This window comes from Aeromonas aquatilis (assembly GCF_054052405.1).
On sequence record NZ_JBSTYP010000037.1, the window covers coordinates 1 to 48,085 of the forward strand.

Annotated in this window: 44 protein-coding genes, 2 tRNA genes, 1 pseudogene and 1 riboswitch; of the genes and pseudogenes, 16 read left to right on the forward strand and 31 right to left on the reverse strand. The window is 54.0% G+C overall.

Annotation, left to right across the window (positions count from 1 at the left end; all coding sequences use genetic code 11):
* Positions 1 to 86: 86 nt before the first annotated feature.
* A complete protein-coding gene (locus ACW5W8_RS15170; RefSeq protein ID WP_498628521.1) occupies positions 87 to 668 on the reverse strand; it encodes a hypothetical protein in 582 nt (193 codons plus the stop codon).
* 565 nt (positions 669 to 1,233) lie between these two features.
* On the opposite strand from ACW5W8_RS15170, the gene ACW5W8_RS15175 reads away from it, so the two are divergent.
* Both ACW5W8_RS15175 and ACW5W8_RS15180 read left to right on the forward strand, forming a co-directional pair.
* Complete coding sequence (locus ACW5W8_RS15175) at positions 1,234 to 4,095, forward strand: UvrD-helicase domain-containing protein (protein ID WP_498628522.1); 2,862 nt, start codon at positions 1,234 to 1,236, stop codon at positions 4,093 to 4,095.
* Positions 4,096 to 4,128: 33 nt separating this feature from the next.
* On the forward strand, positions 4,129 to 4,839 hold the full coding sequence (locus ACW5W8_RS15180; RefSeq protein ID WP_498628523.1) for a hypothetical protein: 711 nt from the start codon (positions 4,129 to 4,131) through the stop codon (positions 4,837 to 4,839).
* A gap of 243 nt (positions 4,840 to 5,082) precedes the next feature.
* On the opposite strand, the gene ACW5W8_RS15185 is transcribed toward ACW5W8_RS15180, so the two are convergent.
* The 5 genes from ACW5W8_RS15185 to ACW5W8_RS15205 form a co-directional block, all read right to left on the reverse strand.
* Entirely contained in the window at positions 5,083 to 6,042 is a 960-nt protein-coding gene (locus ACW5W8_RS15185; protein WP_498628524.1) for a bacteriophage abortive infection AbiH family protein, read from the reverse strand.
* Between the two features lie 85 nt (positions 6,043 to 6,127).
* Positions 6,128 to 6,784 (reverse strand): gamma-mobile-trio protein GmtX, encoded by a 657-nt coding sequence (gmtX, locus tag ACW5W8_RS15190; RefSeq protein WP_498628525.1) that lies wholly within the window; start codon positions 6,782 to 6,784, stop codon positions 6,128 to 6,130.
* On the reverse strand, positions 6,781 to 8,028 hold the full coding sequence (locus ACW5W8_RS15195; RefSeq protein WP_498628526.1) for a tyrosine-type recombinase/integrase: 1,248 nt from the start codon (positions 8,026 to 8,028) through the stop codon (positions 6,781 to 6,783). Before ACW5W8_RS15195 ends, gmtX begins: the two co-directional genes overlap by 4 nt.
* Before the next feature lie 116 nt (positions 8,029 to 8,144).
* Entirely contained in the window at positions 8,145 to 9,761 is a 1,617-nt protein-coding gene (locus ACW5W8_RS15200) for a VPA1269 family protein (protein WP_498628527.1), read from the reverse strand.
* 19 nt (positions 9,762 to 9,780) lie between these two features.
* A complete protein-coding gene (locus ACW5W8_RS15205; RefSeq protein WP_498628528.1) occupies positions 9,781 to 11,166 on the reverse strand; it encodes a tyrosine-type recombinase/integrase in 1,386 nt (461 codons plus the stop codon).
* 370 nt (positions 11,167 to 11,536) lie between these two features.
* Between ACW5W8_RS15205 and ACW5W8_RS15210 the strand changes: the two genes are divergently transcribed.
* The 6 genes from ACW5W8_RS15210 to ACW5W8_RS15235 all read left to right on the forward strand — a co-directional run bounded on the left by ACW5W8_RS15210 (position 11,537) and on the right by ACW5W8_RS15235 (position 17,655).
* Positions 11,537 to 11,612, forward strand: a tRNA-His gene (locus ACW5W8_RS15210).
* 311 nt (positions 11,613 to 11,923) lie between these two features.
* Positions 11,924 to 12,634, forward strand: a complete 711-nt coding sequence (gene rstA / locus ACW5W8_RS15215; RefSeq protein ID WP_179901948.1) for a two-component system response regulator RstA — start codon at positions 11,924 to 11,926, stop codon at positions 12,632 to 12,634.
* Between the two features lie 21 nt (positions 12,635 to 12,655).
* The gene (rstB, locus tag ACW5W8_RS15220; protein ID WP_498628529.1) at positions 12,656 to 13,981 is read left to right on the forward strand and encodes a two-component system sensor histidine kinase RstB; all 1,326 of its coding nucleotides are present in this window, start codon (positions 12,656 to 12,658) and stop codon (positions 13,979 to 13,981) included.
* Between the two features lie 54 nt (positions 13,982 to 14,035).
* Positions 14,036 to 14,218 carry a hypothetical protein gene (locus ACW5W8_RS15225; protein WP_108542680.1) on the forward strand — a complete coding sequence of 61 codons (183 nt, stop codon included), beginning with the start codon at positions 14,036 to 14,038 and terminating at the stop codon, positions 14,216 to 14,218.
* Positions 14,219 to 14,371: 153 nt separating this feature from the next.
* A complete protein-coding gene (mprF, locus tag ACW5W8_RS15230) occupies positions 14,372 to 16,921 on the forward strand; it encodes a bifunctional lysylphosphatidylglycerol flippase/synthetase MprF (RefSeq protein WP_498628530.1) in 2,550 nt (849 codons plus the stop codon).
* A gap of 11 nt (positions 16,922 to 16,932) precedes the next feature.
* Complete coding sequence (locus ACW5W8_RS15235; protein ID WP_498628531.1) at positions 16,933 to 17,655, forward strand: AcvB/VirJ family lysyl-phosphatidylglycerol hydrolase; 723 nt, start codon at positions 16,933 to 16,935, stop codon at positions 17,653 to 17,655.
* A 292-nt stretch (positions 17,656 to 17,947) separates the two neighbouring features.
* Here the strand turns inward: ACW5W8_RS15235 and ACW5W8_RS15240 are convergent.
* Both ACW5W8_RS15240 and ACW5W8_RS15245 read right to left on the reverse strand, forming a co-directional pair.
* A tRNA-Ser gene (locus tag ACW5W8_RS15240) sits at positions 17,948 to 18,035 on the reverse strand.
* A gap of 134 nt (positions 18,036 to 18,169) precedes the next feature.
* On the reverse strand, positions 18,170 to 18,625 hold the full coding sequence (locus ACW5W8_RS15245; protein ID WP_005337119.1) for a type III secretion system chaperone family protein: 456 nt from the start codon (positions 18,623 to 18,625) through the stop codon (positions 18,170 to 18,172).
* A gap of 158 nt (positions 18,626 to 18,783) precedes the next feature.
* On the opposite strand from ACW5W8_RS15245, the gene ACW5W8_RS15250 reads away from it, so the two are divergent.
* Positions 18,784 to 20,121: a flavohemoglobin expression-modulating QEGLA motif protein gene (locus ACW5W8_RS15250; protein WP_498628532.1), complete on the forward strand. Its 1,338-nt coding sequence runs from the start codon at positions 18,784 to 18,786 to the stop codon at positions 20,119 to 20,121.
* An 80-nt stretch (positions 20,122 to 20,201) separates the two neighbouring features.
* On the opposite strand, the gene ACW5W8_RS15255 is transcribed toward ACW5W8_RS15250, so the two are convergent.
* Together ACW5W8_RS15255 and ACW5W8_RS15260 are read right to left on the reverse strand one after the other, a co-directional pair.
* On the reverse strand, positions 20,202 to 20,783 hold the full coding sequence (locus tag ACW5W8_RS15255) for a thymidine kinase (protein WP_005351181.1): 582 nt from the start codon (positions 20,781 to 20,783) through the stop codon (positions 20,202 to 20,204).
* A 91-nt stretch (positions 20,784 to 20,874) separates the two neighbouring features.
* On the reverse strand, positions 20,875 to 22,455 hold the full coding sequence (locus ACW5W8_RS15260) for a Na+/H+ antiporter NhaC family protein (protein ID WP_231721321.1): 1,581 nt from the start codon (positions 22,453 to 22,455) through the stop codon (positions 20,875 to 20,877).
* 88 nt (positions 22,456 to 22,543) lie between these two features.
* Positions 22,544 to 22,715, reverse strand: a riboswitch (Lysine riboswitch).
* A gap of 303 nt (positions 22,716 to 23,018) precedes the next feature.
* Between ACW5W8_RS15260 and ACW5W8_RS15265 the strand changes: the two genes are divergently transcribed.
* A complete protein-coding gene (locus ACW5W8_RS15265; RefSeq protein WP_498628533.1) occupies positions 23,019 to 23,423 on the forward strand; it encodes an H-NS family histone-like protein in 405 nt (134 codons plus the stop codon).
* Positions 23,424 to 23,492: 69 nt separating this feature from the next.
* Here ACW5W8_RS15265 and ACW5W8_RS15270 read toward each other — a convergent pair whose 3' ends face one another.
* From ACW5W8_RS15270 to ACW5W8_RS15290, 5 genes are all read right to left on the reverse strand, one after another.
* On the reverse strand, positions 23,493 to 24,068 hold the full coding sequence (locus ACW5W8_RS15270; protein WP_498628534.1) for a cob(I)yrinic acid a,c-diamide adenosyltransferase: 576 nt from the start codon (positions 24,066 to 24,068) through the stop codon (positions 23,493 to 23,495).
* A complete protein-coding gene (locus ACW5W8_RS15275) occupies positions 24,065 to 24,295 on the reverse strand; it encodes a DUF3820 family protein (protein WP_005337126.1) in 231 nt (76 codons plus the stop codon). Before ACW5W8_RS15275 ends, ACW5W8_RS15270 begins: the two co-directional genes overlap by 4 nt.
* Before the next feature lies 1 nt (position 24,296).
* Positions 24,297 to 24,968, reverse strand: a complete 672-nt coding sequence (gene queE, locus ACW5W8_RS15280) for a 7-carboxy-7-deazaguanine synthase QueE (RefSeq protein WP_181363593.1) — start codon at positions 24,966 to 24,968, stop codon at positions 24,297 to 24,299.
* A gap of 61 nt (positions 24,969 to 25,029) precedes the next feature.
* A complete protein-coding gene (gene queC / locus ACW5W8_RS15285) occupies positions 25,030 to 25,737 on the reverse strand; it encodes a 7-cyano-7-deazaguanine synthase QueC (RefSeq protein ID WP_498628535.1) in 708 nt (235 codons plus the stop codon).
* Between the two features lie 20 nt (positions 25,738 to 25,757).
* A complete protein-coding gene (locus ACW5W8_RS15290) occupies positions 25,758 to 26,381 on the reverse strand; it encodes a tRNA-uridine aminocarboxypropyltransferase (protein ID WP_498628536.1) in 624 nt (207 codons plus the stop codon).
* Here ACW5W8_RS15290 and rrtA point away from each other — a divergent pair.
* Complete coding sequence (gene rrtA / locus ACW5W8_RS15295; protein WP_498628537.1) at positions 26,380 to 26,973, forward strand: rhombosortase; 594 nt, start codon at positions 26,380 to 26,382, stop codon at positions 26,971 to 26,973. The two genes, ACW5W8_RS15290 and rrtA, sit on opposite strands and share 2 nt — an antisense overlap.
* On the opposite strand, the gene pyrF is transcribed toward rrtA, so the two are convergent.
* The 6 genes from pyrF to cmk form a co-directional block, all read right to left on the reverse strand.
* Complete coding sequence (gene pyrF, locus ACW5W8_RS15300) at positions 26,948 to 27,649, reverse strand: orotidine-5'-phosphate decarboxylase (RefSeq protein WP_498628538.1); 702 nt, start codon at positions 27,647 to 27,649, stop codon at positions 26,948 to 26,950. The genes rrtA and pyrF overlap by 26 nt on opposite strands.
* Before the next feature lie 18 nt (positions 27,650 to 27,667).
* Positions 27,668 to 28,834, reverse strand: coding sequence for a lipopolysaccharide assembly protein LapB (lapB, locus tag ACW5W8_RS15305; protein WP_498628539.1), 1,167 nt, complete (start codon positions 28,832 to 28,834; stop codon positions 27,668 to 27,670).
* Positions 28,835 to 28,843: 9 nt separating this feature from the next.
* Positions 28,844 to 29,128 carry a LapA family protein gene (locus ACW5W8_RS15310; protein ID WP_005337143.1) on the reverse strand — a complete coding sequence of 95 codons (285 nt, stop codon included), beginning with the start codon at positions 29,126 to 29,128 and terminating at the stop codon, positions 28,844 to 28,846.
* 158 nt (positions 29,129 to 29,286) lie between these two features.
* Positions 29,287 to 29,571 carry an integration host factor subunit beta gene (ihfB, locus tag ACW5W8_RS15315; RefSeq protein ID WP_498628540.1) on the reverse strand — a complete coding sequence of 95 codons (285 nt, stop codon included), beginning with the start codon at positions 29,569 to 29,571 and terminating at the stop codon, positions 29,287 to 29,289.
* A 92-nt stretch (positions 29,572 to 29,663) separates the two neighbouring features.
* Positions 29,664 to 31,334, reverse strand: a complete 1,671-nt coding sequence (rpsA, locus tag ACW5W8_RS15320) for a 30S ribosomal protein S1 (protein WP_042013223.1) — start codon at positions 31,332 to 31,334, stop codon at positions 29,664 to 29,666.
* A gap of 94 nt (positions 31,335 to 31,428) precedes the next feature.
* Complete coding sequence (cmk, locus tag ACW5W8_RS15325; RefSeq protein WP_019444698.1) at positions 31,429 to 32,121, reverse strand: (d)CMP kinase; 693 nt, start codon at positions 32,119 to 32,121, stop codon at positions 31,429 to 31,431.
* Between the two features lie 248 nt (positions 32,122 to 32,369).
* Here cmk and ribA point away from each other — a divergent pair, with 248 nt between their 5' ends.
* A complete protein-coding gene (gene ribA / locus ACW5W8_RS15330; protein ID WP_005337152.1) occupies positions 32,370 to 32,963 on the forward strand; it encodes a GTP cyclohydrolase II in 594 nt (197 codons plus the stop codon).
* An 81-nt stretch (positions 32,964 to 33,044) separates the two neighbouring features.
* Here the strand turns inward: ribA and ACW5W8_RS15335 are convergent, their stop codons facing one another.
* Both ACW5W8_RS15335 and ACW5W8_RS15340 read right to left on the reverse strand, forming a co-directional pair.
* Positions 33,045 to 34,001 carry a LysR substrate-binding domain-containing protein gene (locus ACW5W8_RS15335; RefSeq protein WP_498628541.1) on the reverse strand — a complete coding sequence of 319 codons (957 nt, stop codon included), beginning with the start codon at positions 33,999 to 34,001 and terminating at the stop codon, positions 33,045 to 33,047.
* A 63-nt stretch (positions 34,002 to 34,064) separates the two neighbouring features.
* Positions 34,065 to 34,940: a LysR family transcriptional regulator gene (locus ACW5W8_RS15340; protein WP_019444700.1), complete on the reverse strand. Its 876-nt coding sequence runs from the start codon at positions 34,938 to 34,940 to the stop codon at positions 34,065 to 34,067.
* Between the two features lie 95 nt (positions 34,941 to 35,035).
* Between ACW5W8_RS15340 and ACW5W8_RS15345 the strand changes: the two genes are divergently transcribed.
* Positions 35,036 to 36,259, forward strand: coding sequence for an MFS transporter (locus ACW5W8_RS15345; RefSeq protein ID WP_159143885.1), 1,224 nt, complete (start codon positions 35,036 to 35,038; stop codon positions 36,257 to 36,259).
* 145 nt (positions 36,260 to 36,404) lie between these two features.
* Here the strand turns inward: ACW5W8_RS15345 and ACW5W8_RS15350 are convergent, their stop codons facing one another.
* The 5 genes from ACW5W8_RS15350 to ACW5W8_RS15370 all read right to left on the reverse strand — a co-directional run bounded on the left by ACW5W8_RS15350 (position 36,405) and on the right by ACW5W8_RS15370 (position 42,360).
* The gene (locus tag ACW5W8_RS15350) at positions 36,405 to 36,959 is read right to left on the reverse strand and encodes a VOC family protein (RefSeq protein WP_498628542.1); all 555 of its coding nucleotides are present in this window, start codon (positions 36,957 to 36,959) and stop codon (positions 36,405 to 36,407) included.
* Positions 36,953 to 37,717 carry a DNA repair protein gene (locus ACW5W8_RS15355; RefSeq protein WP_498628543.1) on the reverse strand — a complete coding sequence of 255 codons (765 nt, stop codon included), beginning with the start codon at positions 37,715 to 37,717 and terminating at the stop codon, positions 36,953 to 36,955. The genes ACW5W8_RS15350 and ACW5W8_RS15355 overlap by 7 nt, the downstream gene beginning before the upstream one ends.
* A gap of 191 nt (positions 37,718 to 37,908) precedes the next feature.
* A complete protein-coding gene (gene nfsA, locus ACW5W8_RS15360; RefSeq protein WP_498628548.1) occupies positions 37,909 to 38,622 on the reverse strand; it encodes an oxygen-insensitive NADPH nitroreductase in 714 nt (237 codons plus the stop codon).
* Positions 38,513 to 40,264 (reverse strand): AbgT family transporter, encoded by a 1,752-nt coding sequence (locus ACW5W8_RS15365; RefSeq protein ID WP_498628544.1) that lies wholly within the window; start codon positions 40,262 to 40,264, stop codon positions 38,513 to 38,515. Before ACW5W8_RS15365 ends, nfsA begins: the two co-directional genes overlap by 110 nt.
* 143 nt (positions 40,265 to 40,407) lie before the next feature.
* On the reverse strand, positions 40,408 to 42,360 hold the full coding sequence (locus tag ACW5W8_RS15370) for a putative bifunctional diguanylate cyclase/phosphodiesterase (protein WP_013723827.1): 1,953 nt from the start codon (positions 42,358 to 42,360) through the stop codon (positions 40,408 to 40,410).
* Positions 42,361 to 43,220: 860 nt separating this feature from the next.
* Between ACW5W8_RS15370 and ACW5W8_RS15375 the strand changes: the two genes are divergently transcribed.
* Genes ACW5W8_RS15375 through ACW5W8_RS15385 form a run of 3 tightly spaced genes read left to right on the forward strand, consistent with a single transcriptional unit; the run spans position 43,221 to position 45,676 of the window.
* Complete coding sequence (locus ACW5W8_RS15375; protein WP_005337171.1) at positions 43,221 to 44,159, forward strand: LysR family transcriptional regulator; 939 nt, start codon at positions 43,221 to 43,223, stop codon at positions 44,157 to 44,159.
* A 54-nt stretch (positions 44,160 to 44,213) separates the two neighbouring features.
* Complete coding sequence (locus tag ACW5W8_RS15380) at positions 44,214 to 45,236, forward strand: response regulator (RefSeq protein WP_498628545.1); 1,023 nt, start codon at positions 44,214 to 44,216, stop codon at positions 45,234 to 45,236.
* An 8-nt stretch (positions 45,237 to 45,244) separates the two neighbouring features.
* Positions 45,245 to 45,676: a PAS domain-containing protein gene (locus ACW5W8_RS15385; RefSeq protein WP_033137631.1), complete on the forward strand. Its 432-nt coding sequence runs from the start codon at positions 45,245 to 45,247 to the stop codon at positions 45,674 to 45,676.
* Positions 45,677 to 45,766: 90 nt separating this feature from the next.
* On the opposite strand, the gene ltaE is transcribed toward ACW5W8_RS15385, so the two are convergent.
* The 3 genes and pseudogenes from ltaE to ACW5W8_RS15400 all read right to left on the reverse strand — a co-directional run.
* Positions 45,767 to 46,786 (reverse strand): low-specificity L-threonine aldolase, encoded by a 1,020-nt coding sequence (gene ltaE / locus ACW5W8_RS15390; protein ID WP_498628546.1) that lies wholly within the window; start codon positions 46,784 to 46,786, stop codon positions 45,767 to 45,769.
* A gap of 112 nt (positions 46,787 to 46,898) precedes the next feature.
* The gene (locus tag ACW5W8_RS15395) at positions 46,899 to 47,600 is read right to left on the reverse strand and encodes a Rossmann-fold NAD(P)-binding domain-containing protein (protein ID WP_498628547.1); all 702 of its coding nucleotides are present in this window, start codon (positions 47,598 to 47,600) and stop codon (positions 46,899 to 46,901) included.
* 87 nt (positions 47,601 to 47,687) lie between these two features.
* Positions 47,688 to 47,996, reverse strand: a pseudogene (locus ACW5W8_RS15400) (XRE family transcriptional regulator); the annotation flags it as partial.
* Positions 47,997 to 48,085 lie beyond the last annotated feature (89 nt).

Below are 48,085 nucleotides of genomic sequence, written 5' to 3' on the forward strand. Positions count from 1 at the left end.
TGGTGAATAGTGTTCTCTCGATTTCATTCAATACCCCCGATTGTCTCATCGTAACAATCGGGACTGTCTGTGAAAATCAGGATACCTCACAGCTGCTCAATATTAGCAGGCAGCTTAGGCATTGCTGTATCTCTAATCAGCCGCTCAACATTAGCAGGCAACTTAGGCATTGCAGCATCTTTAATCAGCTGCTCAACATTAGCAGGCAGCTTAGACATTGCAGCATCTTTAATCAGCCGCTCAACATTAGCAGGCAACTTAGGCATTGCAGCATCTTTAATCAGCTGCTCAACATTAGCAGGCAGCTTAGGCATTGCAGCATCTTTAATCAGCTGCTCAACATTAGCAGGCAGCTTAGGCATTGCAGCACCTCTAATCAACTGTTCAACATGATCAGGCTGCTTAGGCATTGCTGCACCAATCTTTTCAAACAGTTTTTCCAATTTCTCAGGTAGTTTAGGTGATATTACCGCAGAGGGCTGAAGCTTATTATTAAGCTGCTGCATGGCATTGTGCCACCCACCAGAAATCCCATTGAATTCAGCCATGATGTCTAACGCTTGGGCTAGCTTTATTCCCTTTTCCTTGACGAGCTTTTTGGCTTTTTTACGGCAGAATTCGACGGTATTACCAGAAGGGAATTTTATGTGATCGTTTTGGTGTTTCATGATACGCCTGTCCTTCATCAATTTAGATGCGCTAGCCGACAAACGCCCTATAGAAGAATAGGGTTAATTGAATTTTCTTTCACTCTGCTGGTCACACACCTTCGCCTAGGTCGGCTAACTGGGCGCAGAAGTACCCATGACAGTATCGTGCCATAAACGAAGGGGCTCATCAAGATCTTTTCTATCTTTTCTATTGGCTTTATCAGTTAGCTCTCTCTGAATCGCAGTATCTTCAACGATGATGCTGACCGTGGATACGCGCTGCTCTCCCGCTTGTCGCCAACGCGGCCGCATGGAGCGCTACATTGTTGCCAGTCCCATTGGACTTGTATGCTATGTCACATGCTCTTGGGGTCAGATAACACCTGGTGTGCAGCCAGTTGGCTCCTCAAGCCCAAACCACAACTTAGATTCAGCTCGGTGTGATCGCCCTCTCATCTAGTTTTCTCTACTCATAGGTTTGTGACCAAACCACTCATGTAATCTGTTACGATATCACTCATTTGGCACCACAACTTATGGGCAAGTAAATAAGTCGCATGACGCATTAATTAGAGAGTTGTTAATGAATGATTCCATAGCCAAGCTATCATTTAATTTCATTGGAAAAATCCTTGGCTCAGATACTATTGTTGTGCAGGGAGATAATTTAGTATCCTCAAAAAAAGATACTATTTTAGAAAATGACTCTGCATCCGATTTCAGGAGTTTTGCAACTTTTGAACGAAAATTTCTAGGCGGGATACTTACCTACAAAATTGGAAGTAAGACTAAAAAACACAAATTTATTAGATGTGCTGATTCAGATAGCTTCGTTGAATCGCTAAATACTTTAATAGCAAAACATATTACAACAACAATAGAGCAGAAAGTTACCGAGTTTAATATTCTTGCTTTTGACGAGTACCCAAGAGATTCTTGGGTGAGCAATCTTGCTCAGATATGTATGTCATTGAGCCGCGACTATGAGGCCCAGAGCGAACAGTGGGAAAGATATTTGAATCCTGAATTAATAGAGAAGGTAAAAATTCTAATCTCATATCATCCTCTAAATATTGACTACCTACGTGAGCAGCACGAAGAGTCTCAACTTATAAAAAGAAAAGAGTTCTTTGATGTCGTAGAGTCAAATCCATTAACTAATGAACAGCGTTTGGGCGTATTACGTTCCAATGATAGGAATATGGTGCTTGCAGCAGCTGGTACTGGAAAAACATCTGTCATGGTTGCTAAAACCCTGGATTTGATAGACCGAGGATTAGCGAAGCCATCGGAGATATTGGTTCTTGCATATAATAAGACCGCTGCGGGCGAACTACGTGAACGCCTTACAGATAAGGCTAAGAAGTCCAATATCGAACTAAAATCAACTCCACACATCGCTACTTTCCATGCCTTAGGCAGAATGATTCTACGCAATTCAAATGTTGATACCAATATATCTATTTTTACTGATGATGACATAAAGCTAAAAGTATGGGTCACCTCATGGCTTGAGGGATATTTGTTATCTGATATCGATAGGATTTATGACTTTATAAATTTGTTTCCAGAACCCGTTAACCCTTTTGATTTCAAGTCAAAATCAGAATATGAAGCGTATATAAGGGACAACGAATTCAGAACCCTCAACAGTGATCTAGTTAAGGGGTATCAGGAACTCCTTATAGCGAATTTCCTTTATGAGAATGGTGTTGAGTATAAGTATGAGTCTCCATATGTGACCAAACGGCGCATCGATATTGGTTTTGACTATCGCCCAGACTTTAAAATCATAGAACCTGAACTTTATATTGAACATTTTGGCATAGACCGTAATGGAAAAACCAGGCCGGATATAGATCGTGTTTCTTATAATCAGTCCATTAATAATAAAAGAATGCTGCATAATGAATGTGGAACTGTTTTAATTGAGACATTCCATTATGAATGGATGGAGGGTGTCTTACTGGAAAACCTCAAGAAAAAGCTGTTAGATAATAGTGTCATTCTTAATCCATTATCTCCTGATGAGCTGTTCAGCAAGCTGCGTGATATGGGTCATATCACAGGCTGGGGTGAACTTTTGACAAAAGCCCTCCAATCCATTCGAGTTGAACGCCTCACGAAAGAGTCCATACAGAGTAGGTTCGATGCTACTGGTGTGCATCATTCCAAGAAGCTATCAGAAATCTTGGATTTGCTTCATCATGCATATATCAGTGAGCTCAGAGAACAGAATGCAATTGACTTTGATGACATGATAATCAGAGCGATTCAAGAGGTGAATGCTGGAAAATATATTCCTGAATGGCGATGCATACTGGTTGATGAGTTCCAGGATATATCAACAGCTCGAATGGAGTTCATTCAGACCATCATTAAAAATGGGCCACAGCCATCACTAACTGTCGTTGGTGATGATTGGCAGTCAATTTATCGATTTAATGGTGGAAAGTTAGAGCTAACAACTCGCTTTGGTGAAATCGTTGGTAGCTACACGCTTACGAAACTACAAAAGACCTTCCGCTATAACAATAGCATTGCTGATACTGCTGGTCAGTTCATTATGGAAAATCCTGAACAGTATAAAAAGTATATAAAAACGCATACTGTGGTTGAGGATTCACAGATTTATCTGCTTGATGACAAATCCCCAGAAAAAGGCGGTTTGAATAAAAGAGTCGCTGAGGTTGTTCAAAAGATTAGAGAGAATGATGCGACTGGAAGCATCGCCGTTATTGCTCGTTATAACTATCTTTTAAATGAGGCTAAGAGTGCATTAAAACAGACTAATAGTTTATGCAATGTTAACTTCTGGAGCTTCCATAAATCTAAGGGGTTAGAGGCAGACTATGGAATCTTGATCGGCTTCTTTCAAGGAAAGATGGGATTCCCTAATGAAAATAAAGACAACCTTGTAGTTGAAGCCCTGCTGCCGTCTTTAGACCCATATACTCATTCTGAGGAAAGGCGTCTCCTGTATGTAGGCATTACCCGAGCAAGGAAGAAAGTCTATATTATTGCCAATCCTACAGCACCATCCGATTTTGTAACGGAGTTACTCTCACCAAAATACAAGATAAATGTAGTTTCAAAGGCATTCAGTGAGGAATCCAAAAAAAAGTTCAAGTGCCCATACTGTACAGATGGCTATCTAAGGTTGATCAAGGGGCCGTATAGTGAATTCTATGCATGTAGTACAGGTTTTGGCTGTCCTGTAGGAAAGGCTAGAGTGTGTGAGAAATGCCACTCACCCTCAATTGACACAAGGAATGAGAGTGTTTGTAATAATTCTCTTTGTGGTTGCAAAATTAAAATATGCCCTGAGTGCGGACGACCAATGAAAATCCGTAATGGTCAGTATGGTGACTTTTGGGGATGTACTGGTTATGGGATTAAGGATGACCAGTGCAAGGTTACCATCAAGGTCAAGGCAGGCTTATGATAACTAATTACGTGAGTTAAGGTAGGGGGACATATGGATACGTATTCCGAAATCATAAATGAATTCAATAGTACGTTTTCTACCAATGCTAGCCTGTGTGAGGATTTAAAAGTAGGGGCGGATCTGGGAGATTGTAGGTCTTTTTCTTTATACCAGTTAGTAGAAGACCAACGTAGCGCCCCCTTGGGTACGGTTCTATACCACCATATCGGCAGCTACAACACTGGTGAGGTATACGAAGCAGAGGGGACAGCTGGCTTCAGGCTCAGCTCACGGCTCGATAGTATTGAAAAATTTTTCCCTTTGTCTTCAAACGAGGCGACTCGTAGATTAGATATTGGGTATCGGTCACCCTGGCTTGGCGGTAGTTGTGCATTTTCCTCTATTCCGTTTAAGCGGTGGTGGGTTGATTCATTTAAAACATTGTGTGCAAATGCTCCTGCCCAGGCTGAGCTGGTTAACTCATTCTTGACGCGAGAGATAGAGGTTCTTGCAGAGGCAGCCAGGAATAAAGGCCATAGAAGTGGCTGGGTTTACAATAGGTTCATTGATAAACTTGAGTATCTCTCGATGCGAGTGAATCATGGATTTCTTGATTCAACACAATATTTATTTAAGCCAGAATTGTTTTTTAATGAGTTTTTCCATAGCTTAGTAAGTTTGAACGAACAAGAGAAAAAGGAGTTAACGAGTCAGGCTAGTAGAGATAGCCATTTTGACGACCCATTTAAGAAATGGTGGTAATCAGGGCATTATTGGATAGAGCTCACCAAAATGCTCAATAACGTCAGCAAAGCCTGCACATTAATCAGCGATGGCAGCCAGCAGTTCTACGCAATCATCAGACCTATGTAACCAATCGCAGTACACCCGAAAGTAGCCTAAACAAGACACCGGTTTAAGGCCGGTGTCAGGTGGTAGCTAGACTAAATCTGTACAAGAAATATTGTAATCCACCGCAATCGTTAATAATCCCCCAAGTTTCTCTTATATATATTCCATTCTGACAACTGCAACGTTAGCTATTCCAAATCCTTTTAGAGTGTCACCGTGTTTTTTCTCATCATCAGGGTTATAAAAAGTCACAACCCATTTAGCATCAGGTCTGATTGATTGAACCAACTTCTTGAAATAGGGTAAATCTACGTCAGCTAATGAGTGACCGAGAACATATACTTCATCAATGTTGCCGAGCTTTGCAAAGAAGTCTTCATTGTTTTTTATGACCTGATCTGTGCCCTTGAAAGTGGCTGAGAAATACTGATTAATAGCATTTTTACCAAGATCGAATGAGTAGTCATATTGATCAGATTGATAATCCATCCAACGTTCTAAGTCTTCATCACTCAATCCTGATGGTGGTTCAGCAGGTTTCTCTTTGAAATTATCAGGGTCAACACCATGACCGAGAATTAACTCATCAACATGTGCATTGGCTTTTCCGTGAATAAATAATATGTTCTCATCGGGGACTGCGTAGTATTGAGAAAGTGTATCTGTGTAGTTGAATGTGAGGTAGATAGCGTCCCTATCAATATTTACTGAACGGCCATGATCAAGCATAGGAAACTGCACAGCCAAAATGAACTCTTTGAATGCTTTATACAGTTCAGTGGTCAGAAGGCCAAGTATTCTCTCCATTTCAATTAAAAGCGTGTATCTGTCTCGGTCTCTAAAGTCATCTGAGGAATAGTTTGGCATTGCATCCATGTTTGCTTCCAAAACAGAATCTTTATCAAGCAGTGACATACTTGTTTCAAATTCAGACCATAAAGGGTCTGACATTGTTGTTGGACAATCTGGGTCTAAATCAGCAAACCCGTAATAGTCGAGCAATAGTTCATAAGTTTCCCTGTAGTTCTTTTTGAGATAAAGTCCAAAAGATGTATACCTAGTGTCAAGGCCATGATGAACATCAAATCCATTACCTATTACATACAGTTTCATTTTATTCATCGTTAATATCTAGTTTTTTGAAGATAATGATTCATGATGTAACTATCATGGTATATAAGTCATATCTGCTTATAGTCTAAATCTTGCTGTCCAGAATTGCTTCCAACGCCTCTACTAAACCTGGATCTGAAAGTACTGTTCCTGCTGGAATCGGCCGCTTAGCTATCAGACACCCATCGTTGTTAAAGGACATATTCGGGTTGGATTGATTGAGCAGGTTTAATATAATTTCCCGATTCAACTCACTCAATATTGTTGCTACCAAATTAGTAGTCCCTATCTCCATAGATACAACTGGTAATTTCTCGATGTTTCTCAATGCGTCATTTTGAGCCTTTAGCGAGCGGACTTGGCCAATGAATATCATCATTTTATGCTGAAGAACTGGATCACTAATTTTTGCTAGATCTTGTTCATCAATTTGGATTAGTCCATTATCAATTGTCTCCGTAATCTTAACCTTCTTCGCAGCCAGAACCTCTATCCAAGCATCGATTAAAATGGGATAAGGATTTTGGCCATTACGCTTGTTGTAAATAGTTCTAGTCGATATCTTATACCCTTGTGTTCCTAATATTTTTACTACAGATGCAGCAGAAGGTGTTGAACCTTGTTTTACCAGTTTTGCACAAACCTCATGGATATTTGCAAGCATTTTCCTTTGGTCTGCTTTTCTATTTTTAGACAGCTCCTGATACAAATCCTCTACTTGGCTAATTGTTACGGGTGTCATTGATTATTTTCCTTGTGCAAAATCTGACTAGATAACTGTAGTCTTGCCATTTCACGCGGCATACTAGGGGTAAAGCCAAGATCTTCCAGGGTCACATTACCTGATTGCAATGCTACTATTTCCTCTCCTGTAGCTCTAGTTACAAGGAGTTTTGCCAGGCTATCTGCGACTCTCCGTTTTTCATCTATTGTCAGCGGTAGCATCATGAGCGGCTTATATCCGTTATTTAGAAGGATAATATTCATCACCTCATCACGCTCTCGCTCATAGTTTTCATCACGGTCATTGATATAAATTCTGCTAGCCTGAACAACAAGATCTAGTGTTTTGAAATTGCTAGGTGACTCAGCATATTCTATATCGAAGTGGCTTTGTGAGTGCACAACAAGATCAATCCCCCCTTCAGGACTTCCATCTGGTATCTGACGAATTTTACTGATGAGATTATGAGTCGCATGAAGCGAACGGATCAGAGTATCTGTTTCATTACTAAGGCGCTCAATTATTGAGTGTAATTTGTTAATATCAGTCCTCAATTTTGCATCAGGCTTTTCTCCAGCCTTCACGGCTGTTCTCAAATTAACCTGAAGTTTATTCACATTTTCGGTGGCATCTTGAGTTGCCTTTATCTTTTTCTCTATCTCAAGTAGTAATTTGTTTCCGTGTACTATCAACTCCATTTTCCAAGGAGAACCGGTAATGAAATGACGGCAATTAATACAGTCTTTATCTGAAACTGCTCCATAAGTATTAGTTTTCCCATTTTTACGAATAACTTCTCCACCATCGTAACACCTCGTACCACCGTATGGGCAAATTCCTAGATGGGTTGCATTCCAAATACCGACAATGGCAGTACAATTTCTGCTTAATGCGATTGCAGCATCTTCACTATTATATACTGCATATTTTTTCACCTCATCCCACGAAGAACTCTTAATCCACTGAGCAAAGTCCTCCTGTTCACTTAGCAGGATATTGTGACTGGCCTCATTCAGTATTTCTGTGACGTGAGCTACCGAATGTTTTATGTAATAGAGGGTCATGGTCAAGCTTTTGTGCCCAGCAACAAGCTTACTAAGTACATCAATTGGAACCCCTTGTTCTGCCAGTGAGGTTAGTCCCGCAACCCTTAATCCGTGAGGTGTAAAGAATACTAATTGGGGTTGTCCAACCTCATTCCAATTAAGAACAAGTTGGATATCTAGTCCCTCTTCATTAAGCTGTTTTTCCAGTTCAGCCATTGCCAGATTCCAATACTGAACCAGAGAACGCTCAGTTGGAGGGACCATGCTAGTTGCAGCACTTCGTTTCGAGTTTATGCCCGAACGGAAAAGATAAAAACGGTCAGGAATACTATCTACGATAGCCTGATTGGCTGTTTGGCTGTTTGAGGAAATACAGAATCTGGAATTTCTCTGGCAGAGACAGGATTGTAACACGGATTATACTTTTCCTGCCATGCTCTTAACTCTGTTGCCAGACGGATTATTTCTGGATGCTTCCAAGGAATTTCATAACCAGAAAATTCACTAAACCCCACATCTTTGTCTGCTGTTTTATTGGAGTTTATGTAAAGAACCAGATTCTGGTCACTTTCTTCAAATGAGCGAGATTCTCTCAGTAAACCACGGTCATAAACTCTAGCTTTAGGATCGTTTTTCCAAAAATTAGCGGTACTTGATTTATTTGCAATCCATTTATTTAACTCTGGTGAGAATTGCTTAGTATCGCCCTCTCCAGAATCACACCGTAGCAACTGGATACGCCGAACTGGAATTTCTAACATCATCAGGTAGATATATGTAACTGAAGGCAACCAGAGAGGCTCACCTAGTTCGTTTGTTAAATGGTCACTATATTCACTACTTAATGTTTTTGGCCATGCATAATCTTCTCCTGAGAGCAAATCCCTTAACCTCATTCTAAGCCATAATGGCATAACCTCCTTGGTAGAAGATCCTGGCACATCCAAATCACTTTTATGCGAATTAAAAAAAGATTTAAGTGCTTGCGGACGAACTAATGGGTATGCGGCAGAAAATTTATCACCATTTTCTTCGGTGTCAGATAAATAGGTTTCGATAAACCAGTTGGAAAAATTCGTGTTGTATCTTACAAAATCGCAGAGAGCGGCCTCACTGGAAAATAACTTTTCATGAAACTTTGCTTCCGACCATGCTATGAAATCTACTGGTGGTTGTGAGCTAAAGAACTCTTCTGGCGATGGTATTTGGGTGCCAAAATAGACATCTTCCAAGAAGATACGAAATCTATGAAATGCAGTATGATAAGTTTTTAGCGTATAGTTACGAGTTGATTCAATATAGTGGTTCCAACGCTCAACCCATGAAACAAGATGCTCAGGAGGCTTAGCCAGAAGATCCTCGCCTTTGTTGACTTTATCTGAGCGTTTTACGTGAATCGCCTTAGAGAAGTTATACCCTTTTACCATTAAAGTTAGTAGTTGAGCTACCCCCTTTAAACCTGCTATATCATGAATGCCTAGATCATTAATATACCGGTCACCGTCAGCTGTTCTTATAGGAGCTAAAAACTCCTCCCAGTCCTCCATAGTGACGTCATTAAGATATTTCCTCTCCATCAGAAAAAGAAGTTCACTCGCAGCAGTGATAATATTATTGACGAGAGTGGCTCTTGCTCGCTCGCTTTTTGGGCTATTAGCAACCCCATGAGAGGCTATATCCTTTTCAAGCCTATCTACTATTGACTTTGGGACAAGTAGCCTTCTTAAATTTTTGGGTATGTACGACTGCCCATACCTAGCGTAAAAAAATTCAGACGTTATCATCCATTTACATGTTTTGTAGTTTTTTATCAAACGCTCCAAAGCATTTTCAGCCTCTCTTGAAACCTTGGATGCAGCAAAAGGGGAAATGACCATCACAGATAGGGCTATTTCATCATTTTGTTCAATTGCGTTGCCATTTCTTGCACTGATACCGCGCAATTTCATTTGACCATTCCTATATTGTTTAGTTGTGAGCTAAGTGTGTAACTGGCCAAGATCTTCTGAACCTTATCTGGTGGTAGTTTTTTGTATACTTCTTGAGCATCAATGGTTCGATGGTTCGATGGTGCATTACATCCTTAATTATCTGGGGCTCAACTCCAGCTTCGGCCATTACATGTCCAACGTGGTGCCGTAACGCATGCGGATTGAGTCCATAATCTCGACCACGCGGCAACTTCCGCCCAAGTTTTTTCTCCAACCGCCCTAGAGCCCTCTCAAAAGATTTATCGAATGCAGCCATTGAGTAAGGAGCACCTCGATAGCTGATGCCTGCCCCACGATCTTCACCATTAGATAAAAATAAAAATGGATGTTCGGTTCCGTGATTAGCCTTGTAGCTCTCCATTAGTAATGGACGATAACGGTTCATGTAGAGTAAATACATTTCCCAAAACAAGAACGAGTACGACTCATGTATGAAATAAACAGGCGCTGACAGCGTTTTTTTATCTACGGCCAGAGATTTCCAGGTAGCATGGTGACTTTTGCTAGCACTACTCCGATTTCTAGGTAACATTTTCCTCTGTGCCAAGTACTGTTCTCTGGTTTGTTTGTTGCCTCTAAGGCCTGTTTGTGCGCCTGATGGATGAAATAAGGTAACTGTGCATCCTTTCGCTGGTTCAGGCATGACATCATTAAACCAGAGATGAAATGGCTCCCCTTTTCGAAGCCCACCGCCCGCAAGCAATATAGTGATCATTTTGGCCGTCATGTCCTCTCGTTCAAATGGATCAGTTGCATGAGGATCACGAATGAAGCCGTGTGTTATTAGCTGAGGAATTAGCTCTGAAGGGAAGTCGTTGACAGTTCGAATGTTACCTATCGATTCTCGGGGATCATTACCCAATTCCATACCAAAAAAATGTCTCGCTTTATCCAACCCTTCCGCCAGCATTTTGACGTCCTTGGTGTGATACAGCATGGATTTACTGGCTATTATTTTACTAGCCGTCAGCAGCCTCTTTAGGCTAGGTGGGACTTCTTCTAAATACCGAAGGAAAACCGGATCATCTTTCCTGCTGGTTTCATCTTTCCAAGCGATAAACCTAGTTATGCTAGAGCACATCTTTTTTTGCACAGAAACCGAACCAGGGGCCCAATAAAGACCTGTCTTGTCTTGATAGGTCTCGGTATCAATAGTGCCGTGACAAAGGGATAGCGAGAACCGCCGAAAAATCTCTTGTCTTGATAAACCTAAATTGGCAACAGCAACGGAGTAATCATATAGCAGGCCCAGCGCTCTTGATGTTTGTCTCGCCCATGACAAGCTAGTATTCGGACGAGCTTTGAGGTACTCAACGAGAGGCCAGAAAACAGAAAGCCCGTTTGGAGTAATCAAGTATAACATTGGTAGCTTCATGGTTGAGACATCAGCCAACCTCTGGATGACCACAACATGAGACCTACCTATAGGAGAATTCTCTTTCAACCTCAAAGCAACCACCATTTAACATGACACTCCATGTGTTAACTTAATGGTAAGATCTGCTAGGGGGTTGGTCAAATCAATAATCTATAAAATTTTGTTGATTTACACGATTTATCAGCCTATCATCCGCACCATAAAGCGCTTAGTAGTAACTTGTGGTAACATAAGTAAAGGGGTTAGAAGAGCAACGGCCTTCTAAGCCGTGGGTCGCAGGTTCGAATCCTGCAGGGCGCGCCATTGATGCTCTCATTTTCTTCTGGATTGGCGAGTGTTGATGAAGATTTCAGTGGTGGCTGTAGCTCAGTTGGTAGAGTCCCGGATTGTGATTCCGGTTGTCGTGGGTTCGAGCCCCATCAGCCACCCCATTATTCTGTCGATAATCGCCGCAAGGTGATGTCCATCGACTTGGTGCAGTGACTTCTGGTCTGCTCCGCAAAAAACCGGCCTTGGCCGGTTTTTTGTTTTGTGCCAGGCAACACCTTGCCTTGTCTGCAAGGCCATCCTCCAGACCGATAAAGGCGGCTCTGCCCATTTGTCACGATGTGTGCCTCCCCATCGATACACACAGCCACACTCCCCCACACACCAGCCTGCCCGGTTCTTTTTCTGTATTTCCCAAGCGCCATTGATATGCTGATCGCTCTTCTTCTCTCCTGCTTCCCGTTGGAGCTTTTCTATGCAACGCATTCTTTTTGTCGAAGATGATCCCGAGATTGGCCAGCTCATCAGCAGTTGGCTCGGTCGCCACGATATGGACGTGATCCTTGAGCCCAGAGGGGACATGGCACTGGCCCGGGTAGAAGCCGAACAGCCCGATCTGGTGCTACTCGATATCATGTTGCCGGGGCAAGATGGCATGTCCCTCTGTCGGGATCTTCGGCCACGCTTCGACGGCCCCATCGTAATGCTCACCTCGCTGGATAGCGACATGAATCAGATCCTGAGTCTGGAGCTGGGCGCCAACGACTACATCCTCAAAACGACACCACCACCGGTGCTGCTGGCCCGACTTCGGGTGCAGTTTCGCCAGCACCCGCAAGCATCAACCCAACCGGCAGCCACCAGCAGCGTTCCCCAGCAGCTGCAATTTGGTCGGCTGCGGGTAGATGGCCCGGGACGAGATGTGCGCCTCGATGGCGAGAGCATTGCACTCTCGACCGCTGACTTTGATCTGCTGTGGGAGCTCGCTTGCCACGCGGGCCAAATCTTGAGTCGGGAAGCCCTCTTTCGCAGCCTGCGCGGCCGGGAGTATGACGGCCAGGATCGCAGCATGGATGTGGCCATCTCCCGCCTGCGCCGAAAGCTGGGTGATAACCCCGACAACCCGACCCGGATCAAGACGGTGCGTCAGAAAGGCTACCTCTTCGTCCCCCACGCCTGGGAATAACCCTCTTTCGGGAGCACCGCCATGCGCCGCCTCTTTATCCAGTTCTATCTGTTACTGATCGGCTGCTTCACCCTCGCCATCCTGCTGGTGGGTGTGGTCTATCAGGTGACCGCCGAACGGGCGGGTGATCGCTATCTCGAACGCATGATGCAGGGATCCCTTGGCCTGTTGACCGGCGAGTTGGCAAGAACCCCGCCAGAGCGCTGGCCCGGTCGGCTGGCCGAGCAGAGCAGTCAGTTTACCCTCCCCCTCAAGATCGGCGAGCTGGTGCGCCAGCCCCTGGCCAGCGAGGATCAGGCCTTTCTGGCCGCTGGCAATATTGTCATCGTCGAGGAGGATGACACCTTCCTGCAGCGCATCCCCGATACCGACCGGGTGCTGATTGTCGGCCCCGTTCCCTACCTCTCCTACCTGCACGAGCTGCACTGGGTCGATGTGGGGCTGTTGCTGGTGATCGGCCTATCCCTCGGCCTGCCCATCCTTCTCTGGTTGCGTCCCCACTGGCGCGGCTTGCAACAGTTGGAGCAAACCGCTCGTCGCGTAGGCGATGGGGATCTATCCTGCCGAACCAATCTGCCGCCGGGCAGCAGTCTGGCCCGGGTGGGACGCACCTTCGATCAAATGGCGACCCAATTGCAGGCCATGATTGCCAGCCGCAAGCAACTGACCGATGCCATCGCCCACGAGTTGCGCACCCCGCTGGTCCGGTTGCGCTATCGGCTTGCCATGCTCGATCCTGCCCCTGCTGAGCAGGAGCAGCAGGCGCTGGAGCGGGATCTGGGGGCGCTGGACTCGCTTATCGAAGAGATGCTCACCTACGCCAAGCTGGATAGACCCGAGTTGCCGTTGCAGCGCGACGAGCTGGAGCTCAGTCACTGGGCACAAGCGCATCTCGGCGACTGGCAAGCGCTGGCCCCCGAAAAGAGGCTCACCCTCGATCTGCCGCCACGTCACATGCCCTGGTGCGGCGATCAGCGTCTGCTGACGCGCGCGGTGGAGAACCTGATCGGTAATGCCCTGCGCTACGCCGAGAGCGAGGTTACCCTCTCCATCTCGCGGCTGCAGGAGAACTATCTGCTGGAGGTGAGCGACGATGGGCCGGGGATCGATCCGGCGCTGGCGCCCCAGACCTTCGAACCGTTCGTGCGCCTTGATCAGAGCCGGGATCGTCGCACCGGCGGCACCGGGTTGGGACTGGCCATCGTGCGCAGTATTGCCCGTCATCACGGGGGGGATGTGGCGTTGCTGGCCAGTGACCACGGCGCCCGCTTCTGCCTCACCCTGCCTGTACATTTGGATACAAACCGTCACCAACCGCTCACTGAAGGGCCGCCGCAACCGTCATAGGATGACTGTCATGGAGAACGCTCCATAACATCAACCCGAATAAGGAAATTGAACATGAAAAAGATCATTCCCCTGACCCTGGCTGCCGTCTTCGCCCTCACCTCCGGTTTCACCATGGCGGCCACCCCGACCAAGACAGCCACACCGCAGGCGACCCAGACCAAGGTGGTGAAAAAACACCATAAAGCCACCCACGCCAAGACCCCTACCGTCAAAGTCGCGCCGAAAACCAAGTGATCCAACCGGTCACTGGATAACACAGAGGGAGGCTGACGCCTCCCTTTCCATCTCTTCCCGAAATTTTCCTGACGAGCGCCTCCCTCGTCCAAACCGGATCCACGACCCGGCTCCCACTTTGCGGGAAACGGTCAATGACCACAGGAACATGGCATGTGGCGTCATCTCGTTAAATGGTTAGGCCCCTTATGCAGCTTGCTGCTGCTGGGCACCGCACTGACCGTGCTGTATCACCTGACCCATTCATGGCACTGGCACGATATTCGTATCGCCATCTGGTCACAACCGCTGCCCACCCTGGCTGGCGCCCTGCTGCTGACCCTGCTCAGTTATGGCCTGCTCTGCGGCTATGACATGCTGGCGCTGCACGCGCTGGGCAAACGCCTCCCCTGGCAGCAGGTGGGTGTCACCTCCTTTATCGCCTACACCTTCTCTAACACCCTGGGATTTGCCCTGCTGACCGGCACCTCGGTACGCTATCGCCTCTACTCCGCACTGGGGCTCACCACCGGAGAAGTGGCCCGCGTGGTGCTGTTCTGCTCCATCGCCTTTTTCCTCGGCCTGCTGGCGTGGGGAGGTAGCGCCCTACTGACCTGCGATGCATCACAGTTGCTGCCTGACTGGCCGCAGTGGGCTGATACCCTGCTCAGGCTGGCGGGTGTGATGGCACTGCTGTTGGTGGCCAGCTACCTCTGCTGGCCAGCCCCACGCCTCTCTTGGCGAACACACACCCTGACCCTGCCCGGCTTCAAGGTTCGTCTGTTGCAACTGCTGGTCGCCCTGGCGGACTGGATGGCCGCCGCCGCCGTGCTGTTTGTGCTGCTACCCGCAGATAGCGTCCCCTACCCCGTGCTCCTCAGTGCCTTCGTACTGGCCAGCTTCCTCGGGGTGCTGGCCCACGTGCCGGGCGGGATCGGGGTGTTCGAAGCGAGCATGAGCCTGCTGCTGGCCCACTACCTGCCGGCCGACAAGCTGCTCGCCTCGCTGCTGCTCTACCGCTGCATCTATTACGTACTGCCATTCCTCTGCGCCCTGCTGCTCTTTACCAGCCAAGAGATGTTGCAACAAAAAGCGCGCTGGCAGCGGTTGCAGGGGATAATGAGCGCCATTCAGGAGTTTCTGCCCGCCCTGATCAGCGTCGGTACCTTTGCCACCGGCAGCCTGCTGCTCTGCTCGGGCATGATCCCGACCATGCGCAGCCACATCGAGGTGTGGCTGCAGGTGCTGCCGCTCCACCTGCTCGAGCTCTCCCACGTGCTCGGCAGTGTGAGCGGTATCCTCCTGATCCTGCTGGCTCGCAGCCTCTATCGCCGTCACGACGCCGCGTTTCGCATCACCCAGCTGCTGCTGGCACTGGGGATCGCCTTCTCGCTGCTCAAGGGGGGAGACTGGGAGTCAGCCCTGCTGCTCGGCAGCTTCCTGCTCATCATGACCCCCTGCCGCTCTCTCTTCTATCGCAAGGGGTCCCTGCTCTATCCCCAGTACACCCCGGGCTGGCTCATTTCAGTCGGCGCCGTGCTGCTGGGAGCCCTGTGGCTGCTGCTCTTCTCATACCGTCAGGTGGAGTATGACCACGCCCTCTGGTTCCACTTCTCGCCCCACGGCGGGGCTGCCCGCGGCCTGCGAGCCATGGGGAGCGTGGTGGCCGTGCTGGCCGTGGCCGGGGTTGCCCAGCTGCTTGCACCGCTGCGCGTAGTCGGTGAAAAGCCGGACAAGGAGACGCTGGCGCGCGCTCACGAGCTGGTGGTGCGCGAAGGGGGGACCCACGGCTATCTGGCCCAGTTGCAGGACAAGTCCCTGCTGTTCCACCCCGCCGGCGACGCCTTCCTGATGTATGGCATCGAGGGCAATAGCTGGATTGTGATGGGGGATCCGGTCGGTCGCCCGGAGCAGATCGAAGAGCTGCTCTGGCAATTTCGCGAGCGGTGCGACGAGCACGACGCCAATCCGGTTTTCTATCAGGTCTCGGCCCGCTATCTGCCACTCTATCTGGAGCTGGGGCTGATCCCCTTCAAGCTTGGTGAAGAGGCGATGGTGGATCTGGCTACCTTCGATCTGGCGGGCAGTCGGTTGCGCAACCTGCGCCAGAGCCACGCCAAGGGCAAACGGGAAGGGTTGACCTTCGAGGTGGTCGAGGCAGGCGCCGTGGCTCCCCTGATGGCCAGGTTACAGACCGTCTCCGATACCTGGCAGCAGAGCAAGATGGGCAAGGAGAAGGGCTTCTCGGTCGGCCGGTTTGCTCCCGACTACCTAACCCTAAGCCCGGCTGCACTGGTGCGCCACGAGGGGCAGATCGTCGGCTTTGCCAACCTCTGGGTAAGCGACAACAAGGAGAGCCTCTCCATCGATCTGATGCGCTACAGCCTTGATAGCGGCACCGCTCCCATCATGGATTTTTTGTTTGTCGAGCTACTGCTATGGGGCAAAGCGCAGGGGTACGCCCGCTTCAATCTGGGGATGGCCCCCATGTCCGGTTTCAATGACCACCCGCTCGGCAGCTACTGGGATCGCCTTGGCAACACCCTGTTCGTGCGTGGCAGCCGCTTTTACAACTTTCAGGGGCTTCGCCGTTACAAAGAGAAGTTCTCGCCCGACTGGGAACCCCGCTACCTGCTCTGCAGCAGCAAGCTGGTACTACCCAGAACCCTGACTCACCTGATCACCCTGATTAGCCGCGGCCCGCTGGGGCTGATCAAGAAATAGGAGCATGGCCAATGAGAGCCTTGATATTGCTGTTACTCAGTCTCGTACTGCCCGTTTCATCTTTTGCGGCGCACGCCGCCCCGGTCAAGGATGACCTGAGCCTGATTGAGCTGCCGGTCAAGCAGCGATCCGATGCTCCCATGGTGATCTTTCTCAGCGGCGATGGTGGCTGGGCGGCCCTCGACAAGGGGTTGAGCGCCCAGTTTCAGCTGCACGGCATGCCGGTCGTGGGCTGGAGCTCCCTCACCTACTACTGGAAGAAGAAAACCCCGGAGCAGGTGACCGCCGATCTGGAGCGGATCCTCGATGATTATCAGGCTCGCTGGCAGCGCCCCCGCTGGCTGCTGGTCGGCTTCTCGTTTGGTGCCGAGATTGTCCCCTTCGTCATCAACCGGTTGCCGGAGCACTATCGTCAGGGACTGGTCGGGGCCGTGATGCTCTCCCCCTCCACCAGCTCGGATTTCGAGATCCACGTTAGCGACATGCTGACCCACAAGGCGCGCAGCTATCCGACCGAGCCGCAGGTGAAGACCATCCGCGATCTGCCGATGCTCTGCCTGCAAGGTGCCGATGATGATGACGACGACCGCCTCTGCCCCCGTCTCAACCAACCCAACGTCACCAGTGTCACCCTGCCGGGAGGACACCATTTTGACGATAACTACCCCCAGCTCTATCAGGCCATCACCAAGCATCTGAACCTGCCCCCGGATCCGCTGACTGTGGAGCATTAACCGGTATCACCACGGAATGCCTTTTAAGTACCGAGCAGGGCAAATCAGCGAGCAATGAAAAGGGCCTCTCTTGCGAGAGGCCCTTGTACTGAATCGGGTGGAAACTTTAAAAGGATCGACCAATGGGTTGGCCGTGGCGTCAAAGTCACCGAGGCTTTTCACTGCGATTGCCCAAGCGGTTCAGCCAGATGCGGGGCTATCAACAATGAGGGTTTGCACTCCTATGCTGACAACCGCTCGGGATTGCGCCATAAAACTAAAGCCCTGATGTTTCCATCAGGGCTTTGCAATTTGGCGGTGAGGGAGGGATTCGAACCCTCGATACGTTGCCGTATACACACTTTCCAGGCGTGCTCCTTCAGCCACTCGGACACCTCACCAAATTTTTGTCTGTGGTTTAACGTGTTCAGCCAACACTGTGTTCGCTGCGCTGTCGCGCTGGAACGGGGCGTAATTTAGGGGAAAGCCCCGCCCGCGTCAACGGCTTTTTTCACCTGGCGAACCGTTCGAACACTTAATGCACAGATTCCGGTGCAACCTGGATTTCCGGCAGGTTGAGGAAGCCGGAACGTTCACATTCTGCAACCAGTTCGTGGGTGGCGGCGATGGTGCTTTGCACGAACAGCAGGAACTGCTCAACGCTGAGTCCGGCCTTGGTAAAGACGGTGTGGCCGACCACCAGCCGCGGCAGGTTGTCATCGATGATATCGAGGAACACCTTGAGGGAGGGGTACTGCATATTGAGTCGGCCCAGTTCGGCAACCAGCGGCAGCATTGCGGAGGGGCGCACTTCCAGCTCGGAGGAGAACAGCAGGCCTTCCTCTTCCACGAAGATCCGGCTCTCCTGAATACCATCGACCGACTGCAAAGAGACAATGTGGATACCGTGACACTGGTCGCAGACATAGTGCTCGATACGAGCCTGTTGCAACCAACGCATTATCATTTCGGAGCTGGGGATATTCATCATTTCCACGACAAGATTGGGATCAAGGGGCTCAGTCTAAACCAATTTGCTATCAACAAAAAGCACGCCAACCCGATAACCCTGCGGCTCGCTTTTTTTTGGCAAGCGCTATGCATATACTCAGCCAAATCCACGATGACGCTTGCCCCACAGGGGGCCCCATGACTATCCAAGAAAAGTATCGCCTTCATCTGAAATCACTCTCGGATGAGCTGCTCACCCTGCAAAAACCCATCCGCATTCTGGATGCCATCAAATGGCCACGCCATCTGCAGGATCGCTTTCTGGCAAGCGGTGGCAGGGAGCTGCCCGCTATCGACAGACACTTCTATGATGCCCTCCCCCTCGGCTTCGATCCCCGCAACAAGTATCTGGAGCTCAAGGAGCTGCGGGAGCGGATCCGCAGAAAACTGGGGCCACAGGACGATCTTGGCCGGATCCTGCAAGAGACGGTCGATCAGTACATGGTGGTGATCGAGATGCTGCGCCAGCGCGGCCAACCCGATTTTCAGCGTTACAGCCAGCTGCTCTATGGCTCTGCCAACGATCACCTGCGCGGGGATCGCAAGACTCTCAAGGAGCTGGGCTCCCGCCTGTGCGACATCTTCTCCCTGCCCGGCGCCCGCCATCTGGTGCGCCCCTACCCCAAGGAGTTCGAGGGGGAAGCGGCAGTGACCAAATTGCAGGGCAAGCTGTCGAGCTATTTCAGTGACGGCACCGTGCAAGTGAAGCTGAGCGATGGCATCGTGTCGGACGCCGCGGCCGGCGGCGATTACATCAAGCTCAACTCCCACGCCCGCTTCTCCGAGCTCGACTTGCAGGTGCTGGAGGTACATGAGGGGTGGGTTCATGTCGGCACCACCCTCAACGGTCGCCAGCAGCCCTATGCCACCTGGCTGAGCGCCGGTTCACCGCGGATCACCGCCTGTCAGGAGGGGCTGGCGGTATTGATAGAGACCCTCACCTTCAGCTCCTTTCCGGATCGGGCCAAGCGTATCTCCGATCGGGTGATGGCCATCGACATGGCCGAGCGCGGCGCCGATTTTCTCGAGGTGTTTCAGCACTTCGTGCGGCAGGGCACCAGCGAGCACGACGCCTACAAGATCACCCTGCGGGTCTTTCGTGGCGGCATGGTGGGCGGCGGCGCCTGCTTTACCAAGGATCTCTCCTATGTGAGGGGTTATGTGGAGACGGTCAACTTCATCCGCAGCGCCGTACTGGAAGGGGTGCCCGAAATCCTGCCGATGCTGTTTGTCGGCAAGGTGACACTGGATGACATTCCGGTGCTCTATCAGCACTATCTGGAGGGGCTGATCGCCGCTCCCCGCTATTTGCCGCCGATGTTTCGCGATCTCACCGGCCTCTATGTCTGGTTCGGTTTTGCCTCCGGCATGTCACTGGTGGATATCGGCCGGGTACAGCACCATTTTCGCCAGCTGTTTCAACGCCTGCCGGTGGCCGACCCCATCATTGCGCCGGCGGATATCGAGATCGACTGAACCACAGCGATACAAGTTGGAGAAAATAAAAAGGGCGCCAGATTGGCGCCCTGCTCGACGATTCAAATATCGCAGCCGACTTACTTGTAGGCCCGACCTTCCAGATAGTGCTTGCGGCAAAGCGACACATAGCGATCGTTACCACCGATCTCTACCTGCTCGCCATCGCGCATCACCTGCCCCGCTTCATTGACCCGGGAGTTCATATGCGCCTTGTTGCCACACCAGCAGATGCTCTTCAGCTCTTCAAACTTGTCAGCCAGACAGAGCAGATGGTAGGAACCGGGGAACAGCTCGCCGCGAAAATCGGTCTTGAGGCCATAGGCCATCACCGGAATATCCTGCTCATCGACGATGCGGGCCAGCTGGTAGACCTGCTCACGGGTCAAGAACTGGGCCTCGTCCACGATAAAGACATCGATATGTTTCTTCGCATGGCGCGCTTTCACCATTTCAAACAGATCACAGCTATCGCTAAACACGTCCACCTTCAGTTCAAGGCCAACCCGGGCACTGATCACCCCGACCCCGAAACGGTCATCGATGGCTGGCGTCATCGCCAGAGGATGCATGCCCCGCTCCAGATAGTTGAAGTGCGCCTGAATGAGCTGGGTGGATTTGCCTGAATTCATGGTGGCAAATTTGTAGTGCAGTGAAGCCATGATACTGTTCCGAAACTGAATTTATGGGGCGCATGCTAACCAAAGCCCCTGACAAAACCAAGGGGCCCGCGGGCCCCTTGCTCTATAAATGTTACGCGGTGGCCAGCTCTGGCCGCGCTTTGGCCTTTTTCAGGTGATAGCTGGTAAAGAGCACAAACCAGAGGGCGCTGACGCTGAAACCGGCCAGGCTGGAGTGCATCAAGCCCATTGCCAGGTAACCGATGGCCGCACCGAAGGCAATGGCCAGCGCATAGGGCAGCTGGGTCATCACGTGATCGATGTGATGGCAGCCGGCACCGGTGGCAGAGAGGATGCTGGTGCTGGAGATGGGTGAGCTGTGATCCCCGAACACCGAGCCAGCCAGTACCGCAGCCAGCATCGGCAGCATCAGGCTGATGTCGCTGGCGGCGGCCATGTCACCGGCCAGCGGCAGCATGATGCCGAAGGTACCCCAACTGGTGCCGGTAGCAAACGCCATGGCACAGGAGAGGATAAAGACCACGGCGGGCAGCACTTCAATAGGCAGGTTACCGTTAGCCAGCGAAGCCAGATACTTGCCGGTCTCAACGTCGCGCACCACGGCACCGATAGTCCAGGCAAACAGCAGGATGTTGATGGCTGGCAGCATGGCCATGACGCCTTGCGGAGCGGCCTTGATCCAGTTCTTGGCACCCAGCTTCAGGCGCATCGCCAGACCGATGGAGACCACCAGACTGCACAGGGCACCGTAGACCAGCGAAGAGCCGACGTTGGTATTTTCGAACGAGCCGAGCACGCTGAATGGCAGCCCTTTCTCGCTCAGCACCGCAGCACCGGAATCAATCATGAAATAGATGGTGGCGGCGGTCAGGGTCAGGATCGGCAGTACCATATCGATCATGCCGCCGTTGCTCTCTTCCGGGCTCTCCATATCCAGACCGATGGGGCGGCCCTTGGACTCATCCCACAGCTTGCCTTCCAGCGCCCACGCTTCGTGTTGACGCATCGGGCCGATATCCAGCTGACAGGCGATCACCACCAGCACCATGATGAGGGTAAAGACGGCGTAGAGGTTCATCGGGATCATCTCGACAAACGCCGCGATGGGGCTCTGTTCGGTCAGACCGTGGGCCGCCATGATGCCGCCAACCAGAGCGATGATATAGGCGCCCCAGGAAGAGATTGGCATCAGCACGCAGACCGGCGCCGCGGTGGAGTCCAGCAGATAGGCCAGTTTGGCACGGGAGATCTGGAAGCGGTCGGTGACCGGACGGCAGATGGCCCCCACCGACAGGCTGTGGAAGAAGTCATCGATAAAGAAGGCAAACACCATCATGCCAGTCAGAGCTTTGGCGCCCTTGCGGGTCTTGGCACGACGCTCGGCCCACTCGGCAAAGGCACGGGTCGCCCCGGAGACGCTCATCAGGCTGATGAGGCCACCCAGCAGCAGCATAAACAGGATCATGTTGACGTTGTCACGATTGAGCGCGCCATCGACCCAGAAGATCTTGAGCACGGTATTCAACATGTAATGCAGGGATTCGAGGGGCGAAAACTGATTGAGCAGCAGACTGCCGGTGACTATGCCCACACCAAGGGACAACAGTACGCGGCGGGTCAGGATCGCCAACGCGACAGCTAACAGGGGGGGAAGAACAGACCAACCGGAGTCGGCGAAATGACTAATGTCCATGATCTCTTTGCACCTAAAGATTACAGGTGGAGATCTACCGAGAGGATCTAAAGAAACAAAACCTATGGGGAGGTCATACTCCTCAGCCCCTTCAGGTAGCGCTCCATAGTGGATGACTATGGCAGTCCTGCACCTATTAGATGCAGAACCAGCAGCCCGGTATGATGGCCTGGCCACTTCGGCGCTGACTCCTTTCCTTGTGCATCACAGGCATCACCCTCCGCACAAATACTCATAGGCAGCGCGCCTCTACTTAAAGGTATTCGCCAGACATTTTATCGAGATGGCAGCTTATAGCAAGTTTTTTGATTAAATAGTCACGATAAACATATCAAGGTCGAAAAATGGTAGTCAAATGATGCAATAACGCCAGCTTTGACGCTATTTTCACCTACTGCGGCTTCATTGGCGTCCAATTACCAAGCCCTATTGCTGGCCATATTAAATATCTGTATTGATGATCTCCACGGATATAATATTTAACACAGCTTGACTTATCTAAATCGCCACGCAAGAATCAGCGGGAACATAATATTTTTCTCTGACTCGACGTGGTAACTCCTATGAATGAATTTTTAAAGGTACTGCTTAATATCCGCAGTCTGCGTGCGACCTGCCGCGAACTTCCTCTGGAACAACTGGAAGAGGCACTGGAAAAATTCTCTTCTATCGTTGCCGAACGTCAGCAGGATGAAGCTGCCGAGCGTCAGGCCCGTGAAGAGCATCTGCGGAAAATTAACGAATATAGCGAAATGCTGAAAGCCGCCGGTATTGACCCGGCAGAATTGGTAAGCGCTGTCGCTACCAACCCCGGCAAATCAGAAAAAGCCAAGCGGGCGCCACGGCCTGCCAAATATCGCTATCAGGATAATGGCGTAGAGAAAACCTGGACCGGCCAGGGCCGTATGCCTTCGGCTATTGCCAGCGCAGTGGCAGCAGGCAAATCACTGGAAGACTTTGCTATCTGATCTCAATCTCGTTGCTAATAAAAAACCTCGCCAAGGCGAGGTTTTTTATTGCCGCTTAAATGTGACATATCAGATAGCCGATTGCGGGCGATCTGCTGCCTTGACCCACAGCACTTCACGATCCCCTGCCACGCAGATGAGATAGCGGGCAACGGTAAAGAACCAGTCACTCATCCGGTTCAGATAGGGCAGCACCTCGGGATTGACCCGCTCTTCCCGGCTCAATGTCAGCAGCAAGCGCTCGCAATGACGCACCAGAGTACGCACCACATGTGCTTGCGCCGCGGCACGGGAACCACCGGGCAATATAAATTGGCGCAGCGGCGGCAATGGCTCACTATAACGATCTATCTGCTGTTCAAGGCGAGTGGTCCAGGCGGCATTAACTTGCCAAATTGATTCATTCTGGGCGCCGCTGGAGAATGCCAACTCGCCTCCCAGATCAAACAACTCCTGTTGCAACAGCTGTAAATCAGCCAATAAGTAGAGCTCTTGCGACAGGACGTCACAAATCAGCAAGCCAATATGGGAGTTGAGCTCATCGATATAACCGTAGGTCTCGACCCGCAAATGATCCTTGGGCAACTGGATACCATCGGCCAGCCGGGTCATGCCCTTGTCGCCCTGCCTCGTATATATTCTCATACCGACATCCTGTTAATAATGGGAATAATCATGGACTCGAGTCCATTGAGTTTGATTTCGTAAGCCAACGCCAGCGTCTGGCCCAATTTACCCGCCGGAAAACCGCTGCGCGCCATCCACACCAGATAGGGCTCGGGAATATCGATGATACGCCGCCCCTGATATTTACCGTAAGGCATCTTGTTAGTCAGGGTCAGCAGTACCTGTTCGTCGGATAGCCAATCCATATTAATCGATATCCAGATATTTATGAGTCTGGATTGAGAGTCGCCAGTTACGCGCGATACAGGTATCCATCGCCAATTGGGTGGCCCGTGGTTTCTGGCTGATCGGCTGCAAGGCAATGACCACGTCCGGGCGCAGGGTAGCGGTAGCGAGCAGCGCATCCAGCTCTTCAATATGGTGCTCGGTGGCCACCGGATGCTTGATCTCGTTGGCACGCTCCAGCGCCGAGACCAGCACAGGCAGCCCCCCTTTCATACCGATCTTGGGGGAGACTGTTACCCAGGTCTGCTCATGAGTCTTGATCTCGCTGGTGCCACTGGTTTCAATCTGCACCCGATAACCCGCCGCCAGCAGGGCTGACGAGAGTTCGTGCAGATCGTAGAGGCAGGGTTCCCCACCGGTGATCACCACATGGCGCGCCTGATAACCCAGATCGGTAAAGCTCTTGATAATCTGCGCGGTGCTGAGTTGGCTCCAGCAATCGGATTCGTTGGAGCGATCCAGCACCGCCGCCTTGCCCACTTCACGAGCCGGATCAACAACCCAGGTATGACGGGTATCGCACCAGGGGCAGCCCACCGGGCAACCCTGCAGGCGAACAAAGATGGCGGGCAGGCCGGTAAAGATGCCCTCCCCCTGGATGGTCTGGAAAATCTCGTTGATTGGGTAGTGCATCTCGATCACGGCTTGTTGCAAAAGTCGCGGATTATACCCCAAGCCACGGCAAGACGCAGGCTCACTCTGCGCTTTTCTCGCCCAGCCCGGTTTTCTCAAACAGTCTGGCCATGATGCCCGACTTGTCGGCCAGATAGTTGTTCAGACCGCGACGGCGCAGTTCACACGCAGGACACGTGCCGCAACCGTCACCGGCAATGCCGTTGTAGCAGGTCAGGGTCTGCTGGCGCACCGTGTCGAGGTGACCATAGTGATCCGCTAGTGCCCAGGTCTCGGCCTTGTCGAGCCACATCAGGGGAGTTTCAAAACGGATGCCGCGATCCAGCCCCAGCGACACCGCCTGATTGAGGGCCTTGACGAACTCGTCACGGCAATCGGGATAGCCGGAGAAGTCGGTCTCGCACACACCGGTGATCACCGCTTCGGCGCCCACCTGATAGGCATAGATGGAGGCCAGGGTCAGGAACAGAATATTGCGGCCCGGCACGAAGGTGTTGGGCAGCCCGTTATCCTGCAGCTCGCAACTGACAGGAATGTCGTCACGGGTCAGGGCAGAGACCGCCAGCTCATTGAGCAGCGTCACATCCATCACCTTGTGGGCGGCAATCCCCAGTGCACTGCCCAGACGGCGCGCGGTGTCGATCTCTTCCCGATGGCGCTGGCCATAGTCGAAGGTGATGGCGTGCACTTCATCATACTGGGCCAATGCCTGCACCAGACAAGTAGTGCTGTCCTGACCGCCGCTGAAAACCACGACTGCTTTTTTCATCTTGATAACTCCTTGAATTGTCACGCGCGGCGGCCTTCGGCAAAGTCCTGCCACTGGGTATTCAACCGATTGAACAGGGTCAGCAAGGGCGCATAGCGCTCCGGCCTCCCCTCCCACCGGGACAAGAGGTGATAGCCCGCCTCTATGGTAGAGAGGGCATCGGGAAAGGGTTTCTTGCGAATGGCATATTGACCGGCAATGGCACCAATGCCGATACGGGGCAAACGGACCAGTGCCGGGTTGCTCTGCAACATGCGATAGGCTTTGCGCCAGGTGCCGTCTAACAAGATAAAAGCGACGGATGCGGAGCCAGAGGATTCACTCTCCCACTGTTGGCGAAGATCGGTCAGCGAAATGGCATCCTCATCCGGCCAGAGTAGATAGCTGCGACGGGAAGGGTCTGCGAGCAACCCATTGAGCCACTCATCGCGGGAAAAGTCCTCCCCCACATGGATCTCGCACTGTTGCAAAGAGGCCGCCAGCAGCGCCGCAGTCCCCTTGGGATGTGCCATCTCGTTGGGGTGCTGCAAGATGTAGAGGGGCGTATGATTGTCAACCGGCACAATATAATCGCACAAGCAGGCTTTGAGGGCTCGGGTGCAACGTGTACAGTATCGACTGTTCTTGTCGTTGGACTGTTTCATGTTGTCAGACAAATCTGGATTGCTCTGGGTTATCACGCTCTCTCTCACCAGCTTGCTACTCTTCTTTACCGTTCCCAATCTTCAGCTCTCCTTCGATCGGCCCTTGATCGCTGGGGGCGAAGGGTGGCGGATCATAACAGGCAATCTGGCTCATACCAATCTGTGGCACCTGCAGCTCAATCTGGGCGGCCTCGCCATCCTCTATAGCCTGTTTCGCGACTATCTGGGTGGGGCTCGCCTGCCGCTGCTGATGTTGCTGCTCTGGTTGGCAGTGGGCTTGGGGATCTGGTGGTGGTGCCCGCAGACCCAGTGGTACATGGGGCTATCCGGCTCGCTGCATGGTCTGTTTGTCTGGGGGGCAATGCAGGATATTCGCCACGGACGCCGCACATCGGGCTGGCTACTGCTAGCGGGGATGGGGCTCAAGCTGGCGATGGACTTCTACAACGCAGGAGAGAGCCCGATCGCCACCCTGATCAATGCCAGGATACATATCGAGTCTCATCTTATCGGAGCTGGTGCAGGCCTGTTGCTCGGCCTGCACCGTGTATCACTGAGTGAGCCTGTTACGCACCAGCCAGCTCGGCATTGATGCTGGCCAGCATGGCGGCCGGATCGGCAGCCTGCGTAATGGGGCGACCGATAACCAGATAATCGGAACCCGCCTCGACCGCCGCTTTGGGTGTCATCACCCGGCGCTGATCCCCGGCCGCTGAACCGGTCGGGCGAATACCCGGGGTCACCAGCTTGAAATCTTCGCCCAGCAAGGCTTTCAACTCATGGGCCTCGTTGGCAGAGCAGACAACCCCATCCAAGCCGGATGCCTTGGTTAAGGTAGCCAGCCGGATCACCTGCTCGGCAGGGCTCACATCCAGACCAAGAGGGATCATGTCGGACTGCTCCATGCTGGTCAGCACGGTCACCCCGATCAACAATGGCGCCTTGTCGCCATAAGGCAGCAGCGCCTCTTTGGCGGCACGCATCATCCGCTCACCACCACTGGCATGCACGTTGACCATCCAGACACCGAGCTCGGCACTGGCTGCCACGGCTTTGGCAACGGTATTGGGAATATCGTGAAATTTCAGATCCAGAAAGACATCGAATCCCTTGGCCACCAGCTGGCGTACAAACTGCGGGCCAAACAAGGTAAACATCTCCTTGCCTACCTTGAGACGGCACTGGGCCGGAGAGATACGTTCAACGAACACTAAGGCATCTGCCTCGTGCTGATAATCCAGCGCTACCAGTACTTTGGGATCTTGCATCTCACATCCTATTGCTTGTTATTCACCGTCCAGACCACGGATCGGTTTGATGGAACCCCACTGGCGACAAGACGGGCACTGCCAGAACAGCGAGTGAGTGGCAAAGCCGCACTGCCGACACTTGTGGGTTGACTTGATTTTGATCTGCTCGCCAACCAGCTGTTGCAGCAGTTCGAGACTCTCCTTGGCAGGCCCCTCCTCCGCACTGGCCAGCTGAAAACCCACCAGCTGGTAAAAACCTTTCATCGATGGATGACGACGCAGCTGACGCAGCACCAGCGAACGGGCATGGCTCAGGCCATCACGCTCTTCAACCAGCTTGGCAAGGGCCAGGGTCACGCTGACGCCGGCGTGATCTTCCACTGCCTTCTCAAGCAGCGGGATCAATGCGGGCGTGCGGCCCAACTGCTGATAGCACTCGAGCAATTTGGGCATCGCCTCGGAGGCAAAGTCGATATCCTGCTCGAACACCCGCAGCAACTCCTTGCTGGCCTGCTCATACTCTCCATCTGCCATGGCGAGCTCAGCGAGGCGCAAACTGGCCCGGGCACAGGCCGGATTGATACCGAGCGCCCGTTTGAGCTTGGCCAGCCCCTCCCCTTTATTGCCCTCACGCAGCGCGATTTCAGCTTGCTCGCAATAGAAATGGGAGATGGGGTCGGCCAGCTTCTTGCCCTGGAATTTTTGCAGACGCACCGCCACATCGATGGCCTTATCCCAATCCCGCAACTGCTGATGGATGATCAACAGCTGTGCCAGCGCCGTCTCTTCATAGTCGCTGTCGTCACACAGCTCATTCCAGAGCGCTTCCGCCCGGTCCAGCAGACCGGCAGCAAGAAAGTCGCGCGCAAGCTCCTGCAGGGCAAGTTGTCGCTGCTCCCGGGTCAGTTGGCGGGTTACCAGGTTCTGGTGGATCTTGATGGCACGATCGACCTCCCCACGCTGGCGAAACAGGTTGCCGAGGGAGAGGTGTGTTTCGATGGTTTCACTGTCCACCTCAAGCAGCTGGATAAAGAGATCCACCGCCTTGTCGGATTCATCGGACAGCAAATAGTTGAGGCCCGCCACATACTGGCGGGAAAACTGGTTACTCTGTTTTTGGGTGTCCTGGCGAACACTCCTGCGACCCATGTACCAACCATAACCGGCGGCGATGGGCAACAGCAGGAAAAGCAGTTCAAGCATTGAGGAACATTATTCCTTACCCGGTGACCGGGCCAGCTCCAACTCGCGGGATTGACGACGCATGGTGCGGTTGAGGGTACGGTTTTGCATTTTCAGGCGCAGGAACAGCAGGCCAAATACCAGCCAACCCAGCAAAAAACCGCCAGCGAAGAAGAAGCCCAATAACATGGCAAGCGAAAACTCACCCTGAGCAATCAGGTAATTGAACTGAACCAGTTGACCATTTTGTGAGCCCAGCGCCAGGGTCAGAACAAACACCAGCACCAGCGGAATGAGGGCCAAAATACGCTTCATAAGAGCTCCCTGTCAGTATCTAATGAGAGGCTGATTATCCTTAAAATCGCAGGCAGACTCTAGAGTGAATGGGGAAAGAGTTTAAGAAACAAGACGATTGGCACAGGAATCGGCGCCAAAAACAAAAAAGGCATACCCGAGGTATGCCCATTTCTGCATCATTCAACGATGTTGACGCGCTCGCGCAACTCTTTGCCAGGTTTGAAGTGCGGGACATATTTCCCGGTCAGTTCAACCTTGTCCCCCGTCTTGGGGTTGCGGCCCACACGGGGCGCACGATAGTGCAGTGAAAAACTGCCAAATCCGCGGATTTCAATCCGGTCGCCGTTTTGCAAGGTCGACGCCATCTGCTCAAGGATTTCCTTGATGGCGGCTTCGACATCCTTGGCCGGCATATGCATGCGGCTGGATGCCAGTTGTTCGATGAGATCTGATTTGGTCATAACGTTAAATCTCCTTCCCCGATCACATGCAATATTCATTTTGCCAGGATAAAAAAGGGCGGCGCAATGCCGCCCTTTTCTTGCATCAAGGATTACTCACCCTTGGCGGCTTTGAACGCTTCCATCATAGCATTGCTGAACACAACTTCTTCTTGTTGGTTCAGGCTATCGATAGCAACACGCTCATCAGCCTCGTCCTTAGCACGGACAGACAGGCTTACGGTGCGGTTCTTACGATCAACGCCCATGAATTTAGCTTCTACTTCGTCACCAACAGACAGCACCAGAGTGGCGTCTTCTACGCGGTCACGAGCAGCGTCGGAGGCACGCAGGTAGCCTTCTACGCCGTCAGCCAGTTCGATAACGGCACCTTTGGCATCAACCTCGGTAACCTTACCCTTCACGATAGCACCTTTCTTGTTGTCAGCCAGGTACTTGTTGAACGGGTCTTCTTCGATCTGCTTGACACCCAGGGAGATGCGCTCACGCTCCGGATCCACTTGCAGAACAACGGCTTCGATCTCGTCGCCTTTCTTGAATTCACGCACGGCTTCTTCGCCCTGGTTGTTCCAGGAGATGTCAGACAGGTGAACCAGGCCGTCGATGCCGCCATCCAGACCGATGAAGATACCGAAGTCAGTGATGGACTTGATCTTGCCGGAAACACGGTCGCCTTTGGCGTGAGTTTCGGCAAACAGCTGCCACGGGTTGGATTTGCACTGCTTCAGACCCAGGGAGATACGACGACGCTCTTCGTCGATGTCCAGAACCATCACGTCAACCACGTCGCCAACGTTAACAACTTTGGACGGGTGGATGTTCTTGTTGGTCCAATCCATCTCGGATACGTGTACCAGGCCTTCAACGCCTTCTTCGATTTCAACGAAGCAGCCGTAGTCGGTCAGGTTGGTCACGCGGCCAGACAGACGGGTGGTCTCTGGGTAACGCTTGGCGATAGCAACCCAGGGATCTTCGCCCAGCTGCTTCAGACCCAGGGATACACGGGTACGCTCGCGGTCGAACTTCAGAACCTTGACAGCGATCTCGTCGCCAACGTTGACGATTTCGGAAGGATGCTTAACGCGCTTCCACGCCATGTCGGTGATGTGCAGCAGGCCGTCAACACCGCCCAGATCTACGAATGCACCGTAGTCGGTCAGGTTCTTGACGATACCCTTAACTTCTTGACCTTCTTGCAGGTTAGCCAGCAGGCTTTCACGCTCGGAGGTGTTCTCGGTCTCGATCACGGCACGACGGGAAACAACAACGTTGTTGCGCTTCTGGTCCAGCTTGATGACTTTGAACTCGAGTTCTTTGTTTTCCAGGTGAGCGGTGTCACGGATCGGACGCACGTCAACCAGAGAACCCGGCAGGAAGGCACGGATGCCGTTCAGTTCAACGGTGAAACCACCCTTGACCTTGCCGTTGATGATACCGATAACGGTAGCTTGCTCTTCGTAAGCCTTCTCAAGCTGCAGCCAGGCTTCGTGGCGCTTGGCTTTTTCGCGGGACAGCTTGGTTTCGCCGAAACCATCTTCGATAGAGTCCAGAGCCACGTCAACGGTGTCGCCGACGTTGATTTCCAGCTCGCCCATGGCGTTCTTGAATTCTTCAGCCGGGATAGCTGACTCGGATTTCAGACCAGCGTCAACCAGTACAAAACCGTTCTCGATAGCAACGACAGTACCCTTGACGATGGAACCTTGACGGGTTTCAACGGCGTTCAGGGACTCTTCAAAGAGTTGAGCAAAAGATTCGATCATTGTTTATGTCACAAATGAAACATCCACTTGCAATCCGGCACAAGCGGGGCTGTTTTAAATAATCTGCGCCATCCTTGGTGCAGACGACCGGATGTCAGCTTGCGCTGGCATCACCAAGTTGTTGCTCTGCATAGGCGAGTACTGTTGCCAGCACTTCATCTATGGTCATGGCGGTAGAGTCTACCACCAGAGCATCTTCTGCCGGTTTCAGGGGTGCAGTAGCGCGATTTCTGTCGCGATCGTCACGTTCCCGAATCTCGGTTAAAAGACGCTCAAAGTTAACATCAAAGCCCTTATCTTGCAACTGCTTATAGCGACGCTGGGCCCGTTCTTCGGCACTGGCGTCGAGGAAAATCTTCACCTCTGCCTCGGGAAAAACTACGGTACCCATGTCACGACCATCGGCAATCAGACCCGGTGCCTGACGAAATGCACGCTGACGGCGCAGCAAGGCTTCGCGCACCCGGGGGAAGGCGGCGATTTTACTGGCAGCATTACCCACTTCTTCGGTGCGAATGGTGCGGGAGACATCTTCCCCTTCCAGGATCACCTTGACCAGATCGCCTTCTACCTGAAATTGCACATCCAGATTGGCAGCCAGAGGCACCAGTGAGGCTTCACTGTCCAGCTCTACATCGTGATGCAGGGCGGCCAGGGACAACACCCGATAGATGGCGCCCGAGTCCAGCAAGTGCCACCCCAGCTTCTCAGCAAGCAGCTGACACAAGGTGCCTTTACCTGCACCACTGGGGCCATCAATTGTCATTACGGGGGCCATCTGAGGCATAACTTCTCTCCTGCACTGTGTTGCTCCCATCCCGAAGGGGTGGGTTAATGGGCGCCGATTATACCCGAATGTGCCGAGCCTGGCAGTCATCAATCCGCACAAAGGGCCAAAACCCCGGCGGACCGCTGTGCTGGTCTCTTACCTGGACATTTCATTAAGCAATGCAGGGACTTGTTCTTATGGTCGTTCCTGACAAGGCGCGCTAAACTGGCCCCCTTTTTTGAGCCGTTAGTAGTAAGGAGCAACCTATGAGCAGCGTTACCCTCGTGGCCAAATCCAAATTGCCAACCCCCTGGGGCACCTTCACGCTGGTAGGTTTTCAGGAAACCGGCACAGGCAAAGATCACGCCGCACTGGTGATGGGCGACATTACCGGTGAAGAGCCCGTGCTGGGCCGGATCCACTCAGAGTGCCTGACCGGCGACGCCCTGTTCAGCCTGCGTTGTGACTGCGGTTTCCAGTTGCAGGCGGCCATGGAGAATATCGCCAAAGCCGGTCGTGGCGTGTTGCTGTATGTGCGTCAAGAGGGCCGTGGCATCGGCTTGCTCAACAAGATCCGCGCCTATCACCTGCAGGATCAGGGGGCCGATACCGTGGAGGCCAACGTGGCCCTTGGTTTTGCCGCCGACATGCGCGATTACACCATCTGCGCCGACATGCTCAAGCAGCTTGAAGTCAAGTCTCTCAAACTGATGACCAACAACCCGCGCAAGATGAAAGCGATGGAATCCTTCGGTATTCCGGTAGCCGAACGGGTACCGTTGCAGGAAGGGCGCAATCCCCACAACGAGTTCTATCTGTCGACCAAGGCCAACAAGCTGGATCACATGCTCAAAAAATGAGCCTAACTTGACGAATGAAAGATGTTCAAACGCCTCCAATTCGGAGGCGTTTTTATTGAGACAGTCACACACCGACCCAAGCTATCGCAGTGGCACGGTCAGATTGGCCAGCCGTGCATCAAGCTCTTCGCCGCTGCGGGCAGCGCAGCATTGGTCGACTTGCTCCCGAGTCAACTGCGGCGCGAGACGTCCAATCAGGTCATACAAATAGCCGCACAAAAACGCCCCTCTGCGCAGACCGATAGCGGCCACACCACCAGGTAGCCAGGCCACCGTTTTGAGCAACAGATCGCCATCGCGCTGTGGCTCCCAGGCAAAGGTTGCCATCACCCCGATGCCCATCCCTTGTCTGACATAGGTCTTGAGCACATCGCTATCGCTCGCACAACAGGCGATCCGGCTCTCGGCATGAGCGCAATCGCTGCCATGAGTGGCAGAGAGCGGCCTTCCATCGGTCACCAGCGCAAACGCAACCAGCTCGCCCGGGGTCAGTGATGTTGCTTTGGCCAACGGATGATCCTTGGGCAGCACCAAGCCCCGTTGCCACTGAAAAGAGGGGAGCATGAGCAGATCGCTCCCCTCCTCCGGTTCATCGGTAAGCAGCAGATCGGCAGCGCCATCATGCACGGCTGCGCGGCACTGCGCCGCACTCCCCTGCATCACAGTTACGGCAACTTTGGGAAAGCGAGCCATGAATCCCTTGAGGATGGCGGGCAGAATATAGCGAGCCTGCAGATGAGTGGCGGCAATGGTGAGGGTTCCCAGCTCCGGATGCACATGCTGCCTGGCCATCACTTTGATGGTGGCGACCTTGTCCAGCACCTCGGCGGCCACTTTGATCACATCCCGACCTATGGGGGTGATCTGGGTCAGGTGTTTACCGCTGCGCTCGAAGATCTGGATCCCCAGCTCATCCTCCAGCATCCGCACTTGTTTGCTGATCCCGGGCTGGGAGGTAAAGAGGCTCTCGGCGGTGGCCGACAGATTCAGCCTGTGGTTCGCCACCTCGACGATATAGCGCAATTGCTGCAGTTTCATGGTGTAGCCCTCAAGCGAACCCACCGTTAATAGTAACAAACTTTCAGCAATGGCCCGCCGCCATCAGGCCGGGCGATCCTTGAGTAGGAAATCACGCAAGGCACGGTTGGCCATGGAGAGCGGATCGCCACGCCGCCACGCCACACAGAGATCGAGGTAGATAGGCGGGTCGAAGGGCACACCACTCAGATCAGGCTCCTCTTCCAGCACCATCCGCAAGAAGGTGGTCACCGCAAAACCTTGCCGTACCACTGCCTTTAGCAGAGGAATAAGATTGCTCTCGAAGGCGATATCGGGTTCAACGCCCAGGCTCTGGGCCAGCGCCTCCATATGCTCCCGGTGATAAAAGCCACGGCGAAACAGCGCCAACTCCTGGGCAAAGAACTGCGAGAGGGTGACGGCTGATGCGCCACGCAAGGGATGATCGTCCCCCACCACCATCAACATCTCTTCGCTCAGCAGATGCGCTCCCTCGATGGCGGGGGGGAGATCACTGGTGATGAGAATGGCCAGATCGAGGGAGCCATCCACCATCCGGCTGAGCAGCTCGCGGGTGCCTGCCTCCTCAACCCGGATCTTGAGACCGGGGTAGCGGTGCTTGAAGGCCATCAGACGAGGGGGGAAATAGTAGGAGCCCATCATATAGGGGATCCCGATCCGCACTTCTCCCCGCTCCAGCCCCTTGAGCTCGGCCATCTCGGCCTCGGCCTGATGCATCTGCAGCAATAGACGCTCAGCATGGCGACAAAGCACCTCTCCCTCCGGGGTGAGCCGTACCGCCCGGTCCTGTCGATCAAACAGCCGCAGCTCGAGCTGCTGCTCCAGTTTGGCAATGGCCATGCTGATGGCCGGTTGTGCCACATGCAGACTGTTGGCTGCCTTGGTAAATGAGCCGGCATCCCTGACCGCCAGCAGATAGGTGAGCTGTTTCAGATCCATGTATCAATTCAACTTATGAGATGAATAACTTAAATATATTATATTTATAACAGCAAGGGCTCTACCCTGACCAAAAGTAGTCAGGACAATACGCAATGATTGAAGTTGGAAGTCGCGAGTGGATACGTGCAACCCTGGCCCTCAGCCTGGGCTCTTTTCTGGTGTTTCTGAACCTCTATCAGACCCACCCCCTGTTACCCCTGATTGCCGAGGTCTTCTCGGTCAACTCCCTCTCGGCCAGCTGGACCCTGGCAGGATGCACTGCAGGCCTCGCCGCCTCCTTGCTGATCTGCGCCAGACTGGCGGATCGCCATGGCCGTCGGCAAGTCATGCTGGGTACCCTCACCCTGGCGATCCTGCTCTCACTGTTGATCCCGCTGGTTGAGCAGTTTGGTTCCCTGCTGTTGCTGCGCATCCTGCAGGGCGCGCTGCTGGCAGGGCTGCCCGCGACCGCGATTGCCTATATGGGGGAAGAGTTCAGCAAACGGGCGCTGCTCTCGGCGGTGGGGGTCTATATTGCCGCCAACTCCCTCGGTGGCATTGCCGGTCGGGTGGTCGGCGGTCTGTTGGCGGGCTGGTTTGGCGACTGGCAGCATACCTTTCTGGGGATCGGAGTGATCAGCCTGTCACTGCTGCCGCTGGTCTTCTGGCTGCTGCCCCACCAAACCCGCTTTGTGGCGAGCGCCCCCGTTCGCGGTCAATTTGCCCGCGCCTTGCAGCAGCACCTGACCAATCCTTTGCTGGTAGGGGCTTACCTTATCGGCGGGCTCAACTTTATGGTGTTTCTGAACCAGTTCAGCTATCTCACCTTCCTGCTGGCCAAGCCCCCCTTCTCGCTGCCCACCCAGTGGCTCGGCATGCTGTTTCTCACCTATCTTTCGGGAACGGTGGCCTCCTCACTGAGCGGTCGCTTTGCCAACCGCTGGGGGGCACAACGGATGCTGCTAGTGGGGATCGCGCTGATGGCTATCGGCAGTCTGTGGCTGCTGCAGGGCAGTCTGCTCGGGATCCTGAGCGGCTTGCTGGTCTCCAGCTTCGGTTTTTTCCTGGCTCACGCCTGTGCCAGTGCTTGGGTGGGTCATCATGTCGAACACAACCGCGCCCTCGCCTCCTCCCTCTATCTGGTGGCCTACTATCTGGGAGCCAGTCTGGGGGGACTTTACCTGCACCCCTTCTGGGAGCAAGGCGAGCTGGGCGGTCTGGTCATGGGAATTGAACTGGTCCTCATCCTGACGGCAGGCTTGAGCCTCTGGCTCGGCCGTCTCAAGCAGCGAAGCCAATCGCCACTGCCCGCCCAGCAACCCCACCGACACGGGTAACGGGCTCAGCGCAAACAGGGTCACCCACGAGCAGATAGCGCTCTCGCAACCAAGCACCGCCAGATAACAAAGGGGGTCACACCGGTGACCCCTTTTGCTGCGTTATTCAAGAGCCTGTCTGGCTCACACCGCATTGAGCACAGGATCACTCCTGCTCGAAATAATCCGCAGGCACCGCGACCACAGCGTCGGTCGCTACCTCTTCGGCGATCACCTCCGCCAGCGGGCGCAGATGAAACTTGATCTGTCCGGAGGGCAACATCAGGCCAATATCGGGGTTGCGGGTATCCTGCATGTTGCCAGTTTTGAATGGCTGCTCGGGATAGCGCGCTACCAGATCCTGCAGTGAAGTGACCACCAGCTCGATATGTTCCAACCCCGCCTGATGGACGCGACCCGGTTTCGGTGCAGCCAGCTCGATACAGGGTACCTGTACCTCACCAGCCAGCAGCGGCTGATGCAACTGATAAGTCGCAATAGGGCGACCACCAATCATCCCCTCCACCAGCAAGGCGCCCGCCTCAGCCAGCACAGCACATAGCGCGCGGTACTCCTGCAGGGTAGCCGCCCGATAACAGAGATGATCGACCGTTGGCTGTGAAATTGTGACGCCAGTGGCGGCCAGTTCGGCCAACAGCTGAGAAACAAAAGGGGCCATCGGCCCCAGAGTAGAATCGAGTGGGTGAGACATGCTTACCATTTCTTCTTGGGTTGAAACAGGACATCGAGCTCGTCGGCTTCCTTGTCCTTGATGTTTTGCAGATCCTGCGCGCTATTTTGCTGCTGCAACTCTTCAAGCTCCTTGAGCCCCTGACGCATATCCTCTTCACGGGCCAGCAGATAGGGATCCTTGTCGCCCACGCTCGCCATGGCCGACAGACCCTTGGTGTAGAGCTGGCGGCAAGTACCATATTGGCCCTGAATGCGGGCATCCATCGCCCGCTTGACCAGATTGGAGATGTTGATCTTGAGCTGCATCAGCTCGAGGCGGCGCTCTTCCTGGGCAAACCCCTGAGGGTCAATCTTGCCCTTGTTGTGCTCGACCCGCAGCACAGCCCGCATCTTCTTGACCAGCTGCAGCATCTGGATCGCCTGACGGTCAGACTCCGGCGTTTTGAAATGCCCCTCATCCTGCGCGCTGTAGTTCTCCTGCACATTCTTGATCTGGGTCTGCACATCGGCGATGCGCTGCTTGATCTGATTGTTCGGCATCACTTGGGCGATGGCGCGATAGGCATCGAGGATCCGGTGCTGCAACAGCAACACCATGTTCTTGGAGAAAGGCACCAGATTGACATTCAGCAACACCTCTTCGGTCTCGTCAGCCACCGTCTTGTGTCTGGCAACGGCGTGACGCTTGTCCGCCTCTGCCTTCTGCTTATATTGCTGCATCACGTTATAGGCGATAACCAAAAACAGGAGTGCGCCAATAGACAGCAATACCAAAGTTAAAATCATAGGATGTCCAAACCCCTGTTCCTATCCAATTGCGTGATCCTACAACAGCTTACCCACTTAAGGTAGCCTGCAGATCCCCCCTTGCCCACGATTTGTCACCAAGCTGTGCCCCCGGTCTCAGGGAGAGATTGCAGGATCAGGGGATGATGACCATGACGGTCACCTCCCCATAGTATCGCCCATCAGCGCCATTACTTGAGGTTAAAGCCCCGCGATTGCAGGAATCCCAGCATGAAAGGGCGGGACTCCTTGCCCAGAATGGCGCGGATCTGGCCACTCCAGGTCTGCTGTTTGTTGTTGCTGCTGCGGGCCTGATAGTAGTCCGCGATCTGCTGATCATATTGAGCCAGCAGGTCACGATCCAGTTCGTGCCGGTAGCGATCCTGATGCACCACCAATCCCCTGGGCAGACGGGGTTTCTGCTCCGGCTGCTGGGCTGGATGACCAAGGCAGAGGCCAAACAGCGGGATCACCTGATGGGGCAAGCCGAGCAGTTCGCTCACCTCGGCCGGATGGTTGCGAATGCCGCCGATATAGACCCCGCCCAGTCCCAGCGACTGCGCCGCCAGCAGGGCATTTTGCGCCATCAGGGCACCGTCAATGGCACCGATCAGCAACTGCTCCGCATAACCGGTCTGGGCCTCGGGCACGATCTGGCTGTGACGATGGTAATCGGCGCAGAACACCAGAAACTCGGCCGCCTGCACCACATAAGGCTGATTGCCCGCCAGCATGGCCAGCTCCTGGCGCGCCTCGGGCTCACTGACTCGCACAATACTGGTCACCTGCAAAAAGCTAGAGGTCGAGGCGGACTGGGCGGCGGCGAGAATGGCATCCAGCTGCTGCGGGGCGATCGGCTCGGCAGTGAACTGACGAATGGATCGATGGGAAAGGATAAGATCGATGGTCTGATTCATGGCACCTCCAAAATGAGGTAACACCATAGCGAAAAAAACGAGGGAGCCCAAGGCTCCCTCGCACACCCAGCTTAAGGGGCCGGATAGACGTAAGGGGCTTGCAACCCGAGCGGAAGCCGAGCGCCCAGTAGAGCAGCAGGAAAATCGTCCAGCTCACCAGGAAGGCCAGTGAGTAGGGCAGCATCATGGAGACCAGGGTACCGATCCCGGTGCTCTTCACATACTGCTGGCAATAGACCACCACCAGCGGGAAGAAGACCATCAGCGGGGTGATGATATTGGAAGCGGAATCACCGACACGGTAAGCCGCCTGGGTCAGCTCGGGGGAGATCCCCACCGCCATCAACATGGGTACCAGGATCGGGCTGATCAGCGCCCACTTGGCGGAGGCCGAGCCGACTACCAGATTGACGCTGGCGGTGAGCAGGATCATCCCGACGATAGTCACCTCACCGGGCAGCGCCAGCGCATGGAGCACTTCGGCACCGGAGAGGGCCAGCAGGGTGCCCAGGTTGGAGTCGCCAAACGCCTTGATAAAGAGCGCGCAGAAGAAGGCCATCACCATGTAGGAGCCCATCTTATTCATGGTGGCCGACATGGCATCGATCACATCCTTGCCACTCTTGAAGCTGCCTGCGACAAAGCCGTAGACAATCCCGGGCAGGATAAAGAGCAAGAAGATGAGCGGCACAATGGACTTCATCACGGGGGCAGCGAAGGTAGTCAGGGAGCCATCGGCAGCACGCAGCGGTGAATCGCTCGGGGAGAGCGCCAGCAGCACGATTGCCGCCAGCATGGCAAACCCGGCCCAGTTGAAGGCACGGCTCTCTTGCGCGCTGTAACGCCCCATCTCGTCGGCACTCTCCAGATCCTCGTTGAGCGCCACATGCTTGAGGCGCGGCTCCACCACCTTTTCGGTGATGAACCAGCCGACGCAGATGATCAGCAACGAAGAGGCACCGGTAAAGATGATGTTGCACAGGGTGTTGACCATGTAGTCAGGATCGAGCAACTGAGCGGCGGACTGGGTAAAGCCCTGCAGCAGCGCATCCCCGCCGGAGGGCAGGAAGTTGGCGGCAAAACCGCCGGAGACACCGGCAAAGGCGGCGGCGATCCCCGCCAGCGGATGGCGTCCGGCAGCGTGGAAGATGATGCCACCGATGGGGATCACCAGCACATAACCCGCATCTGCGGCGGTGTGGCTGACGATCGCTACCAGGATCAGCATGGGGGTGAGAAAACGGGCAGGCGTCACTTTCAGCAACTTTTTCAGACCGGTATTGATAAAACCGGACTGCTCGGCCACCCCGACCCCGAGCATGGCCACCAGCACGATCCCGAGCGGGGCAAAGCCGGTAAAGGTCGTGACCATAGTGGAGAGAAACTCGGCCAGACCGGTACCGGTCAGCAGGTTGTTGACCACTACCGCCTCCCCGGTACGGGGGTTGACCAGATCAAACTGGAATTGTGACAACACCCAAGAGCCGACCCAGACGATCAGCAAGGCGTAGAGGAACAGCATGGCGGGGTCGGGTAATTTGTTCCCGGCTTTCTCGACGCCATTGAGGAAACGGTTCAGCCAACCTTTGGGAGGGCTGGCCGGACGGTCATTGACAGCAGCATGACTCATTATTGCGATACTCCTTTCCCTAGAAACGAGGTCGCATGCTAGCAATTCCAGCCAATCCGTCTCATGACCGATCGCAAAAGAATGATTAATTTTGATTAAATATTGCGGAATAAAATCCCAAGTTGTGGCCTAACGCACACTTGTTACTCTGCCATCACGGCATCTAGCAGTGGATAACGCCCAACCTGGCACTCCACCACAAAACCGCTCGCCTCGACTTGCGCCACCGTCAGCGGCTTGCTGAACAGATACCCCTGGAACACATGGCACCCCTGGGTCTGCAGTGCGGCCAGCTCGTGAGGCTCCTCCACCCCTTCGGCCATGATCCCCAACCCCAAATTGGTGGCCATGGCTGCAGTCGCCCGGATCACCGGCAAGTTGAGGCCGACCACGAAGGAGCGATCCAGCTTGATGTTGTTGATCGGCAACCGGTTGAGATAGGCCAGCGAGGAGTAGCCGGTACCGAAATCGTCGATGGCAATCTTGATCCCCTGCTCGCTCAAATCGTCGAGAATGCCGAGGCACCCCTTCATATCGAGCATCAGCACGGTTTCGGTCAGCTCCAGCGTCAACAGGGAGGCATCCACCCCGTGCAGCTCCAGCTGCTGGCGAACTTGCCCGGGCAACGCCGACGAGAGCTGGAAACCGGAGAGGTTGACGGAGACCGGCACCCGCTGATGGAAACGCTTCTGCCAGCTGGCGACCTGTGCCAGCGCGGTGGAGAGCACCCAGCTGCCGATCTCGCGGATCAGCCCCATCTCTTCGGCGAGCGGGATAAATTCCACCGGCGACACATGGCCGAGCACCGGGTTGTACCAGCGCAGCAGCGCCTCGTAACCGATCAGACGCCGTTTGGCGGCATCGACCTGCGGCTGGTAACAGAGGCTCAGCTCCTGGCGGCCGATGGCCTTGGCCAGAAACTGCTTGAGATTGAGCTTGCGCTGCAAGGTCTGCTGCATGCTGGGGGTGAAACGCTGCCAGCGCAGCCGCCCCATCTGCTTGGCCTGATACATGGCCATGTCGGCACGGGTGATGAGGTTGTCCCCGTCATCCGCATCATCGGGATAGATGGCGATACCGATACTGCCGCCAATGGTCACCTCCGGCAGCCCGCTCAGTTGCAGCGGCTTGGTCATCTGGGAGAGCATCTGATCGGCCACCTCTTGCGCCCGATCCCCCTGATTGCCCAGCGGCACCAGTGCTGTGAATTCATCGCCACCGAGGCGAGCCAGCTCCACATCCCGCGGGCAAATCTGTTTGAGGCGACCGGCGACCCGTTCCAGCAGGCGATCTCCCGCCTTGTGGCCGTAGTTGTCGTTGACCAGCTTGAAGTTGTCCAGATCCATGAACACCAGCGCGAAACGCTCCCCCAGCCCGCAATAGGCCTCGAGGGATTTCATCAAGCCATACCGATTGAGCAGGCCGGTCAGGGAGTCGTGCCAGGCGAGGTGGCGATGCTCCAGCTCTTCGAGTTTGCGATCGGTAATATCCCGCATGGTGAGCAGAATGCGGGCCCCCTGCTGGATATAGCGGAACTGATACTGGAACCAGCGCATCCCCTTGAGGGTGCGGCACTCCCCCTCGGTCACCACCTCATCGAGACGGGAGAGCTTCTGGTAGAAGCTGTCATCATTGCCGGAGAAAACCTGGGAGAGCTTGGCGATCTGGTGGCCGAAACACATTTCGAAGTGATAGTTGCCACTCTCGAACACACCATGGCTATCGAACAGGCAGGCAAGGGTATCGCCGGTTGCCAGCGAGGACTCCTGATAGAGGGTATCGGAGTCGAGCACCGCTTCGGTCATCATCATCAGCCGGCCAGCCAGTTGAATACCAGAGAGGCGCAGATAGATCTGCTTCTTGACCCCCTTTGGGGAGAGGGTCCACCACTCGTTGTAACTGCGCCCCTGCTGAAAATCACCCAGATAGCGCTGTAGCAGCAGATCGATGGCGGTTGCCATATCGGCAGAGAAGTCGCGGGAGCAGAGTTCGTCGAGAGACGTCGCCTCCCACACGGAGAGCGCTGCGCTGTTTGCCCAGAAAATATGGTGATGCTCGATGTCATAAACCCAGATCGGGGTATGCAGAACATCCATCGTCTTCAGTAACCGTTCGTCAAGCGTATTCATCTGGTCAAGGTCATTCATGCTGGATGGTCACTGGTTAACCGGAAAACAGATCTGGCAAACCGCTAGCTGCAGAATGCAAGGTGCAAATACCTCTCGGCCATTATCCCTTTTCACATAGCCAAGAGCGGACAAAACTATTTCAGATATCAACAACAGGGCAGCCTGTACGGCAAAACTACAAAGGACTCAGCCAAGGACCCTGTTAATCCAGGCAAATCATATAGTCGATTTTTAACTTTTTTCCCCAGTAAAAACAAGCACTAAGAGCTATCCACTCGAGACCTTGAAAGAGCAATTGCATATTTGCTGCGACAAATTTGTTATTAACATTTAAATCAATGGCGGAAATAGTCATCACTCTCTGTCACAAAGCTTCCATTAATTAACCAAGCGGATGGATAAACAGCCAAAAAAACGCCAAAACGGACAAAAATAGTTCACTAAGGCGGAATTGCTATATCCCAAATTCATTTTTCAACAGGCAATGAGCAAAACCAGAATATATGATCTGCATCACATTGGCTGGGGATGGAAAACTACCCCGGCTGAGCACGCAGCGCAACCGGCGCCCTTCCCTCAGGTTGCAATATCGGCCTTCGCCCGCGGTTATAGCGGAACAAATCAGGAAATATGGCAAACATCACTGCCGCAGTACCATTTGGCATCGTGCCGAAATAATCACCAGCTTGGGGAAATTGAGATGATGGGCGGGTGGAGAACAGGTATCAACAGAAATCGAATCCAGATCAATTAAACGCTGAATTACCCTTGCCAACCCGGAACGCTCTTTTTATGGTTGCCCCCTTGTTACACCCAGAACAGCGTTTATGAAGCACATTGAAGAGTTCTACCTGTTCGTCAAGGTGGTGCAAGAGGGAGGATTCTCCCACGCTGCAGCCGCACTGGGCATGCCAACAGGCACCATCAGTCGACGCATTTCCCAGCTGGAAGAGCAACTGGGTTGCTCCCTGCTACATCGCTCTACCCGCAAGCTCCGCCTGACCGATGATGGCCTCAGATACTACGAACGTCTCTGCACGCCACTCGCACAAATCGAGCAGGCCACCAGCGAGATCCAGGGTCAAGAGGCCGATATCACCGGGCTTATCCGGATAGCTGCGCCGATCGCGCTCTCCAACACCATCCTCATCGATATGCTGGCCGAATTCGGGCTGCACTATCCCGAGGTACAGTTCGATATCACCCAGACCAATGATCACCAGCACCTGTTCGACAATGATCGGGATCTGGTGTTCTTCAACGGTGAGCTGCCCCAGTCGCTGCCCAATGCGATCTGTCTCGGCCATATCGAGTACGGCCTGTTTGCCTCACCACTCTATTTGACCAAGAAGGGCACCCCCTCCCATCCCAACCAGCTTGAAGAGCATGATCTCATCTACTGCTGGCCTCACCAGCACTGGCAGCTGACCGACAAGGATGGCCAGAGCGTCTGCATCAAACGCAGCGCCAAACTGACCGTCAACCAGACCCAGGCTGCGGTACGCGCAGCCCGGCGTCATCTGGGGATCGTCAACGCCCCGCTGCACTATCTGAGCAGCTTCCTCCATGACGAGCAGCTGGTGCCGGTACTGACCGACTGGCAAACCGGCAATCGCCCCTTCTACATGTTGTGTTGCCAGCACCAGTTCGCTCCGTTGCGTGTTAAGATGTTCGTTGAATTTGTTGAAAAATACTCAGCACGCTATCGCAATCGGCAGTGGGACAACCAATTTTCACAAGGTGATAGCCTCACCCATTGCATCTGACCGTTAGCGGGCCACACTTATAGCATCCCTTGCCAACAGAGCCTGCCTAACGCCATGAATGTATTGATATGTGATGACTCCGGGTTCGCCCGCAAACAGCTGGCGCGGGCGCTCCCGGCCGACTGGAAAGTCGATTTGCACTACGCGGCCAATGGTCTCGAAGGGATCGAACAGGTGCTGATGGGTCATGGCGATCTCATCTTCCTCGATCTGACCATGCCGGAAATGGACGGTTACGGCGTGCTGGAGACCCTCCAACGGGAGGGTCTGCGCAACAAGGTGATCGTGGTCTCCGGGGATATCCAGCCAGAGGCCTATCAACGGGTCATGGGGCTGGGGGCGCTCGATTTCATCAAGAAACCCGCCGCCCCAGAAACCCTGCTCGCCCTGCTCAAAAAGCATGATTTCTGGAGTGCCGCCCCGAGCGGTCAACCAAGCGCCCCCGAGCAGCTGACAAGCGGCGTGGTAGCCGATGCAGGCGTCAAGATCACCCCCGAAATCCGCGATGTCTATCAGGAACTGGCCAACGTCTCCATGGGGCAGGCTGCCGACTTGCTTGCCCGTCTGCTCAACGCCTTCGTGGTGCTGCCTATCCCCAACGTCAACGTGCTGGAGGTCTCCGAGCTGCACATGGCCCTCTCGGCGGCCGCCGATTCGGATACCCTCTCCGCCGTCTGTCAAGGCTTCATCGGGGCGGGGATCGCTGGCGAAGCGCTGATCCTGTTCCATGACTCCAGCTTCAAGGATTTGGCCAAGCTGATGAACCATCAGGGGACGCTGGATCGCACCGCCGAACTGGAGCTGCTGATGGATACCGCCAACGTGCTGATCGGCGCCTTCCTGCGCGGCTACGCTAACCAGCTCGATACCCCCTTCAGTCAGGGCCACCCGGTGGTGCTCGGCCAGCACAGACCCATCAACGAGCTGATCAACACCAACAAGAGTCGCTGGCGTCGTACCCTCGCCATCGAGATCAACTACCGGATCCAGTATTACGCGGTGCAGTGTGATCTGCTGCTGCTGTTTACCGAAGATTCCATCGCCACCATGAACAACAAAATCATGCACATGCTCTAGGAGTGACTATGGAAATCCGTGAATTTCATTGGCTGATGAACATAGTCCAGAACCTGGACGTAGGCTTGGTGGTGCTCGACAAGGAGTACAAGGTTCAGGTGTGGAACGGCTTTATGGAGAGCCACAGCGGCCGACTGGCGGGTGAAGTGCGCGACGGCGTGCTGTTCGAACTGTTCCCCGATGTGGACAAAGCCTGGTTCGAGCGCAAAGCCAACATGGTCTTCAAGCTCAACAACCGCGCCTTCAGCACCTGGGAGCAGAAGCCCTACCTGCTGCGTTTCTCCAACTACCGCCCCATTACCGGCTCGGCACCCCATATGTTCCAGAACCTGACGCTGGTGCCACTGGCCGATTTCGGCGGGCAGGTGACCCATATCGCGGTGATGATTTACGATGCCACCGATGAGGCCATGCTGATGAGCGGCCAGCGGCAGGCTTGAGCTTGCTACAAATAACAGAGGGCGCCGCGGCGCCCTCTGTTATTTCGGTACAAACAGATCTGAGTATAACGTCTACCTCACACAACCGTCTCAACGTGCCCTGAGATACTCGGTGAAGGCGTCGATCACCTCTTCGATATCGTCATCGTTGATCTGCAAATGGGTCACCAGCCGCAGTTCGCCGTAACCGGAGAAGAGGATCCCCCGCTCCTTCATAAAACCGAGCAGAGGAGCGGACTCCCCCTCACGCAGTCGCAGGAACACCATATTGCTCTGCACCAGCGAGAGGTCGAGCTCGATGCCCGGCAACGCCGCCAGCCCTTCGGCCAGCCGTTTGGCACGGCGGTGATCATCGGCCAGACGGGTCACATGCTGCTCGAGGGCAAACAGACCGGCTTGCGCCAGAATACCCGCCTGACGCATGCCGCCCCCCAACATCTTGCGCAGGCGGCGCGCACGGGCGATGAAGTCATGGCGGCCCACCAGCAGCGAGCCAACCGGTGCGCCCAACCCCTTGGAGAGACAAATCGAGATGCTGTCAAACGGTGCTGCGATCACCTCGACCGGGGTCTCGCTGGCCACGGCGGCGTTAAAAAGCCGGGCGCCATCGAGATGGAGTTTCAATCCGCGTTCGGCAACGAATCTGCCCATCTCCTGCAGATAGGAGAGCGGCAGTACCTTGCCATTGTGGGTGTTCTCAAGGCAGATAAGGCGAGTCTGGACGAAGTGGGCATCATCAGGCGCCAACGCGGCCTTGATATCATCGAATGCCAGCGTACCGTCGCGCTGCATCGGCAAGGGTTGCAGGGCCACGGAGCCCAGTACGGCACACCCCTGTGCTTCATAGCGATAGATGTGAGCGGCGTTGCCGAGGATGGCCCCCTCACCGCGTTGACAGTGGCTCATCACCGCCAGCAGGTTGGACATGGTGCCGGACGGCACAAACAGCGCCGCCTGTTTGCCCAGAAATCTGGCCCCATAGGCCTCCAGCGCGTTGACGCCCGGATCTTCACCATAGACATCGTCACCGACTACGGCGTGGAGCATGGCCTGACGCATGGCGTCAGTAGGCTGGGTGACGGTGTCACTTCGTAAATCGATATAGCGCATGAGATCCCTCCTGAAACAGGAGAGTGACGTTAGCCATGCGCCCCCCGCTTGGCAAGGGGCGCATGAGCAGAATGTGAAGCCAATAGACGTCCATAGAACCCGCAGGCGGGATTTACCAAGGCAGCGGCTGACCGTTGAGATCCACTAGCTGGCCCGATTGGCTCAACGATAACCCCTTGATGAGATTGAGCAGTTTCACCGCCACCTCGGCAGGATCCTGCAATTGCTCCGCGGGCAACTCGCTCAGAAAGGGGGTGTTCATCGGGGAGTCCATCAAACCGGGCGCTACGGCCACCACCCCCGCTTGCGGGAAACGCTGCGTCCACTCAAGGGCCAGGGTTTTCACCCCCATGTCGAGGGCCGCCTTGCTCATCCGGTAGCTGTAACGTCCCCCCTCCTGATTCGCGGTAATGGAGCCCGCCAGATCGGAGATGGCGCAAAGCCACAGAGGATGATCACTCCCCATCAACCGACTGAAGCGGGCAGCCAGCGCCAGTGTTGGCCAGGCATTGGCCAGCAGGCTGTCGCACAGCCACTTGGGGTGCACCTCTTCAACCCGCCGCTCCGGCATAAAGCTGACATCGTGCAACAGGCCGATGGTGTTGATGACCACAGTGGGGAGCGGATCGCTATCGTAGAGGGTAAACAGAGCATCGAACGAGATGGCGTCCACCTCTTGCAGCGGGAAGAAGGCCCCCATCTCGATCCCTTTTGGATAGGTGCGCCCGGCCAGCAGGAAGGACACCTCCCTTGCCATCAGCTCTCTTGCCAGCGCCGAGCCCAGCGCACCGCTTCCGAGGATCAAGTAGCTCATCGCCCATTCCATGGAGAGTTATCTTGCTTAGAGCGTATCAGAATAATCAACCGGCCGTGACACGATCAAAGGGTAATATGCCCCTCATCACGCTTCCCCCAGATGGCGACCAAACTCCCGCGCCAGCGCCAAGTCGAGAAAACCGTCCGCTTTCTTGTGGGTGCGCAAAAACTGGTAATAGGCGAGCAGGGTGACCAGTGCCTCCTCATCGGGCAGCCCCACCCCGGGGTGCTGCTCGCCCAGCAGTTGCTGCGCCGCTGCCAGCGCCTCCCTGTCCACCACTTCCGCCTGACGGTAGAGATAACCGCAGCCGGTTGCCAGCCACTCCAGCGAGCAGTTGGCCCCCATGGCGATCTGGTTGGCCCGCGCCAGGCCAGGCTCGGCTCCCTTTAAATATGGCTATGTCCCAATTACGTGTTGAAAGGCTAAGCTTGAAGTAGGCCATCACCTTGAGGTCTACCATCATGGATACCCCAGCCTTTCAA

Bases quoted from the DNA above. Each gene is read 5' to 3' on its own strand.
- ACW5W8_RS15175 (WP_498628522.1), top strand. From the start codon at position 1,234: ATGAATGATTCCATAGCCAAGCTATCATTTAATTTCATTGGAAAAATC.
- ACW5W8_RS15355 (WP_498628543.1), bottom strand. From the start codon at position 37,717: ATGATTTTAACTTTGGTATTGCTGTCTATTGGCGCACTCCTGTTTTTG.
- ACW5W8_RS15370 (WP_013723827.1), bottom strand. From the start codon at position 42,360: ATGGATGTTCTGCATACCCCGATCTGGGTTTATGACATCGAGCATCAC.
- ihfB (WP_498628540.1), bottom strand. From the start codon at position 29,571: ATGACCAAATCAGATCTCATCGAACAACTGGCATCCAGCCGCATGCAT.
- rpsA (WP_042013223.1), bottom strand. From the start codon at position 31,334: ATGATCGAATCTTTTGCTCAACTCTTTGAAGAGTCCCTGAACGCCGTT.
- ltaE (WP_498628546.1), bottom strand. From the start codon at position 46,786: ATGCGCTATATCGATTTACGAAGTGACACCGTCACCCAGCCTACTGAC.
- ACW5W8_RS15225 (WP_108542680.1), top strand. From the start codon at position 14,036: ATGAAAAAGATCATTCCCCTGACCCTGGCTGCCGTCTTCGCCCTCACC.
- cmk (WP_019444698.1), bottom strand. From the start codon at position 32,121: ATGCCTCAGATGGCCCCCGTAATGACAATTGATGGCCCCAGTGGTGCA.
- ACW5W8_RS15350 (WP_498628542.1), bottom strand. From the start codon at position 36,959: ATGGTAAGCATGTCTCACCCACTCGATTCTACTCTGGGGCCGATGGCC.
- lapB (WP_498628539.1), bottom strand. From the start codon at position 28,834: ATGCTTGAACTGCTTTTCCTGCTGTTGCCCATCGCCGCCGGTTATGGT.
- ribA (WP_005337152.1), top strand. From the start codon at position 32,370: ATGAGCAGCGTTACCCTCGTGGCCAAATCCAAATTGCCAACCCCCTGG.
- ACW5W8_RS15170 (WP_498628521.1), bottom strand. From the start codon at position 668: ATGAAACACCAAAACGATCACATAAAATTCCCTTCTGGTAATACCGTC.
- ACW5W8_RS15395 (WP_498628547.1), bottom strand. From the start codon at position 47,600: ATGAGCTACTTGATCCTCGGAAGCGGTGCGCTGGGCTCGGCGCTGGCA.
- ACW5W8_RS15270 (WP_498628534.1), bottom strand. From the start codon at position 24,068: ATGAGAATATATACGAGGCAGGGCGACAAGGGCATGACCCGGCTGGCC.
- ACW5W8_RS15250 (WP_498628532.1), top strand. From the start codon at position 18,784: ATGACTATCCAAGAAAAGTATCGCCTTCATCTGAAATCACTCTCGGAT.
- ACW5W8_RS15245 (WP_005337119.1), bottom strand. From the start codon at position 18,625: ATGATGAATATCCCCAGCTCCGAAATGATAATGCGTTGGTTGCAACAG.
- ACW5W8_RS15290 (WP_498628536.1), bottom strand. From the start codon at position 26,381: ATGAAACAGTCCAACGACAAGAACAGTCGATACTGTACACGTTGCACC.
- ACW5W8_RS15185 (WP_498628524.1), bottom strand. From the start codon at position 6,042: ATGAAACTGTATGTAATAGGTAATGGATTTGATGTTCATCATGGCCTT.
- mprF (WP_498628530.1), top strand. From the start codon at position 14,372: ATGTGGCGTCATCTCGTTAAATGGTTAGGCCCCTTATGCAGCTTGCTG.
- rstA (WP_179901948.1), top strand. From the start codon at position 11,924: ATGCAACGCATTCTTTTTGTCGAAGATGATCCCGAGATTGGCCAGCTC.
- ACW5W8_RS15340 (WP_019444700.1), bottom strand. From the start codon at position 34,940: ATGGATCTGAAACAGCTCACCTATCTGCTGGCGGTCAGGGATGCCGGC.
- queE (WP_181363593.1), bottom strand. From the start codon at position 24,968: ATGCACTACCCAATCAACGAGATTTTCCAGACCATCCAGGGGGAGGGC.
- gmtX (WP_498628525.1), bottom strand. From the start codon at position 6,784: ATGACACCCGTAACAATTAGCCAAGTAGAGGATTTGTATCAGGAGCTG.
- pyrF (WP_498628538.1), bottom strand. From the start codon at position 27,649: ATGCAAGATCCCAAAGTACTGGTAGCGCTGGATTATCAGCACGAGGCA.
- ACW5W8_RS15365 (WP_498628544.1), bottom strand. From the start codon at position 40,264: ATGAGTCATGCTGCTGTCAATGACCGTCCGGCCAGCCCTCCCAAAGGT.
- ACW5W8_RS15265 (WP_498628533.1), top strand. From the start codon at position 23,019: ATGAATGAATTTTTAAAGGTACTGCTTAATATCCGCAGTCTGCGTGCG.
- ACW5W8_RS15255 (WP_005351181.1), bottom strand. From the start codon at position 20,783: ATGGCTTCACTGCACTACAAATTTGCCACCATGAATTCAGGCAAATCC.
- ACW5W8_RS15380 (WP_498628545.1), top strand. From the start codon at position 44,214: ATGAATGTATTGATATGTGATGACTCCGGGTTCGCCCGCAAACAGCTG.
- ACW5W8_RS15180 (WP_498628523.1), top strand. From the start codon at position 4,129: ATGGATACGTATTCCGAAATCATAAATGAATTCAATAGTACGTTTTCT.
- ACW5W8_RS15205 (WP_498628528.1), bottom strand. From the start codon at position 11,166: ATGTTATACTTGATTACTCCAAACGGGCTTTCTGTTTTCTGGCCTCTC.
- queC (WP_498628535.1), bottom strand. From the start codon at position 25,737: ATGAAAAAAGCAGTCGTGGTTTTCAGCGGCGGTCAGGACAGCACTACT.
- ACW5W8_RS15385 (WP_033137631.1), top strand. From the start codon at position 45,245: ATGGAAATCCGTGAATTTCATTGGCTGATGAACATAGTCCAGAACCTG.
- ACW5W8_RS15195 (WP_498628526.1), bottom strand. From the start codon at position 8,028: ATGGCTGAACTGGAAAAACAGCTTAATGAAGAGGGACTAGATATCCAA.
- ACW5W8_RS15200 (WP_498628527.1), bottom strand. From the start codon at position 9,761: ATGAAATTGCGCGGTATCAGTGCAAGAAATGGCAACGCAATTGAACAA.
- rrtA (WP_498628537.1), top strand. From the start codon at position 26,380: ATGTTGTCAGACAAATCTGGATTGCTCTGGGTTATCACGCTCTCTCTC.
- ACW5W8_RS15310 (WP_005337143.1), bottom strand. From the start codon at position 29,128: ATGAAGCGTATTTTGGCCCTCATTCCGCTGGTGCTGGTGTTTGTTCTG.
- ACW5W8_RS15275 (WP_005337126.1), bottom strand. From the start codon at position 24,295: ATGGATTGGCTATCCGACGAACAGGTACTGCTGACCCTGACTAACAAG.
- rstB (WP_498628529.1), top strand. From the start codon at position 12,656: ATGCGCCGCCTCTTTATCCAGTTCTATCTGTTACTGATCGGCTGCTTC.
- ACW5W8_RS15235 (WP_498628531.1), top strand. From the start codon at position 16,933: ATGAGAGCCTTGATATTGCTGTTACTCAGTCTCGTACTGCCCGTTTCA.
- ACW5W8_RS15375 (WP_005337171.1), top strand. From the start codon at position 43,221: ATGAAGCACATTGAAGAGTTCTACCTGTTCGTCAAGGTGGTGCAAGAG.
- ACW5W8_RS15260 (WP_231721321.1), bottom strand. From the start codon at position 22,455: ATGGACATTAGTCATTTCGCCGACTCCGGTTGGTCTGTTCTTCCCCCC.
- ACW5W8_RS15345 (WP_159143885.1), top strand. From the start codon at position 35,036: ATGATTGAAGTTGGAAGTCGCGAGTGGATACGTGCAACCCTGGCCCTC.
- ACW5W8_RS15335 (WP_498628541.1), bottom strand. From the start codon at position 34,001: ATGAAACTGCAGCAATTGCGCTATATCGTCGAGGTGGCGAACCACAGG.